This is a genomic window from Galbibacter marinus (genome assembly GCF_000300875.1).
Taxonomy (GTDB): Bacteria; Bacteroidota; Bacteroidia; order Flavobacteriales; family Flavobacteriaceae; genus Galbibacter; species Galbibacter marinus.
The window spans coordinates 1-57,671 of record NZ_AMSG01000016.1 but is presented as its reverse complement, the minus strand read 5'-3'; the positions used below and the strand labels follow the sequence as shown (position 1 = coordinate 57,671).

At 37.2% G+C, this 57,671-nt stretch carries 46 protein-coding genes and 1 tRNA gene (1 of these 47 running past the window's edge); 18 read left to right on the top strand and 29 right to left on the bottom strand.

Going from position 1 to position 57,671, the window contains the following annotated elements:
• On the top strand, positions 1–558 hold the 3' portion of the coding sequence (locus tag I215_RS11140; protein ID WP_008992066.1) for a polysaccharide deacetylase family protein. It extends 78 nt beyond the left edge of the window; the window shows 558 of its 636 coding nt (coding positions 79–636); its start codon lies off the left edge, out of view; the stop codon is at positions 556–558.
• Positions 559–565: 7 nt separating this feature from the next.
• Here the strand turns inward: I215_RS11140 and I215_RS11135 are convergent, their stop codons facing one another.
• From I215_RS11135 to I215_RS11125, 3 genes are all read right to left on the bottom strand, one after another.
• Entirely contained in the window at positions 566–865 is a 300-nt protein-coding gene (locus tag I215_RS11135) for a thioredoxin family protein (RefSeq protein ID WP_008992065.1), read from the bottom strand.
• Positions 866–961: 96 nt separating this feature from the next.
• Positions 962–2,203, bottom strand: coding sequence for a metallophosphoesterase (locus I215_RS11130; RefSeq protein WP_008992064.1), 1,242 nt, complete (start codon positions 2,201–2,203; stop codon positions 962–964).
• 50 nt (positions 2,204–2,253) lie between these two features.
• Entirely contained in the window at positions 2,254–2,982 is a 729-nt protein-coding gene (locus I215_RS11125; protein ID WP_008992063.1) for a copper homeostasis protein CutC, read from the bottom strand.
• A 40-nt stretch (positions 2,983–3,022) separates the two neighbouring features.
• On the opposite strand from I215_RS11125, the gene I215_RS11120 reads away from it, so the two are divergent.
• The 13 genes from I215_RS11120 to I215_RS11060 all read left to right on the top strand — a co-directional run bounded on the left by I215_RS11120 (position 3,023) and on the right by I215_RS11060 (position 20,147).
• Positions 3,023–4,015, top strand: a complete 993-nt coding sequence (locus tag I215_RS11120; protein WP_008992062.1) for an isoaspartyl peptidase/L-asparaginase family protein — start codon at positions 3,023–3,025, stop codon at positions 4,013–4,015.
• A gap of 113 nt (positions 4,016–4,128) precedes the next feature.
• Positions 4,129–6,957 carry a DNA polymerase I gene (gene polA, locus I215_RS11115; RefSeq protein ID WP_008992061.1) on the top strand — a complete coding sequence of 943 codons (2,829 nt, stop codon included), beginning with the start codon at positions 4,129–4,131 and terminating at the stop codon, positions 6,955–6,957.
• 153 nt (positions 6,958–7,110) lie between these two features.
• Positions 7,111–7,566, top strand: a complete 456-nt coding sequence (gene rplM / locus I215_RS11110) for a 50S ribosomal protein L13 (RefSeq protein ID WP_008992060.1) — start codon at positions 7,111–7,113, stop codon at positions 7,564–7,566.
• Entirely contained in the window at positions 7,566–7,952 is a 387-nt protein-coding gene (gene rpsI, locus I215_RS11105) for a 30S ribosomal protein S9 (RefSeq protein WP_008992059.1), read from the top strand. The genes rplM and rpsI overlap by 1 nt, the downstream gene beginning before the upstream one ends.
• Before the next feature lie 200 nt (positions 7,953–8,152).
• Positions 8,153–8,947: a 30S ribosomal protein S2 gene (gene rpsB, locus I215_RS11100; RefSeq protein WP_008992058.1), complete on the top strand. Its 795-nt coding sequence runs from the start codon at positions 8,153–8,155 to the stop codon at positions 8,945–8,947.
• A 94-nt stretch (positions 8,948–9,041) separates the two neighbouring features.
• On the top strand, positions 9,042–9,866 hold the full coding sequence (gene tsf / locus I215_RS11095; RefSeq protein ID WP_008992057.1) for a translation elongation factor Ts: 825 nt from the start codon (positions 9,042–9,044) through the stop codon (positions 9,864–9,866).
• A gap of 149 nt (positions 9,867–10,015) precedes the next feature.
• Positions 10,016–10,726 carry a UMP kinase gene (gene pyrH, locus I215_RS11090; protein WP_008992056.1) on the top strand — a complete coding sequence of 237 codons (711 nt, stop codon included), beginning with the start codon at positions 10,016–10,018 and terminating at the stop codon, positions 10,724–10,726.
• Between the two features lie 43 nt (positions 10,727–10,769).
• On the top strand, positions 10,770–11,324 hold the full coding sequence (frr, locus tag I215_RS11085; RefSeq protein WP_008992055.1) for a ribosome recycling factor: 555 nt from the start codon (positions 10,770–10,772) through the stop codon (positions 11,322–11,324).
• A 106-nt stretch (positions 11,325–11,430) separates the two neighbouring features.
• Entirely contained in the window at positions 11,431–13,737 is a 2,307-nt protein-coding gene (locus I215_RS11080) for a DUF5686 family protein (protein WP_008992054.1), read from the top strand.
• Positions 13,738–13,782: 45 nt separating this feature from the next.
• On the top strand, positions 13,783–16,182 hold the full coding sequence (locus I215_RS11075) for an efflux RND transporter permease subunit (protein WP_008992053.1): 2,400 nt from the start codon (positions 13,783–13,785) through the stop codon (positions 16,180–16,182).
• 369 nt (positions 16,183–16,551) lie between these two features.
• Positions 16,552–17,985: an asparagine--tRNA ligase gene (asnS, locus tag I215_RS11070; protein ID WP_008992052.1), complete on the top strand. Its 1,434-nt coding sequence runs from the start codon at positions 16,552–16,554 to the stop codon at positions 17,983–17,985.
• Between the two features lie 96 nt (positions 17,986–18,081).
• Positions 18,082–19,542, top strand: coding sequence for an RNA polymerase factor sigma-54 (gene rpoN / locus I215_RS11065; RefSeq protein ID WP_008992051.1), 1,461 nt, complete (start codon positions 18,082–18,084; stop codon positions 19,540–19,542).
• Complete coding sequence (locus I215_RS11060) at positions 19,542–20,147, top strand: hypothetical protein (RefSeq protein ID WP_040460275.1); 606 nt, start codon at positions 19,542–19,544, stop codon at positions 20,145–20,147. Before rpoN ends, I215_RS11060 begins: the two co-directional genes overlap by 1 nt.
• A gap of 11 nt (positions 20,148–20,158) precedes the next feature.
• Here the strand turns inward: I215_RS11060 and I215_RS11055 are convergent, their stop codons facing one another.
• The 9 genes from I215_RS11055 to I215_RS11015 form a co-directional block, all read right to left on the bottom strand.
• On the bottom strand, positions 20,159–20,869 hold the full coding sequence (locus I215_RS11055; RefSeq protein ID WP_008992049.1) for a porin family protein: 711 nt from the start codon (positions 20,867–20,869) through the stop codon (positions 20,159–20,161).
• Between the two features lie 120 nt (positions 20,870–20,989).
• Positions 20,990–21,472, bottom strand: a complete 483-nt coding sequence (locus I215_RS11050; RefSeq protein ID WP_008992048.1) for an ExbD/TolR family protein — start codon at positions 21,470–21,472, stop codon at positions 20,990–20,992.
• 17 nt (positions 21,473–21,489) lie between these two features.
• A complete protein-coding gene (locus I215_RS11045; protein WP_008992047.1) occupies positions 21,490–22,113 on the bottom strand; it encodes an ExbD/TolR family protein in 624 nt (207 codons plus the stop codon).
• Positions 22,114–22,123: 10 nt separating this feature from the next.
• Entirely contained in the window at positions 22,124–22,567 is a 444-nt protein-coding gene (locus tag I215_RS11040) for a hypothetical protein (protein ID WP_008992046.1), read from the bottom strand.
• A gap of 41 nt (positions 22,568–22,608) precedes the next feature.
• Positions 22,609–23,415, bottom strand: a complete 807-nt coding sequence (locus tag I215_RS11035) for a MotA/TolQ/ExbB proton channel family protein (protein WP_008992045.1) — start codon at positions 23,413–23,415, stop codon at positions 22,609–22,611.
• 75 nt (positions 23,416–23,490) lie between these two features.
• Positions 23,491–23,578, bottom strand: a tRNA-Ser gene (locus I215_RS11030).
• Positions 23,579–23,648: 70 nt separating this feature from the next.
• A complete protein-coding gene (locus I215_RS11025; protein WP_008992044.1) occupies positions 23,649–24,668 on the bottom strand; it encodes an asparaginase in 1,020 nt (339 codons plus the stop codon).
• Entirely contained in the window at positions 24,665–25,795 is a 1,131-nt protein-coding gene (locus I215_RS11020) for a 1-acyl-sn-glycerol-3-phosphate acyltransferase (RefSeq protein WP_008992043.1), read from the bottom strand. The genes I215_RS11025 and I215_RS11020 overlap by 4 nt, the downstream gene beginning before the upstream one ends.
• A 59-nt stretch (positions 25,796–25,854) precedes the next feature.
• Positions 25,855–26,622 carry a TatD family hydrolase gene (locus I215_RS11015; protein WP_008992042.1) on the bottom strand — a complete coding sequence of 256 codons (768 nt, stop codon included), beginning with the start codon at positions 26,620–26,622 and terminating at the stop codon, positions 25,855–25,857.
• A 51-nt stretch (positions 26,623–26,673) separates the two neighbouring features.
• Here I215_RS11015 and I215_RS11010 point away from each other — a divergent pair, with 51 nt between their 5' ends.
• Positions 26,674–27,114, top strand: coding sequence for a retropepsin-like aspartic protease (locus I215_RS11010; protein ID WP_008992041.1), 441 nt, complete (start codon positions 26,674–26,676; stop codon positions 27,112–27,114).
• Positions 27,115–27,528: 414 nt separating this feature from the next.
• Here the strand turns inward: I215_RS11010 and odhB are convergent, their stop codons facing one another.
• The 3 genes from odhB to I215_RS10995 form a co-directional block, all read right to left on the bottom strand.
• The gene (gene odhB / locus I215_RS11005; RefSeq protein WP_008992040.1) at positions 27,529–28,755 is read right to left on the bottom strand and encodes a 2-oxoglutarate dehydrogenase complex dihydrolipoyllysine-residue succinyltransferase; all 1,227 of its coding nucleotides are present in this window, start codon (positions 28,753–28,755) and stop codon (positions 27,529–27,531) included.
• A 63-nt stretch (positions 28,756–28,818) separates the two neighbouring features.
• Positions 28,819–31,632 carry a 2-oxoglutarate dehydrogenase E1 component gene (locus I215_RS11000; protein WP_008992039.1) on the bottom strand — a complete coding sequence of 938 codons (2,814 nt, stop codon included), beginning with the start codon at positions 31,630–31,632 and terminating at the stop codon, positions 28,819–28,821.
• Between the two features lie 168 nt (positions 31,633–31,800).
• Complete coding sequence (locus I215_RS10995) at positions 31,801–32,979, bottom strand: acyl-CoA dehydrogenase family protein (RefSeq protein ID WP_008992038.1); 1,179 nt, start codon at positions 32,977–32,979, stop codon at positions 31,801–31,803.
• Positions 32,980–33,209: 230 nt separating this feature from the next.
• On the opposite strand from I215_RS10995, the gene I215_RS10990 reads away from it, so the two are divergent.
• Positions 33,210–33,668, top strand: coding sequence for a hypothetical protein (locus tag I215_RS10990; protein WP_008992037.1), 459 nt, complete (start codon positions 33,210–33,212; stop codon positions 33,666–33,668).
• Positions 33,669–33,770: 102 nt separating this feature from the next.
• Here I215_RS10990 and I215_RS10985 read toward each other — a convergent pair whose 3' ends face one another.
• The 9 genes from I215_RS10985 to I215_RS10945 all read right to left on the bottom strand — a co-directional run bounded on the left by I215_RS10985 (position 33,771) and on the right by I215_RS10945 (position 47,836).
• Positions 33,771–34,484, bottom strand: coding sequence for a gluconate 2-dehydrogenase subunit 3 family protein (locus tag I215_RS10985; RefSeq protein ID WP_040460284.1), 714 nt, complete (start codon positions 34,482–34,484; stop codon positions 33,771–33,773).
• Positions 34,485–34,495: 11 nt separating this feature from the next.
• Positions 34,496–36,235, bottom strand: coding sequence for a GMC family oxidoreductase (locus I215_RS10980; protein WP_008992035.1), 1,740 nt, complete (start codon positions 36,233–36,235; stop codon positions 34,496–34,498).
• A 40-nt stretch (positions 36,236–36,275) separates the two neighbouring features.
• The gene (locus tag I215_RS10975) at positions 36,276–38,648 is read right to left on the bottom strand and encodes a GH92 family glycosyl hydrolase (RefSeq protein WP_008992034.1); all 2,373 of its coding nucleotides are present in this window, start codon (positions 38,646–38,648) and stop codon (positions 36,276–36,278) included.
• A gap of 26 nt (positions 38,649–38,674) precedes the next feature.
• On the bottom strand, positions 38,675–40,960 hold the full coding sequence (locus tag I215_RS10970; RefSeq protein ID WP_008992033.1) for a GH92 family glycosyl hydrolase: 2,286 nt from the start codon (positions 40,958–40,960) through the stop codon (positions 38,675–38,677).
• Between the two features lie 162 nt (positions 40,961–41,122).
• Positions 41,123–42,757: a RagB/SusD family nutrient uptake outer membrane protein gene (locus I215_RS10965; protein ID WP_008992032.1), complete on the bottom strand. Its 1,635-nt coding sequence runs from the start codon at positions 42,755–42,757 to the stop codon at positions 41,123–41,125.
• Between the two features lie 23 nt (positions 42,758–42,780).
• Positions 42,781–45,729, bottom strand: coding sequence for a SusC/RagA family TonB-linked outer membrane protein (locus I215_RS10960; protein ID WP_008992031.1), 2,949 nt, complete (start codon positions 45,727–45,729; stop codon positions 42,781–42,783).
• Between the two features lie 256 nt (positions 45,730–45,985).
• Positions 45,986–46,702: a tRNA1(Val) (adenine(37)-N6)-methyltransferase gene (locus I215_RS10955; protein ID WP_008992030.1), complete on the bottom strand. Its 717-nt coding sequence runs from the start codon at positions 46,700–46,702 to the stop codon at positions 45,986–45,988.
• A gap of 27 nt (positions 46,703–46,729) precedes the next feature.
• Complete coding sequence (gene rimM / locus I215_RS10950) at positions 46,730–47,254, bottom strand: ribosome maturation factor RimM (protein WP_008992029.1); 525 nt, start codon at positions 47,252–47,254, stop codon at positions 46,730–46,732.
• 9 nt (positions 47,255–47,263) lie between these two features.
• Positions 47,264–47,836, bottom strand: coding sequence for a 30S ribosomal protein S16 (locus I215_RS10945; protein WP_008992028.1), 573 nt, complete (start codon positions 47,834–47,836; stop codon positions 47,264–47,266).
• Between the two features lie 852 nt (positions 47,837–48,688).
• Between I215_RS10945 and hemW the strand changes: the two genes are divergently transcribed.
• Positions 48,689–49,819, top strand: coding sequence for a radical SAM family heme chaperone HemW (gene hemW, locus I215_RS10940; protein ID WP_008992027.1), 1,131 nt, complete (start codon positions 48,689–48,691; stop codon positions 49,817–49,819).
• 3 nt (positions 49,820–49,822) lie between these two features.
• On the opposite strand, the gene I215_RS10935 is transcribed toward hemW, so the two are convergent.
• Together I215_RS10935 and leuS are read right to left on the bottom strand one after the other, a co-directional pair.
• Positions 49,823–50,515: a zinc metallopeptidase gene (locus tag I215_RS10935; protein WP_008992026.1), complete on the bottom strand. Its 693-nt coding sequence runs from the start codon at positions 50,513–50,515 to the stop codon at positions 49,823–49,825.
• Positions 50,516–50,637: 122 nt separating this feature from the next.
• Complete coding sequence (gene leuS / locus I215_RS10930) at positions 50,638–53,463, bottom strand: leucine--tRNA ligase (protein ID WP_008992025.1); 2,826 nt, start codon at positions 53,461–53,463, stop codon at positions 50,638–50,640.
• Positions 53,464–53,782: 319 nt separating this feature from the next.
• Between leuS and I215_RS10925 the strand changes: the two genes are divergently transcribed.
• On the top strand, positions 53,783–55,414 hold the full coding sequence (locus I215_RS10925) for a glycoside hydrolase family 9 protein (RefSeq protein WP_008992024.1): 1,632 nt from the start codon (positions 53,783–53,785) through the stop codon (positions 55,412–55,414).
• A gap of 175 nt (positions 55,415–55,589) precedes the next feature.
• Here I215_RS10925 and I215_RS10920 read toward each other — a convergent pair whose 3' ends face one another.
• The 3 genes from I215_RS10920 to I215_RS10910 all read right to left on the bottom strand — a co-directional run bounded on the left by I215_RS10920 (position 55,590) and on the right by I215_RS10910 (position 57,469).
• Entirely contained in the window at positions 55,590–56,378 is a 789-nt protein-coding gene (locus I215_RS10920; protein ID WP_008992023.1) for a hypothetical protein, read from the bottom strand.
• Between the two features lie 541 nt (positions 56,379–56,919).
• Positions 56,920–57,183, bottom strand: a complete 264-nt coding sequence (locus I215_RS10915; RefSeq protein WP_008992022.1) for a HepT-like ribonuclease domain-containing protein — start codon at positions 57,181–57,183, stop codon at positions 56,920–56,922.
• Positions 57,173–57,469: a nucleotidyltransferase family protein gene (locus I215_RS10910; protein ID WP_008992021.1), complete on the bottom strand. Its 297-nt coding sequence runs from the start codon at positions 57,467–57,469 to the stop codon at positions 57,173–57,175. Before I215_RS10910 ends, I215_RS10915 begins: the two co-directional genes overlap by 11 nt.
• Positions 57,470–57,671 lie beyond the last annotated feature (202 nt).

Below are 57,671 nucleotides of genomic sequence, written 5' to 3'. Positions count from 1 at the left end.
GAAAAAGAAGTATTTCTAACCTTTGATGATGGGCCAACACCACAGGTCACTGACTATGTTTTAGATCAATTAGAAAAGCATCAAGCAAAGGCTAGTTTTTTCTGTATTGGTAAGAATGTCCATGAGTATCCCCAGATTATGGATCGATTAAAATCCTTCGGTCACACTATTGGAAACCACACTTACAATCATTACCATTGCTATAAACATTCCTTAGAGTCCTATCTTCAAAATATTACATTAACAGAGAACGCTTTTAAAAAACTTTCCATAAAGTCTAATAAATTGTTTAGACCTCCCTATGGCCGTATATCATCCAGGGCTACCAAAGAGCTTGTAAAACAAGGGTATACTATTATTATGTGGGATATACTGAGTGCTGATTTTGATTTAAGAAACACTCCTGATCAATGCACAAAAAATGTAATAAAAAATATCAAACCCGGAAGTATTGTAGTGTTTCATGATAGTGTCAAATCCTATCCTATATTAAAAGAAGCTCTTCCTAAGGTGTTAAATTATTTGGATGAAAATGGCTATAAGTGTTCGCCCTTGTAATAGTTGGCTATTTTAGATATTCTTGAAGTAATCCGATAAGCGTGTCAGCATCCTGCTCTCCAGTTTGGCGCCAAACCATCTCACCGTTTTTATAAATCATAAGTGTAGGTGAACCTTTTACGCGCAGAGCATCAGCAAGCTCCTGGTTTTTATCAATGTCGATCTTTACAACCCTAGCCTTATCACCTAAGGAAGCTGCTACATCCCTAAGAACAGGATGCATTGATGTGGATGACTCGTTCCAATCGGCATAAAAGTCTAAAAGTACCGGAACCTTACCAGCAATTAACTCTCCAAACTTTGACATACATACTGAATTTTAACGGCTATTCAACTCAAATGTACTAAAAAAAAGTAAAACTGCACATCAAATTATTGGATTCACTGCATTTTTTGTGCGGTATTACACAGTGGTTTTGGACTTTTTCCTCAACTCAATAACACTCACCTCTGGCCATATTCCAACCCGTCCAGGATAACCAATAAACCCGAGTCCTCTATTGACATTAATATACTGTCCAGCTTTTTCGTAGATTCCAGCCCAATACTTATAACGGTATTGCACTGGACTCCATCTCACTATACCAGGAATTTCAACTCCAAATTGCATTCCATGAGTGTGTCCACTTAAAGTAAGGTGGTAATGATACGGGTGGTTAACCACCTGATGTTCCCAATGTGATGGATCGTGACTCATTAATATTTTAAAATCAGAAGCTTCGACCCCTTTAACGGCCTTCTCTAGATCTCCTGCTTTTTTGAATCCTCCCTCTCCCCAGTTTTCTACTCCAATTAAGGCAATTCGCTGACCGTCTTTTTCCAAAAATCGATTTTCGTTTAACAGCAAATTAAACCCCATATCTCTCTGGATCTGCTTTAATTCTTCCAGGTTTGCATCCTTATCTGCATCAGAGGACCAATCGGCATAATCTCCATAATCGTGGTTTCCTAAAACCGAAAAAGTTCCATCTTTAGCTTTTAATTTTCCAAAAGTCTCTTTCCATGGATGCATCTCTGAAGCGACGTTATTAACCAAATCGCCAGTAAAAAGTACAACATCCGATTCTTGTTGATTAATTAGGTCAACTACATATTCAATCTTTTTTTTGTTGTCTAAACTTCCACTGTGTATATCGGAGATCTGTGTCAATCGATAACCTTCAAAGGCATCTGGAAGATCTTCAAATTCTAAGGTATAGCTAAGGACTTGGTAATCATATTTTCCTTTATACATTCCATACAAAAGTGATAAAAACGGAACCGAGGCTATTCCCAAGGCAATTTGACTCACAAACTTCCTACGCGATGGGAAATCTCCAGAGGCTAGTTCAGGGGTGGTAGTAAACTTACCTACGATCCATCTTACAACGCGGACAACATCTTCAACAAGCATAAAGAAACCACTACATAAACCAAAGGCAGCAAAAGCTAAAAAGAGCCCAACAGCTAACCCCATCCCAGAGTTTATTCCTTCAGATCGGTCAAAATGATTAAATTGCAGGTATAGATTTACAAGTACTCCTACAAAAGCAAGGCCGTAAATAATTTGTAAATATGGGCTTCTTACCAAGGTGCGGAATGCCTGAAATCCGTATATAGCACCGATAATATAAAGCACTCCTAAAACGATCATAAATCGTGACATAGTTCAATTTTTTTCAAAAGTACCTCATCTGCTGTGGAATAAAGGCATTTTTAATATTTTTTAACTAAACAAACAAGTTCAGAAACTTTAGTCGTACTAGTTCGACGAACATAACGCTCATCATATAATCCAGCGTTAAAGGCTAAAGGAATGTCGGATTTTAATCCTAATACTCCCTGGCTTGCAGAAAAGTGGATTTCAGAAAAACCCGCCTCCTTAAATTTTAAGATATTATCCTCATTAACGCCACCTCCTGGCATTAACTTTATACGATTTCCAAATTGTGTATTGAGCTGACTAAGATTCTTTATTCCCATTAAAGCAGTCGGTTTTTGTCCACTGGAAAGGATACGAGCGCACCCCATATCGATAAGCTGTTCTATTGCCTTGTACGGTTCTTTAACCCAATCAAAGGCACGGTGGAAGGTAAAAGGTAAGGGGGCGCTTAATTTAATCAATTCACCCGTGCGCTTAGCATCCAAGGAATTATCATCATTTAAAACGCCAGACACAATCCCATGGCAGCCATTTTCCTTACACCATTTTATATCCTCCTTCATCACCTGAAATTCCGCATCACTATAGGTGAAGTTTCCGCTTCTAGGGCGAATCAACACAAAAACATCAATAGATAACTTTTCTAATACGAGTTTTAAAGTACCGTGGCTTGGTGTAATTCCACCCACTTCGAGCTCTGCACATAATTCAATACGATTAGCACCGCCATTTTCTGCACTTATCGCAGATTCCAAAGAATTTGAACAAACTTCTATCAACATATCCTTATATTTAAAACGTAAAAGTAAACAACTATCCACTATGCAACGTCGAAAATTCTTGAAAAAGACTGGCTTAGGTGCCAGTGGGCTGCTTTCTATACCGCTATTATCTGCTTGGAATCATCAACTCCCCCAAACTATTACACAAAATACCACTAAGTCTAAAGGTCCTGTGGTGGTCTGTACATGGAACTTTCACAATGCTACCTCAAAGGCATGGGAAGTACTTTCTTCTGGAGGTTTCGCACTTGATGCAGTTGAACAAGGTGTACGCGTTGAAGAAGCCGATGTAAATAACCAAACCGTAGGTAAGGGCGGGCGTCCCGATCGTGATGGTAATGTTACATTAGACGCTTGCATTATGGACAAGTCGGGCAATTGTGGTTCGGTGGTGTACCTTCAAAATATCACCCACGCCATCTCTGTAGCCCGCAAAGTAATGGAACAAACTCCACATGTAATGTTGGCGGGTAAAGGCGCAGAAAAATTTGCTTACCAGCAGGGCTTTAGCAAAGAAAATCTACTGACAGAAAAATCTAAAAAAGAATGGTTACAATGGAAAAAAGAATCCAAATACGAAACAATCATCAATATTGAAAATCACGATACTATCGGAATGTTAGCCATAGATAAGCACGGAGATATTTCAGGGGCCTGTACCACAAGCGGAATGGCCTATAAGGTAGGTGGCCGAGTGGGCGATTCACCCATTATTGGTTCTGGACTATTTATTGACAATGAAGTTGGAGGAGCCACCGCTACAGGAGTAGGCGAAGAAGTCATAAAAACAGTAGGCTCTTTTTTAATTGTAGAATTGATGCGACAAGGTAAATCACCTTTGGAAGCTTGTAAAGAAGCAGTTCAAAGAATTGTATCCAAGAACAAAAATTACAAAGATTTTCAAGTGGGATTTTTAGCCATCAACAAACAAGGAGAAACAGCTTCGTATTGTATCCATCCTGGTTTTAGCTATAGCAAATACGATATAAATGGACAGAGTAACAATCCATCTGATAGTTATGTGAAATCATAATTCATCATACATCAAGGTTTTTCGGATAAGAGTAAAAATTGATTTGTTTACAAGAGCGATCAATCCTAGAACTTTTTTAACTTTACCCATTGCAATTTAAAACATCGACGAACATGTCCGAGAAGAAGAAATTATTCCTTTTAGATGCTTATGCCTTAATATTTAGAGGTTATTACGCTTTTATTAAAAACCCTAGAATCAATTCTAAAGGCATGGATACCTCGGCCGTCTTAGGGTTTATGAATTCTTTATTGGATGTAATTAAGCGAGAACAACCCCACCATCTTGCAGTAGCCTTCGACAAGGACGGAAGTAAAGATCGTTTAGAGATGTTTGAATCCTATAAAGCCAATCGGGATGAAACCCCTGAGGCTATTAAAATTGCAGTACCAATTATACAGCAGATACTTCAGGCCATGCATATCCCTTGTATAGTAAAACCTGGTTATGAAGCTGATGATATCATTGGAACTCTTGCCAAACAAGCCGAAAAAGCAAATTACCAAGTCTACATGGTGACCCCAGATAAGGATTTCGCACAATTGGTCTCAGAAAATATTTTTATGTACCGACCAGCGCGAATGGGTAACGGTATTGAAATTTGGGGAATACCCGAGGTTCAAAAAAAGTTTGAAGTTGAAAGGCCTGAACAGGTGATTGATTTCTTAGGAATGATGGGGGATGCCGTTGATAACATTCCTGGTCTTCCTGGTGTGGGAGAAAAAACAGCTAAAAAGTTCCTGAAAGAATTTGGCAGCATGGAGAATCTTCTAGCCAATACCAGCCAACTTAAAGGCAAGATGAAAGAAAAGGTGGAAGCCAATGCTGAGCTCGGTTTATTATCTAAGGATTTAGCCCGAATAATGTTAGATGTTCCTGTGGAGTTTAACGAAAAGGATTTTGAATTAAACACCCCTGATCTTCCAAAGGTGCAAGAAATATTTCAAGAGCTGGAATTTAGAAGGCTTGCAGATAATCTGATGAAGACTTTTAGCCCTCAAACCACTGCTCCAAATGATCCATCTCCAACTAAAGCCACTACAGTCTCAAAGGCAGTAGATCAACAATTAGATCTCTTTAGTGACCCGGTAAGTAGTCAGGCTTCAGGGGGCAGTATGGAATCTGGGTTTAAAACCATCGACCAAACTACTCATTTATATCAGCATGTGGATAGTGATATGTCTCGAAAACTTTTACTTGAAATGCTACTCAAACAAAAGCGGGTATGTTTTGACACCGAAACCACGAGTCTAAAGTCACTTGAGGCTCAATTGGTAGGTTGTGCATTTTCTTGGGAAACAGGAAGCGGATATTACATGAGTTTCCCTGAGGATCAACAGCAAACAAAACAACTGTTAGAACCCTTTAAGGCCTTTTTTGAAAATCCAAACATCACAAAGGTCGGTCAGAATTTAAAATACGATATAAAGGTGCTTTCCAATTACGATATAAAAGTAGAGGGCCCTATTTTCGACACCATGATTGCGCATTATCTAATCAATCCAGATATGAGGCATCAATTGGATATTTTAGCAGAAACCTATCTCAACTACAAACCAATTCCGATAGAAGACCTCATTGGAAAAAAAGGTAAAAACCAAGGAACCATGCGCTCCACCCCGCCCGAATTGCAAACTAAATATGCCGTAGAGGATGCAGATATCACCTTACAATTAGCAGCTATTTTTGAGACGCAATTAAAGCAAAACAATACCGGAAGAGTTTTTTCTGAAATAGAATCACCTTTAGTGAAAGTGTTATCCGCTATGGAAATTGAAGGTATTGGTCTTGATACAGCTTTTTTAAATTCTCTTACAAAGGATCTCAACAACGATTTATTACAATTAGAACAGGATATTTATAGTCAAGCTGGTGAAGAATTCAATATTGCCTCACCTAAACAGTTAGGACCGATATTATTTGACAAGCTAAAACTTGCTGATAAACCTAAAAAGACTAAAACTGGGCAGTACTCCACTGCTGAAGATGTCCTTTCTTATCTAGCTAAAGAGAATAAAATTGTATCGGATATCTTGCAATGGAGACAATTAAACAAATTAAAGAGTACTTATATAGAGGCGCTACCCACGGTGGTTAACCCGAAAACAGGTCGTGTTCATACGGTCTATAGTCAAGCAGTCGCAGCAACAGGGCGACTGAGCTCTAACAATCCAAATTTACAGAACATCCCTATTCGTACCGAACGAGGGCGACAGGTTCGAAAGGCATTTGTGCCTCGAAGTGAAGAGTACCTTTTACTTGCAGCTGATTATTCGCAAATAGAACTGAGAATTATTGCCGCCTTAAGCGATGAGGATACCATGATCAACGCTTTTAAAAACGGAGAAGATATTCACGCCTCTACCGCGGCCAAGGTCTTTAAAGTGGATTTAGACAAGGTTACTCGCGAACAGCGTAGCAACGCAAAGACGGTCAACTTTGGTATTATATATGGAGTCTCGGCATTTGGGCTGAGCAATCAAACCAATCTAAATCGTAGTGAAGCCAAAGAATTAATCGACACCTATTACGAGACCTATCCCAAACTAAAGGCCTATATGAGCAAACAAGTTCACTTTGCTCAGGATAACGGCTATGTTGAAACCATATTAGGTAGAAGACGCTACTTAAAGGATATTAATTCACGAAATCAAGTAGTTAGAGGAGCCGCTGAGAGAAACGCTGTAAATGCACCTATTCAGGGAAGCGCCGCGGATATCATTAAAATAGCAATGATTCGTATCCAAGAAAAGCTAAAAGCAGGCAACTACAAAACAAAAATGTTACTTCAAGTCCACGATGAATTGGTATTTGATGCACATAAAGAAGAAATTAATGAGGTTACTCAACTTATAAAGACAGAAATGGAAAATGCCTTCCAGCTCAAAGTGCCACTTGATGTTGAAATTGGAGTTGGTGAAAACTGGCTTGAAGCACATTAATTGTAAAGCGCTAGGAACCAATCTATTTGTAGCAATAAATTATTCACACCCCCTGTTTGTAAATAATAGAAATAATTGTACTTTTGCACCCCATTATCCCGACTTTACGTTTGGGATTGGGAATGGAATGTTTAATTTTTTAAAAAAGTTAGTGTGGATACATTAAGCTACAAAACAATTTCAGCTAACAAATCGACTGTAAATAAACAGTGGGTTTTAGTGGACGCTGAAGGTCAGACACTAGGTCGCCTTTCTTCTAAAGTAGCCAAACTACTTAGAGGTAAGTACAAACCTAATTACACACCGCATGTTGACTGTGGAGATAACGTTGTTATCATCAACGCAGATAAAATCAACCTTAGCGGTAAAAAATGGGATGCAAAAGAATACATCCGACACACTGGATACCCAGGTGGTCAAAGAAAAATAAATGCGACTGATCTATTCAAAAAAGATCCTACGCGTTTATTAGAAAAATCGATTAAAGGAATGCTGCCTAAGACCAAATTAGGTGCAGATTTATTCCGTAACCTAAAAGTGTATGCTGGAACTGAGCACAATCAAGAAGCTCAAAAGCCAACTGCAATTAACTTAAACGATCTTAAATAATGGAAGTAATTCACAAAATCGGTAGAAGAAAAACCGCTGTTGCAAGAGTGTACGTTTCTGAAGGAAAAGGAGATATCACTATCAACAAAAAAGAATTTACGCAATACTTCCCAACACCAACTTTACAGTACAAAGTTCAACAACCTCTTTCATTGACTGAAAATGTTGAAAACTTTGATATCAAAGTAAATGTTTACGGTGGTGGTGTTACTGGACAAGCTGAGGCAATTCGTCTTGCGATTTCAAGAGCACTTTGCGAGGTAGATGCAGAGAACAGATTAACGCTTAAACCAGAAGGATTATTAACAAGAGATCCAAGAATGGTAGAGCGTAAGAAATTCGGTCAGAAGAAAGCACGTAAGAAATTCCAATTCTCAAAACGTTAATCGATCGAATATTTATAGTGCATTATTGCATTGCTTATTTATTATTGAATTTAAAACATGTCGTTGCTTCGATTCCTTCAGGAGTAGAAGATTGGTTTAGCATCCAAATGGTAAAGGCGATCGATTAGTCGTGACCACTTTAACATTGCTAAATAAACAACACCCACAGTATGGGCAACGGAACGTAAACTATTACAAAAATGGCAAATAACATAGAAGTTAAAGATTTACTAGAAGCAGGTGTACACTTCGGTCACCTTACTAGAAAATGGAATCCAAACATGGCTCCTTACATCTACATGGAGCGTAACGGAATCCACGTTATCAATTTATACAAAACTGCTGCTAAAATTGAGGAGGCTAATGAAGCCCTTAAGAAAATCGCAGCGTCAGGTAGAAAAATTTTATTTGTAGCTACCAAAAAACAAGCAAAAGATATCGTTGCTGACAAAGCAGGGGCTGTAAACATGCCTTACATTACTGAAAGATGGCCTGGTGGTATGTTGACAAACTTTGTCACTATCCGTAAAGCTGTTAAGAAAATGACTGCTATCGACAGAATGAAAAAAGACGGTACTTTTGATACGCTTTCTAAAAAGGAAAAGCTACAAGTTGATCGTTTAAGAGCTAAATTAGAAAAGAACTTAGGTTCGATTTCTGACATGACCCGTCTACCAGGGGCTTTGTTTATTGTAGATACAATGCGCGAACACATCGCGGTTAGAGAAGCACAAAAATTAAACATTCCAATATTTGCAATGGTGGATACAAATTCTGACCCAAGAGAGGTTGAATACGTAATTCCATCCAATGACGATGCTTCAAAATCCATTGAAAAAGTTCTTACGCATGTAACTAGCGCTATCGCTGAAGGTTTATCTGAAAGAAAAGCAGATAAAGCTGAGAAACAAGCAGATGAAGACAATGAGAAAAAGGTTGAAAAAGAGGCTAAAGAGAAAAAAGCCAAAGCTTTAGAAACTGAAGAAAACGAATAAATAATAATTTCTTAAAGTCGTTATCCATTTATTTTCTTTGCTTTACCCCGAAGAAAATAGGATAACGACTTTACGGATTAAAACAGAAAACAACATGGCAAAAATCACAGCCGCAGAAGTAAATAAATTAAGAAAAGCTACCGGTGCAGGTATGATGGATTGTAAAAATGCACTAGTTGAAGCTGAAGGTGATTTTGATAAAGCAGTAGAGATTCTACGTAAAAAGGGTCAAAAAGTTGCTGCGAAGAGAGCTGATAGAGATTCTGCAGAAGGTGCAGTTATCGCTAAAGTAAACCAAGACGCAACTAAAGGAGTGATCGTTTCATTAAACTGTGAGACTGATTTTGTTGCTAAAAACGAAACTTTCGTTAAAATGGCAACTGACTTTGCAGAATTGGCTTTAAACTTGGATTCAAAAGAAGCGCTTCTTGATGCTGATTACAACGGAATCAAAGTTTCTGAAAAATTAATCGAACAAACTGGTGTTATCGGAGAGAAAATTGAAATCGGTGATTTCAGAACTCTTCAAGCTCCATTTGTAGGTTCTTATATCCACGCTGGTAACAAAATTGCTACTCTTGCTGGTCTTTCTGCTAATGTAGAAGGCGCTGCAGAAGCCGCTAAAGATGTCGCTATGCAAGCAGCCGCTATGAACCCAGTAGCCCTTGATGAAAGCGGTGTTGATCAAGAAGTGATTGATAAAGAAATCGAAATCGCCAAAGATACCTTAAGACAAGAAGGTAAACCAGAAGCTATGTTAGAAAATATCGCTAAAGGTAAACTTAAACGTTTCTTCAAGGACAACACCTTGGTAAACCAAGATTTTATCAAAGACAACAAACAAAGTGTATCTGCTTATGTAAAATCTGTTAATGGAGAGTTGACAGTAACTGCATTTGAAAGAGTTGCATTAGGATAAAACAGTCTTTGACAACCATATTACTCAACCGCTTTTAAACTTGATTTAAGAGCGGTTTTTTTGTGAGATTAAATTATAGACACAGTACTTAATTATTTTGATTATTTTTGCTTCGAAAACAAATATTTAATATCCTTCAACAAACGAACATGCAATACAAAAGAATCCTTCTTAAATTAAGCGGTGAAGCCCTAATGGGTGAACGACAATACGGAATCGACCCAAAGAGACTTAAGGTCTACGCAGAGGAAATAAAGTCTGTAGTTGACCAGGGTGTTCAGGTAGCCGTTGTAATTGGTGGAGGAAATATCTTTAGAGGTCTTGCTGGTGCGAGTAACGGAATGGACAGAGTACAAGGTGATCATATGGGAATGCTCGCTACTGTAATCAACGGTCTTGCATTGCAGTCCGCTCTTGAAGATGAAGGTATACAAACCAGATTACAATCTGCCGTTATGATCAATGAAGTAGCGGAGCCTTTTATTCGTAGACGCGCATTGCGCCACTTAGAAAAAGGAAGAGTTGTCATCTTCGGTGGTGGAACAGGGAACCCATATTTTACAACTGATTCAGCAGCTGCTCTACGTGCCATTGAAATTAATGCAGATGTTATATTAAAAGGGACAAGAGTAGACGGTATTTACACAGCAGATCCAGAGAAAGATAAGGATGCGACAAAATTTGATGACATTACCTTTAAAGATGTTCTACAAAAGGGCTTAAAGGTTATGGATACTACTGCCTTTACCCTGAGTCATGAAAATGAATTGCCTATTGTAGTATTTGATATGAACAAACCCGGAAACTTGTTAAAACTAGTCTCTGGAGAAAAAATAGGAACTAAAGTTAACCTATCCTAAATACGAAATTAGAAATTTTCAACTATTTTAAAATCCAATAGTTATGGACGAAGAGATCAATTTTATTTTAGACGCAGCAAAAGAATCAATGGAAGATTCATTAGTACATCTAGAAAAAGAATTTGGTAATATTAGAGCAGGTAAAGCAAGCCCTGCAATGGTTTCAAGTGTGATGGTCGATTATTACGGATCGCCTACTCCTTTGCCTCAGGTAGCTAATATCAACACCCCTGACGGTAGAACTATTTCGATTCAGCCATGGGAAAAGGCCATGCTTCAAGAAATCGAAAGAGGGATCATGATCGCAAATCTCGGATTCAATCCAATGAACAATGGTGAGATGGTAATTATTAATGTTCCTCCACTTACTGAGGAACGTCGTAAGGACCTTGTAAAACAAGCCAAAGCGGAAGCAGAAGATGCCAAGGTCTCTATTCGTAACGCTCGACAGGATGCCAATAAGGACATTAAAAAATTAGATCCTTCAGAGGATCTAAAAGCAAAAGCTGAAGTTGATGTTCAGAAACTAACCGATGCATACATCAAAAAAACTGATGAAGCACTCGTGGTTAAAGAAAAAGAAATTATGACTGTTTAATGCTCATGAGCGTTAAACTTTCTTAAAACTACAGGCGACTTTTACAAGTCGCTTTCTTTTTTCGTAACATTACAACCCCAAAGGATTAAAGGCAATTTTTCTCCAAATGAAAGATATATCTCTATTTATTTTTTATGTGATAGGCATCTTGGGTTGTATGGCACAAAACAACCCTAAATCCTCTTTTGGTGAAAATGATTTGCAAAATACAAGCACAGATAGTCTAGCCAATGCTATTATTGTAAAGGTCATAGAGAACAAGCCGAAGAATGATCCTGATGCTATTTTAAACACTTACAGCTACAACAGTTACACTAAAGCAATTGTCAGCGCTGATCACGAGGCCATAAACGGCACCGTAGATTCCATTTTTAAGCGCAAAAGAAAGGGCCTGAAATTCAAAAAGATTGATTCTACCAATTACCTTATTAAAAAGCAACTAGAGAAGTCTCATCTATATATACTAGAGAAGGTATCCAATTTTGCTTATTCTAAAGAAAAAGAAAAAAGAGAAACCATCTTAGGAATTCATATGGCTGGTTTCAAAAAGCCCATTTATGAAGTGCTCGCAATTGAAATGCAGTCCTTTTCACTCTACAATACCCGTGTAAAGGTATTTGGGACTGACTTCTTTAGCCCTTTAGGCAACAAAGGAAAACAAACCTACTGGTTTGATTTGGAAGGTACCTCTGAGATCCAGGGACGAAAAAATTATATTATTCGCTATACTCCTAAGAAAAACAAGCAAGATGTAGGTATTCCTGGTATACTTTATATTGATGCTCAAAGCTATGCCATTCAAAGAAATGAATCTAAGTTAGATGCATCTATCGAAGTTCAAGCTATTCAAGAATACCAGTATTTCCCCGACCATAAATTATGGTTTCCTAGCGCTAATAAAATACAAGTGGACAAAGGAACTTCAAATAAAACAGTGACCTTATTTGGGAAGCTACGCGTGGCTACAAGCGAACAAATGATTGATTCTTCTATTGTGAGCACTAATGAAGACGATATCAAAGACCATATTTACCTTGTCGCTCAGACTTCTAATTTCGACATCACTTTAAATAAACCCGTTACAATAGAGAGAAAAGGTACAGCTATCGAGCTTTTAAAGGTGGCCAGTGAAAGAGATTCAACATTTTGGGAAGAATATAGGACTCAAGAGATCACAGATAAAGAATTAGAAACCTATAAAGCGGTGGATAGTTTAACAAGCGCTAGAAACTATGAAAACAAACTGTCTTTTATAAGAAAGTTCATGGTGGGATACATCACCACGCCTTATATTGATTTTGATTATAAGTCATTGCTTAAATTCAATAGATATGAAGGATTTAGACTTGGTATGAGCGCAGTGACCAACAGTAACTTTTCTCCCAAATACACTATACATGCCTATGGAGCTTACGGGACAAAAGACAAAGATTTTAAATATGGCTTTGGAATAGAAAGGCGTCTGGATCGCTATGATGACACTAGAATAGGAATCATGCATAAAAATGATTTGGAAGAAAGCGGAAGCCTTACCTTCCTCACCGATGGAAGGGCGTTCTATTTGTTTGAACCGCGGTTATTTAACTTGACCTATTTTCACAAAATTAAAGATGTAAGTGCGTATTTAACCCATGATTTTAATCCCAAGTTAAATTCAAGGTTCCAACTGTCTTATCAAGATGTAACACCCACATACCAGTACAGTTATGCCAACGATGGAGAGCAATATCACAATTATCAAAACAGCTCTATAACGGCCTCCATACAGTGGAATCCTTTTAACAAATATCTTCAAAGTCATTGGGGTAAAACAGTAATCGAGAAAAACTATCCACAGTTTTCTCTTCAATACAGTCAAGCCTTTAAAAACGTCATTAATAGTGACTTAAATTACACAAAGATCGCCCTAAGGGCCATCCATGAGCTCAGACCTTTAAATAAAGGAACAACCTCATTCCAAGTGGTTGCAGGAATTAGTTTTGGAGATCTTCCAGTGACTGAACTCTACAATGCCTCCCCTAACCAACCTGGAGGTGATGCCATCTTAAATCGATTTTCCGTAGCGGGAAGAAATAGTTTTGAAACCATGTACTTCAATGAATTTCTATCAGATAAGTACGCTATACTTCAAGCAAAGCATACCTTTAACCGCTTCAGTATCACCTCTTGGCTTAGACCTGAACTCGCACTTATTTCGCGTTTTGGAATCGGCTCCACAGCTGGAATGCATAAACACCTAGACATTGAATTCAGTTCCATGGAAAAGGGATACTCTGAAAGTGGATTAGAGATCAATAAAATATTCAAAGGGTTTGGGCTCAATTTCATGTATCGTTATGGAGCATACCATCTTCCAAATTTCGATGATAACATTTCTTTAAAGTTTACCTATTATTTAACGCTTGGTTTTTAGCACACTTGCGAAGGGATTTCTAACTTTGCACGGAAAAATTTTTAGATGGCCAAGAAATTAACAAGCGGGTTCTGGGGAACCACCGCTCGAATCATACTTCGTACTCGTGTTATAATATTACTTATTCTTTTTGGGATCACTCTTGCTTTATCAACCCAGTGGAAGAATATACGCTTTACCAATACCGAGGCGAATCTATTGCCTGACCATCACCCAGTAAATGTTGCTTACAATAATTTCCTAAGTATCTTTGGAGAAGAGGGAAATGTCATGGTTATTGCCATAAAAGACAGTGCGATTTTCGATCTGGAAAATTTTAATAAATGGAATAAATTAAACAAACAGATTCAAGCAGAACCAGAGGTTGATCTCATCTTATCAACCGATAATCTACAAACTCTTGAAAAGAATACCCAGAAGCAAAAGTTTGAATTAACCCCGCTGATACAAGGAAAATTAACTTCGCAACAGCAACTCGACAGTATTAAAGATGAGATTTTCCACAAGTTACCTTTCTATGAAAGTGTTTTATACAACAAAGAAACCCAAACCATCCGATCGGTAATTTATATGGACAAGGAAATTGTCAATACAGCGGTTCGTAAGAATTTTGTGTTGAATAATTTCGTTCCCCTAATAAAGGATTTTGAAGCGGATACTGGCATAGATGTAAAGGTCTCTGGTATGCCGTATATTAGATCCTTAAATGCTGATATTATTATCGGAGAAATCGGTATGTTCATTGGTGCAACACTCATAGTTACCTCACTGATTTTCTTTCTCTTTTTCCGCTCTTACAGAGCCACCTTCATTTCGATGATTGTAGTGATGATAGGTGTAATGTGGGCCTTTGGAGTTTTAGGATTACTCGGCTATGAGATTACCATTTTGACTGCATTAATACCGCCTCTGATCATCGTTATTGGGATTCCGAATTGCATATTTTTAATTAATAAATATCAACAAGAGGTACAAAAACACGGTAATCAGGCGAAATCCTTGCAACGTGTTATTTCTAAAGTAGGTAATGCGACACTGATGACGAATCTAACTACAGCAGGAGGATTTGCAACTTTTATAATAACCGAAAGTACCCTTTTAAAAGAGTTTGGAATTGTAGCTTCTATAAATATAGTAGCTATCTTCATATTGTCTATTCTTATCATACCCATTGTTTATAGCTTTATGTATCCACCTAAGTATAAACACCTAAAGCACTTAAACAAGCGTTGGATTGGTAAGTTTGTGAAATGGATGGAAGGAACTGTACGACATCGAAGGATTACGGTATTCACTATTGTTATTATTGCTATTATAATGAGCATCATTGGAATTTATCAAATTCGAATATCTGGAAGTCTGTTGGAGGATATGCCACAAGACGCCTCTTTTTTTGACGATATAAAGTTTTATGAAAAAGAGTTTGATGGAATTCTTCCTGTTGAGATCATGGTTGATACGAAAAGAAAAAATGGTGTGATGAATTTATCTACACTCCGTAGAGTGGATGAACTCGAAACTCTCATCAAAGAGGTTCCAGAATTATCCGCTCCTATTTCTGTAACGAGTTTGGTCAAATATTCTAAACAAGCTTATTATAATGGTAATCCAAATTATTACCAGCTCCCCAATAATCAGGAAAGAGCATTTATATTATCCTATGCTAAAAGTTCGACAAACGATACGAATCTGCTGAATAGTTTTGTGGACAGCACTGGTCAAATTGCGCGCATAACGACCTTTATGAAGGATATTGGCACAGAGAAAATGGAAGAGATTAAAGCGGATATTGAAAAGAAGGCCGCCAAAGTTCTTCCAGAGGATCGCTATGAGGTTACTCTTACAGGTAAAGCATTAGTCTTTATGCAAGGCACTAAATATTTGGTTAAAAACTTAATAACATCATTAGGATTTGCGATATTTTTGATATCACTATTAATGGCTTATTTGTTCCGTTCCTTTAGAATGATTATAATATCATTGATTCCAAACATACTCCCATTACTAATCACTGCTGGAATGATGGGATTTCTTGGCATTCCAATCAAACCATCAACCATATTAGTCTTCAGTGTTGCCTTTGGTATTTCGGTCGATGACACCATTCATTTTCTAGCCAAATACAGACAAGAGCTCATTAAGAACAATTGGAAGATACGCAAATCAGTATACGGTGCCCTTCGAGATTCAGGGATTAGTATGTTTTACACCTCAGTGGTACTCTTTTTCGGGTTTTCAGTCTTTATGCTGAGTAGTTTTGGAGGCACTAAAGCACTTGGAGGGCTTGTCTCATTCACTCTATTTGTTGCCATGTTATCCAATCTTGTTGTCCTACCCTCATTACTTTTAGCCCTAGAGCGAAACATCGCCAATAAGAAAACGCTAAAAAAACCAAGCATTAATGTACTGTCAAAAAATAGTGAAACAAAAGAAGATAACGAATAAGGATTAGGCTGGATGGGGCCAAAAAAAAAGTCTGCCGAAACATAATGTTTCGAACAGACTTTAAGGTTCCCCCAAACCTACAATTTTAAATATCTTTAAAGTCAAGCTTAAATTGACTTGTAATTTCCTACAAAACAAAAATAGATTATTATTGCCTTACAAAACAAGTAAAATCTATCTTTTTATAAAGTCATCATGTTAAATGTACAAATTTTTTCTTACAATAAAATTTTTTTAAAATAAAATAATAGTAAATATCAGCCACATCTATCTGTCATTGGCAATAATTTTCTAATAACTCAGACGTTGACTTTAAATCTAGTTTTAAAGTTTTATCTTTGCACACTTATTTATAGTTAGTAATACACGATGGAATTAAAAAGTATAAAAGAGCTGTTATCAAGTGACAAACTCCTACAAGAAATATGTGTAAAAGGTTGGATTAGAACCTTTAGAAGTAATCGTTTTATCGCTTTAAATGATGGATCAACCATTCATAATATTCAGTGTGTAGTCGATTATGAAAATTTTCCAGAAGATACCTTAAGGCAACTCAATACAGGAGCTGCAGTATCCATCGTTGGAACCCTTGTGGAGAGTCAAGGAAAAGGTCAAGCAGTTGAAATTCAAGTTAAGGAAATTGAAATACTAGGTGGAGCGAATCCAGAAGAATTCCCCATTCAACCTAAAAAACATTCACTTGAATTTTTAAGAGAGAAAGCACATTTACGTATACGGACCAATACCTTTGGTGCCATTATGCGTGTTCGTTCTGCTCTTTCTTTCGCAGTACACAACTATTTTAGAGCAAATGGTTTTAACTACGTTCATACTCCTATTATCACAGGCTCAGATGCAGAAGGTGCTGGAGAAATGTTCAGAGTAACAACTTTGGATGCTAAAAACCCTCCTTTAAATGATCAAAATGAAGTAGACTATAAAGAAGACTTTTTTGGTAAGGAAACTAATTTGACGGTTTCAGGACAATTGGAAGGCGAAGCATACGCCATGGCTCTAGGAAAGATTTATACCTTCGGCCCTACTTTTAGAGCTGAAAATTCCAATACATCAAGACACTTGGCAGAATTTTGGATGATCGAACCAGAGGTTGCCTTCTTGGATTTGGATGGAAACATGGATCTAGCTGAAGATTTTATAAAAAACGTGTTGGGTTATGTGTTAGAACATTGTGAAGACGACTTAAAGTTTTTGGAAGCTCGCCTTATTGAAGAAGAAAAATCAAAACCTCAGGCGCAGCGTAGTGAGATGAAACTTCTTGAAAAATTACGCTTTGTAACGGAGAACAACTTCAAAAGGGTAAGTTATACAGAGGCCATTGACATCCTAAAAAACTCCAAGCCTAACAAAAAGAAAAAATTCAATTATATTATTGAACAGTGGGGAGCCGATCTTCAAAGTGAACACGAACGCTATTTAGTTGAGAAGCACTTTAAAGCTCCAGTGATCTTATTTGATTACCCCGCAGATATCAAAGCCTTTTATATGCGTCAAAATGAAGACGGAAAAACAGTACGGGCTATGGATATTCTTTTCCCAGGTATTGGAGAAATCGTCGGAGGATCACAGCGCGAGGAGCGCTATGAAGTGCTTCAAGAAAAAGTAAAAGCCATGGGTATCGACGAAAAAGAATTGTGGTGGTATATGGAACTACGTAAATTTGGCTCAGCTACTCACAGCGGATTTGGTCTTGGATTTGAGCGTCTCGTACTATTCACTACTGGGATGTCCAATATACGTGATGTGATCCCTTTTCCAAGAACTCCTCAAAATGCTGAGTTTTAAATAAAAATTAACGTATATTATCATTAAAAACTAGCTTTTGATTGGCTTCATAAGGCTAGTTTTTTTAAATTTATACAAAAGCAAGGTTGAAGGATAATGCTAAAACAACAATTACAGTTTAAACTATCTCAGAAATTATCGCCGCAGCAGATTCAGTTGATGAAACTGATTCAGTTGCCGACTCAAGCTTTTGAACAACGGCTCAAACAGGAACTTGAAGAAAATCCTGCCTTAGAAAGCGGGAAAGAAGAATCTTCAGAATATGAATCCGACGAATATGAGGATAATTTTCAGGACGATATCGATAGTGAAAAGATTAATGCGGAAGACATCAATGTTGATGAATATCTAAGCGATGACGAAGTTCCAGAATATCGATTACAAGCCAATAATTACAGTAGTGATGATGAAGAGAGATCCGTTCCTTATGCTGCTGGGACATCCTTCCATCAGCATTTATTAAATCAGCTCAATACCTTTAGTCTAAAAGAATCTGAACGTGAAATCGCAGAATTTCTAGTGGGTAGTGTAGATGAGAGTGGATACATTCGTAGAGACATTGTAGATATTGTTGATGATTTAGCGTTTACCCAAAATATCTATAGTGAACAAGAGGAAGTCGAAAAGGTGCTCCATATTGTTCAACAACTGGATCCTGCTGGTGTATGCGCTAGGGACCTTAGAGAGTGTTTGCTCCTTCAACTTCAACGAAAAGAACCCACAGATGCGGTGGAATTGGCTTCAGACATCTTAGATCGTTCCTTTGAACAATTTACAAAGAAACATTACCAAAAGTTAATCTTAAAGCATGCTACAAACGAGGAGGACTTAAGAAAAGCTATCCATGAAATAGAGCGCTTAAATCCAAAACCTGGTGGCTCATATGCTGGTAGTAACCGCATGGTTGAACACGTGGTACCTGACTTCACTATTCGTATCATGGATGGGGAGCTCGAATTGAGTCTCAATGGAAGAAATGCCCCTGATCTACATGTCTCACACACCTACAACAACATGCTTAAAGGGTATAAGGACAGTAAGACCAAGACAAAGACACAGAAAGATGCTGTGTTATTCATAAAACAGAAACTAGATGCTGCCAAATGGTTTATAGAAGCCATTAAACAAAGACAAGAAACTTTATTTGTCACCATGAATTGCATTATGCATTATCAGCAGGAATATTTTTTAACTGGGGATGAACGGAAATTAAAACCCATGATACTCAAAGATATTGCAGAGGCTATTAACATGGACGTTTCCACGGTATCTCGGGTAGCAAACAGCAAATATGTAGATACTCCTTATGGCACTAAACTAATCAAAGACTTCTTCTCAGAGGCTATGAAGAACGACGAAGGAGAGGATGTATCCACACGTGAGATTAAAAAAATATTGGAAACAGTCATCCAAGAGGAAGACAAAAGAAAGCCTCTAACAGATGATAAGCTAGCAGCCATTCTCAAAGAAAAAGGGTATCCTATTGCACGCAGAACGATCGCAAAGTACAGGGAACAGCTAAGCATCCCTGTGGCACGTTTAAGAAAAGAAATCTAATGAGATTCGCCTCAAAGCTTATAAGCACCCTATTCAACCCGGTTTTTATGCCCTTAGTAGGCGTGCTACTATACTTTTTCATTTCTCCGAGGTACATATCAGAGCAAACACAACGTTTGGTGCTCCTAGGGGTTCTAGTGATCAATGTCATTATCCCTTATTTATTCTATTTACTGCTGAGAAATCTCGGATGGGTCACCCACAGGGACCTTACTAATTTAAATGAGCGAAAAATACCCTTATATCTTTGTATTATCGTAACCTATATAACCTTAATAAAGATAACCCCCAGTTCGATATCATATGAGCTTTATTACTTCTTTTTAGGCGTATTAGGAACGCTGATAAGTTGTCAAATCTTGGTTTATTTAAATTTCAAGGCGAGCATGCATATGATGGCTATTTGGGGTTTGACCACTTTTGTAATCGGTCTCTCGATACACTATCATGTCAATATAACTCCTCTGATAGCAATATTAATACTGTGTGTTGGTGCCATTGCTACAGCCCGTATGTATCTAAAGTGCCATTGTGCATCAGAAATTATTATTGGATCTTTAATAGGTATTGTACCACAATTTATTCTGTTTGGATTCTGGTTATAGGGAAGGGTTTGCTAAAAGATGTAGAATATCAATCCAGCCTTAATAATGTTAACTTCCAAAGGTTCACCAGACATTAAATAACGGTCGTCTTCAAAAATATTAGAGATGTTGTATTGGGCATAAAAATTCCAAGTATTATATCCAAAACTAAGGTATATCCCATATTGAAAATCACGAATATCACTATTTGAAAAACTCACTCTTTGAGTATCAGTAACGAACTTTGATCGACCACTGAAAAGATATTGTAGTCGAACACCAGAATAGATTCTCCAGAACCGATAATCCTCTGCTCGTGAAGATCTCCACCGTAATTCCAAGGGAAACTCAACAAAATGCATAGAAAGCTTATTACGGTTATAATCAACGTCATCTGGAACCTCTTGATAACTAATGGTACCATTCGCATTTTTGGTAGCCATAAGATCGCTATAGATCGTATTGATTGATAAACCAACCCCTAAGCCGAATCCAATATTTCTTCTCTTATTAATTGGAAAATCTTTGATAAACCCTCCCATAATACCAGAAGAAAAACTACTTTGACCAATTCCATCAGGAGCACCTACTAATACATTGTAGTTCACACCAAAGTAAAATTGATCTTCAAAGTACTTGCCGTCGGGTTCTACAACCACGATGGTGTCTTGCTGTCCCCAAACAAAAGAGCTAACCAGACAACACCAAATAAAAAATATACACTTTATAGTTTTTAAAATCATATATCATTTACGATTTCAAGTAAAGATTAAAATTTAATTAACAGTGAGGTAAAGGTAATAAAAAACGCTTCTGAAATCAGAAGCGTTTTTTAAACATAAGTTTATATGAAATAGATATACTTAATTTACATTCTCAAAAGCACTACCACTTCTAGTTGTATAGTTAATTTTAAGTGCATTGACTTTTCTTAACTCTTGTTTTATATCAGACACAAGCCCCATATTGGTCTCGTAATCCACTTTCAAAGCTGTTGTAAGCACGTTTTGTAACTCCTCTCGCTTTGATGCTCTTTCTGCAAGAACATAGTTAGCCACCTCATCAACATTGGCGAACTTATCGTTAAGTTGAATTTTTGGTAAAGTACCAAATTTATCTTGGTAACGTGAACTTGGTTGTCCTGCATATATGTAAATGACCCTATCCTTTTTGTCAAGCGTTTGAACCTGATCGGCAAAAGGCAATTCATTTTTGATCATCAATTCGCTATCCTTCATTGTAGTAACTGTCATGAAGAAAAACAGCAACATGAAAACGATATCCGGTAGTGATGCCGTTGATACTTCAGGTAAGTCTCCTTGTTTTTTCTTTGTGAACTTTGCCATAATAGATTATACTAATATTAATAAGTCTTTGGTTCTGCTTCAGATAATTTCTGAGGAAACATATCTTGGATTCTCTCCAATTTAGGTTTCAAGTCATCCTTAACATCATCAGGAGTCTTAGGATCTAAATAAAGCGCATTCATATCAGTAAAGCTGCTTCCAAACAAACGTTCAGCTTCACGATTTCTTAACTGGTTATAAGCCCCAACTAATTCGTTCTGTACGGCAATATAGGTTCCGTATTCTGTCAACCGGTCATTTTGCAAAGAAATAATCGCTTTTGATGGATGATCAGAAGATTCCGGATCCCTAGGTCCTTGACAGTAATCACAAGGCTGACCGTCTTGTCCTACGCCTGCACCGTTATCTAAAAACTCAACAGCCGCAGCTCTCAAATCCTTTAATTCCATTAATTCTTCCTCAACCAATAATTGATTATTTTTATTCACAACTACGGTAAAGATATTCTTCTGCCTAATGATTGGCGGATTTTCTGGCGGTTCAATAGGCGGTAGTTTACGATCTAACCCTGAATCTGTTTCTATGGTAGTCGTTACCAAGAAAAAGATTAAAAGCAAGAATGCAATATCAGCCATAGAACCCGCATTCACCACTGGTGCTCCACTTCTATTTCTTCCCATAATTACCTATTTATTGTTTTTTAAAGCCTCCTACTATCATGGCCACTACCGCCATGAAGGCTAGTATATAGAATGACCATAATCCAGCATCTACCCATTTAACGGTTGAAGCTGTAACAGCGATACCTTTATCTGCCATTTTGTCGAAATCAAAACCTTCAGAAGTTCCAATTAAGTAGCTCACTAAAACAACTGCTGCGAAAACACCAACCGAAATTAATGCTTTTTTAAGCTTTTGAGGTTCCGACGCAATTCCTGCCAAAGAAAATAACAATGTAACAATGGCAACAATAATGGTAGCCCAATAACCCAAACTTATCATCATCCCAACTACATTGTTTGAACTACTTCCAGTTTGTGCTACTACATCGCTATCAGCTCTAGCAATTATCACCCAAAGGACCAAGCCGATCACTCCAAGTATAATTGCTACAATTTTAGCTATTTTATACATAATTTTTTATTTTAATTGATCTCTAAATCAGTGATATATTCTTATTTTTTGTGATCTACCAACAAATCAATCAATGTGATAGAAGCATCTTCCATACTATTTATAATGCTGTCGATTTTAGCAATAATATAGTTATAGAACACTTGTAGAATAATAGCCACGATAAGACCAAATACTGTTGTCAATAACGCCACCTGAATATCACCTGCGATCAAAGATGCATCAAGACCACCAGCTGCACTAATTTTCTCAAATGCCATGATCATACCAATTACAGTACCCATGAAACCAAGCATCGGCGCGGTTGCGATAAATAATGTCAACCAGGAAACGTTTTTCTCCAATTGGCCCATTTGAACTCCACCATATGCAACAACTGCTTTTTCAGCTGCTTCAACACCTTCATCCATACGATCTAATCCTTGATAGTAGATAGATGCAATTGGACCTCTTGTGTTTCTACAAACCTCTTTAGCTGCTTCAACACCTCCAGATGCAAGCGCATCTTCTACTTGTTGAGCTAATTTCTTAGTATTTGTAGAGGCCATGTTCAAGAAAATAATTCTTTCGATAGCTACAGCCAAACCAAGTATCAAACACAATAGTACAATACCCATAAAGCCTGCACCACCTTCAATAAATTTATCTTTCAGGACTTGGTGGAAACCAGGAGCAGATTCTTCTGTTGCAGCAGCATCATCTTGAACGAATGCTGTTGCAGCGTCATCGATAGCAACAATTTCTGAAATTTGTTCAGGACTTACAGGAGTTAACTCCTTAGCGTTGGCTGTCGTTGCATTAAAAGCCAATAATCCAGCGATTGCCAGAATAGAGAATAGTTTTTTCATTTCTTCTAAACTTAAATTTGTTCGTTAATAGGGTTAAATATAAAAAAAAAATGTTATTAAACATTAAAACTACAGCAGAGAGGAAGGGATTCGAACCCTCGATACGCTTGTGACGTATACACACTTTCCAGGCGTGCGCCTTCGACCACTCGGCCACCTCTCTGTGAATTCAATAGCTTTAGGGCGCCAAATAACGAATTTTTTTTTAGTTCTTAAAATATATGTAGTTAATTTTAACTCATTTCTCCTCTTAATGAAGCTTCATAGATGGTTTTGAACACTTTAGACTCAATATTAGTACCCAATAAAAACATGAGCTTAGTAAGTGCAGCCTCGGTTGTAATGTCTTTTCCGCTTATAATTCCCATTTTTTTAAGGTGAGAACTCGTCTGATAACGTCCCATTATGACACTCCCACCAGAACATTGTGTAACATTTACAATTATTTTCCCCGATTCTACTGCATTTTTCAGTGCTTTTTCAAACCATTTTGCGGTTGGAGCATTGCCAGCTCCATAAGTCTCCAATATTATTGCTTTAACTTTTGGATTGGTCAAAACACAATTAAGAGTATTTTCGGTTATTCCAGGAAATAATTTTATTAATGCAATATTAGGATCCAAATTTTTATGAACTTTTAATTGCTTTTTCTTTGGTTTAAACAAATACTCCTTATGAACTTTTAAATGTACCCCACTCTCAACAAGGGTGGGATAATTCAATGAGGTAAACGCCTGAAAATGTTCTGCGTTAATTTTTGTGGTACGATTAGCTCGATATAACTTGTATTCAAAATATAAGCAAACCTCTTTTATGACAGCTTCCCCCTTGTTCTGTAAAGAGGCAATTTGAATAGAGGTAATTAGATTCTCCTTTGCATCAGTTCGCAAATCTCCAATAGGGAGTTGTGAGCCGGTAAAAATCACAGGCTTCGATAAATTCTCTAACATAAAACTTAATGCAGAAGAAGAATAACTCATCGTATCACTGCCATGCAACACCACAAACCCATCAAACTGATCGTAATTTCCTTCTATTGTCTCTGCTATTTTCACCCAGCAATCTGGATTCATATCCGATGAATCAATGGGTGACTCAAAGGACATGCTATGAATCTCACAATCCAATTGGGTAAGCTCAGGAATTCTACTTAATAATTGGTCAAAATCAAAAGCGCGAAGTTCCCCTGTCTCAAAGTCCTTCACCATACCAATGGTTCCTCCCGTATATATCAACAGAATTTTAGGATTCATGATTTCACCTTTAATTGATTCACTACTGGATTAGCATACATAAGTAAAAAATTATGTAGAGCTATTTCATTATTTTCCTCCACGCGCCTATGGATTCTTCTTTGGAATTGGCGCATTTCCTTTTTACTATAACGTTCTTTAAAGGTCTCGACCTTATGCAACATATCATAGGCAATGAAATTGGATGGCCATAGGTGGTAATTTTTATGAATTTGTTGATCGATTCGCTCTGCCAACAACTGATATTGCCTATTTAAGGTCTCTCCACTTTGACCAATAGCATCTAGTTCAGTTTCCATTACAGAACCAGCCGCTATATGAATTCTCTTTTTTTGTCCTGTAACCCCTTTTAAAATACTGTTGAAATCTTCATTATTGGACTTTACATATTCTATATCGTGATGTTTGGCCATCAATTCAGGAATCTTCAACACATCAGTAGGATCAAACTCATAAGATATCGAAACGGGAACGATCTTTAAGCTTTTAAAATATTCCATTACTGATTGACCATTATGTGCTAATGCAATCATTTTAAGAACACCTTGTTGAGTAAGGTCATTGCCATCTTTGGTACGGCCTTCTCTTTGTGCAATCCACACAGACCTGTTTTGTTTATGCAAAAGATCTCCAATATACTGAGAAACCATTTTGGAGGCCTTTAGCATTTCTCTAGGAGGAAGATCTCTCATGATAAGAAAACTCCGATTTAACTTTGCTAGCTCTAGTAGAAATGGTTTCTTAACCAGATTATTACCAATAGCGGATGCAGTCATAATTTTCTGGTGCTCTAATAGAGCAACATTCAGCAGGGAGGTATCAAGTATAATATCACGGTGGTTACTTATATACAGATACGTCTGATTCGGATCTAATTTATCGAAGCCTGAGGTTGTAAAGCCTTCAGAACTTTTTTCAATAACAGTTCGTACACTAGAATATATAACTTTAGATTGGAAGTCTTGTATAGAGTTACAGGAGCGCACTAATACAGCAATTTCATCCCAAGACTTATCTGGGAATGTAAATTGTAATAAGGTCTGAATCATAGGATGACTCAACCCTTTTTCAAGTGCGGCATTTACCTCGGCATCTAAATAAGGCCGAATATCATCAATAGTAATCACTTCTGCTTAACTTTTTGACAAAGGAACAAAATTTAGTCCATTAAACTTTCAAACAAACATTAAACTCCAAAAACTTGTTTGGAGTTCTGGGTAGTTATCTCAGCAACCTGCTCAATGGGTATTTGATAAATGGTAGCTAACTTCGCTGCCACCTCCATTAAATAGGCACTCTCGTTGCGTTTTCCTCTATATGGAGCTGGTGCTAAATAAGGAGCGTCTGTTTCTAAAACAATATTTGAAATATCTATTTGATCCAAAAATTGATCAATTTTACCATTTTTAAAGGTAGCCACCCCACCAATCCCTAACTTCATTTGAAATGAAAGGGCCTGTTTAGCCTGCTCGAGTGTTCCTGTAAAACAGTGAAAGATCCCAAATAAATCCTCCCCTTTTTCCATTTCCAAAACTTCAAAAACCTCATCAAATGCATCTCTGCAATGGATTACTATTGGCAGTTGATAGAGTTTGGCTAATTTTATTTGTTCTCTAAAGGCGAATTGCTGTTGTTTTAAAAATGTTTTATCCCAATATAGATCGATTCCAATTTCCCCAATAGCTACAAAAGAATGTTTGGTCAATAGTTGCTTTACAATGTCGAGTTCCTGCTGATAATTTTCCTTGACATGGGTAGGATGAAGTCCTGACATTAAGTGAACATTCTCTGGATAGCGCTTTTTTAAATCAAACATAGCCTGATTATAGTTAGAGTCAATCGCGGGGATAAAAAAGCGTTTAATACCAAGGTCTAAAGCACGTTGGATCATTTCATCTCTATCCTCATTAAAGGCTTCACTATATAAATGGGTATGCGTATCTGTTAAAATCATGCTGCAAAAGTAATAGTTTAAACGGCTATATTTGTATAAAATTAGATTTCAATGCAGAGTTTGAAAAAATTCCTAAAGGACAAAGGATATATAAGAGTCCCCCTATCTGTCACCAAAACAAATCATTTGGAAATTGAAGCAAAAATAAACGGCATAGAAGGTAGATTTATTCTCGATACTGGAGCATCGAGCACTTGTATCGGTTTGGATAGTATTGAGCATTTTAAACTTAGAACCCAAGAATCTGAGATAAAAGCTTCGGGAGCTGGCGCTTCAAATATGCTCACTCAAATTTCTAAGAAAAATAGCATTGAAATATCCGAATGGTTCCATAAAAAAATCAAAATTGTACTTTTCGATCTTTCCCATGTCAACGATGCGCTTACCAGACATGATGCGCTCCCTGTTCATGGAATTATAGGGGCGGATATTTTAAAAAAATCCAAAGCCGTGATCGATTATCACAAAAAAGCAGTTTTTTTAAAACCATAAAAACACAATTGCTTTTTTCAAGATTTTATTTCTAAAACAAGGGGTAGGGTCGTAAATTTTCTTAAACTTTAGCAAACACCCCTTTAAAATAGGGTGATTTTCCCTGTTGACTCTCTATTAGATTTGTTGCAATTTTACACCAGCAAATTAAAAAACAAATGATGAAGACAACAGCCGATCAACACCACCTCCTCATTAACCGACAACAAGAACGGATTCTCACTAGCAGTATAGTATGTTTGATTATTATAACATTACTAATCAATATTCTACTACTTTTTATACTGTGAAACTTAACAACTAATCAATTCACTGGCCTACTAAAGTTAAAACGCCCAGACTGCAATTTACAAGTAGCACTGGGCGTTTTTATATTGTATTAACCGTTTATAGATTAATTATTAATTTAAGTCCTTATAACTCCAATGCTTTTTTAACATTGTTATCCATAAGAAGTTCTTCTGGATTTTCTAAAGCTTCTTTAACAGCTACTAAAAATCCTACCGATTCTTTCCCATCAATAATTCTGTGATCATAAGATAAGGCTACATACATAATAGGAGCAATAGCAATAGCACCATCTCTTACAATCGGACGCTCAACTATATTATGCATTCCAAGAATCGCGCTTTGAGGTGGATTGATAATTGGTGTTGAAAGCATAGAACCAAACACTCCGCCGTTTGTAATGGTAAAGGTTCCTCCAGTCATTTCGTCTACAGTAATCTCACCATCTCTTACGCGTAATGCCAATCTTTTAATTTCCGCTTCAATTCCTCTGAAACTCAAATTCTCAGCATTTCGTACCACTGGAACCATAAGCCCTTTAGGACCAGATACGGCGATGCTAATATCACTGAAGTCATAGCTTACCATTTCTTTTCCGTCAATCATGGAGTTGACCGCTGGGAATTGCTCTAAGGCTCTCACCACAGCTTTGGTGAAAAAACTCATAAAGCCTAGACCAACATTATGCTTAGATTTAAATTCCTCCTTATACTGATCTCTCAATTGGAATATAGGACTCATGTCCACTTCATTAAAAGTAGTCAACATCGCAGTCTCATTTTTTACCGAAACTAGACGCTCTGCTACCTTTCTACGTAACATGGAAAGTTTCGTGCGAGAGGAAGTACGACTTGCCGAACCAGGAGTACCCATAGAAGGCACTGCATTTACGGCATCTTCCTTGGTGATCCTTCCGTCTTTACCAGTACCTTTAACATCCTTTGGATCGATTCCTTTTTCACTAAGAACTTTTTTAGCAGCAGGACTAGCAGTTCCGCTTGCATAAGTCTCTGGTTTAGCAGCTGGTTTTTCTACTTCTTTTTTCTCTTCTTTTGGAAGCTCAGGTTTTGATTCTTCCTTATTTTCTTTTTTAGGTGCATCACCCTCTGGTTTGGCAGCCGAAGTGTCGATTAAACAAACTACTTCTCCAACAGCTACTGCGTCGCCTTCTTCAGCTTTTAATGTAATAACACCACTTGCTTCGGCAGGTAATTCTAGAGTTGCTTTATCTGAGTCAACCTCAGCGATAGCTTGATCTTTTTCAACATAATCCCCGTCCTGAACTAACCATTCTGCAATCTCTACTTCTGTAATGGATTCCCCTGGTGAGGGCACTTTCATTTCTAAAACCATTGTTCCTTAATTTAGTTTTATTTTTTTAGTCTTTTATACCAGTTTTACTATGTAAATATAATCTTATTTTGGTTTGCGAACCATATTGTCTTTGGTTTTATCAAAGACATAATCAATCACTTGTGCATGTCTACGTTTACTCCTTGTGGTGCTTCCAGCAGCTGGGGCGGCGTAGAATCTTCTAGAGGCAACTCTGAAATTTCTCGCCTCTTCAAAATGCAATAGCAAGTGACTCCAAGCTCCCATATTTCTAGGTTCTTCTTGAGCCCAAACTACTTCCTTAGCATTGGTGTATTTTGCCAATACCTCCTTGATTTTCTCAACAGGTAGAGGGAACAATTGTTCTAATCTCACCAAAGCGACATCTGAACGTTTACGCTCAATTTTAGCATCTAAAAGATCGTAATAGAATTTTCCAGTACAAAGCACTACGGATTTAATTTTCTTTACATCCGCTTCAGCATCGTCAATTACAGTTTGGAAACCACCATTTACAAATTCATCTACTGTAGAAACAGCCTTTGGATGCCTCAATAAACTCTTAGGAGTAAATACAATTAAAGGTTTTCTAAAATTAACCTTCATTTGTCTTCTAAGTAAATGAAATAAGTTGGCAGGGGTAGTACAATCCGCTACGAACATATTATCCTTAGCACATAACTGCAGATATCTTTCCATACGTGCCGATGAGTGTTCTGCCCCTTGTCCTTCATAGCCATGAGGTAGAAGCATCACTAATCCATTTTGTAATTTCCATTTATCCTCAGCTGATGAAATATACTGGTCGATCATTATTTGTGCTCCATTACTAAAGTCACCAAATTGAGCTTCCCAAATTGTAAGTGTATTAGGAGATGCCATTGCATAACCATAATCAAAGCCTACAACTCCATATTCTGATAATAAAGAATTATACACATCAAAATGTGCATTCTGATGCTCATCTAATTTATTTAATAATACAATTTCTTCTTCCGAGTCCTCCACCTTAATAACGGCATGACGGTGAGAAAACGTTCCTCTTTCAACATCTTGTCCCGAGAATCGAACAGCAAAGCCTTCTTCAAGCAACGAAGCGTAGGCCAATAACTCTCCCATTGCCCAGTCCAACTTATCGGTCTCGAAAAACATTTTGTTTCGCTCCCCTACCAACCTTTCAATTTTACGCAAGAATTTTTTATCCTCAGGTAAGGTGGTGATCTTCGTAGCTAATTGTTCTAGTTTTTCTCTTGAATATGAAGTGTCTATTGTAGCCAACATCTGATCCTCCTGAGCTGGCACGAATCCTTTCCATTCGTCCTGCATAAAAGGAGTGATTACAGTATTTTGCTCTTTTCTAGAATCCTCAAGTTCTTCCTCTAAAATCGCTTTATAATCCGTCTCCAATTTCTTAACGTACTGGGCATCGATTACTCCTTGATCGATCAACTTTTTCGCATAGATCTCTCTAGGATTTTTATGCTTAGCAATAGCCTTATACAATTTGGGTTGCGTAAATCTAGGTTCATCACCTTCGTTGTGACCGTACTTTCTATATCCCAATAAATCTATAAAGACATCCCTTTGGAATCGCATGCGATAATCCAAGGCAAAAGTAGCAGCATGGACCACCGCTTCGGCATCATCTGCATTGACATGAAGTACTGGAGAAAGCGTTACTTTTCCAACATCGGTACAATAAGTTGAAGAACGTCCATCCAAATAATTGGTTGTAAAACCAATTTGGTTGTTTACTACTATATGAATAGTACCGCCAGTTTTATAGCCATCGAGCTGAGCCATTTGTACCACTTCATAAGCAATACCTTGACCAGCAATGGCGGCATCCCCGTGAACAACAATGGGAAGCACCTTAGAATAATCATCTCTAAAGTGTCTGTCTTGTTTAGCTCTTGTGATACCTTCAACTACTGCACCTACCGTTTCAAGATGTGATGGATTGGGTGCAATGTTCATATTTATTTTTTTGCCGTTATCCGTTTTTCTATCACTAGTCCAACCCAAGTGATATTTTACGTCTCCGTCAAAAACCTGTTGTTCGTAATCTTTTCCTTCGAATTCACTAAAGATATCCTTTGCTGCCTTTCCGAAGATATTGGTCAACACGTTTAACCTTCCACGGTGCGCCATACCCATTACAAATTGCTCAACACCCATATCGGACGCTTTTTCCATCAATTTATCTAAGGCTGGTATAAGAGATTCATTTCCTTCTAAGGAGAATCGCTTCTGACCGACGTATTTGGTGTGAAGAAAAGCCTCAAAAGAAACCGCTTCGTTTAGCTTTCTAAGAATATTCTTCTTTTCATCCGTGTCGTATGTGGGGTGATTATCATTAACATTTAGCCACTCTTGAATCCACTGTACTCTTTCAGGGTTACGAATATACATATACTCAATACCGATGGCATCACAATATATGGCTTCTAAATGTTCTATAATTTTTTTAAGGCTCGAGGGGCCTATTCCGAGAATCTCGCCAGCATTAAAGACCACATCGAGGTCTGATTTATCCAATCCAAAAGTCTCTAGGGCTAAAGATGGGAAGTATTTTCGACGATCTCTTACAGGGTTAGTTTTTGTAAACAAATGGCCTCTGCTTCTGTAACCGTCGATGAGCCTAACAACTTGAAATTCCTTATACACATCTTGAGGAACTTCAATTTTCCTATCAGAGCCGGGGATACCAACAGTGATAAGCTCACTTCCATTTATGGATTCAAAGTCTTCTGAATCTACACTTTCCATTCCAAAATCAAACCCTTGAAAAAAAGCCCTCCAACTGGGCTCTACACTGTCTGGATTGATTAAATATTGATCATACAAATCCGCAAAAAAAGCGGTATTTGCCGCATTTAAAAAGGAATACTTATCCATGATATTTGTTCAATGTCTTTTTTAGACAATATTTATACAAAAGTACAATAATTACAAAACTAGATGAACGGAATCGATAGAATTATACGTTAAATTTGGAAAGGGTTAATTTATTTAACAACTCAGTGTAGTATACGCTCTCAATCGTTAAAGTCTTTAAGGTTTCTTCTACTTAAAAGCCTGCTCACCTGTTATGTCTGCACCAGTTATAAGCAAATGAATATCGTGGGTGCCCTCATAAGTGATTACACTTTCTAAATTCATCATATGTCTCATAATACTAAAGTCACCTGTAATCCCCATAGCTCCAAGAATTTGTCGTGCTTCTCTGGCTATATCTGATGCCATTTGTACATTATTACGTTTAGCCATAGATATCTGTGAAGAACTTGCTCGATCCTCATTTTTTAATTGCCCTAATCGAAGGGTTAGTAGTTGCGCTTTGGTTATTTCGGTTATCATCTCGGCTAGTTTCTTTTGTTGCAGCTGAGTGGCAGCGATAGGTTTGCCAAATTGAATTCGCTCCTTAGCATATCTCAGAGCAGTATCATAACAATCCATTGCAGCTCCGATTGCTCCCCAAGCGATTCCATAACGTGCGGAATCCAAACACCCCAAGGGAGCTCCCAAACCATTCTTTCCGGGTAATAAATTCTCCTTAGGTACTTTTACATTATCAAAGATCAACTCCCCAGTTGCCGAGGCTCTTAACGACCATTTATTATGCGTTTCAGGAGTGGAAAATCCCTCCATATAACGCTCTACCAGTAATCCATGTATTCTACCATTTTCATCCTTAGCCCATACCACTGCCAAATCTGCAAATGGTGCATTAGAAATCCATAATTTGGCGCCGTTTAAAAGGTAATGATCACCAGCATCAGTAAATTTAGTTTCCATTCCACCAGGATTCGAACCGTGGTTAGGTTCAGTCAGACCGAAACATCCAATGAGTTCACCACTAGAGAGTTTGGGTAGGAATTTTTTTCGTTGCTGTTCACTTCCATATTTCCAAATAGGATACATGACAAGAGAAGATTGAACGGAAGCTGTAGATCTGATACCGCTATCCCCTCGTTCAATTTCCTGCATAATTAAACCATAGCTAATTTGATCCAGTCCAGCCCCGCCGTACTCCTGTGGAATATAAGGCCCAAAAGCCCCTAACTCAGCTAATCCTTGAAGTAAATGTTTTGGAAATTCCGCATTTTGAGCATACTGTTCAATAATTGGTGAGACCTCCTTTTTTACCCAATCTCGTGTTGCTTGACGTATTAATTTATGTTCTTCTGACAAAAGATCATCCATATTATAATAATCGGGTGCTTGAAAAAGGTCTGGTTTCATGGCGATAAATTTGATTTGCTTATTACTGAGTGTAAATATAAAAATATAACTTTTTGAAACCAAAATGTTATATTTTATATGTTTGCGTGTTTTAGAGGATTTTCAAAAACATTAAAAATATTGTACTACTACCTAAAATAAGTATTAAATTTTAAATTGAATTAAATTTTAATTTTTTAGTCTATTTTTTTTTAGTAAGATTGTACTTATCCCGCGTACATATTAAAGTAATGAACAAATTTACCACCCTATTATCCAAGATTGCATCCTCATTAAATATCGAGATAGGTCACTATGACGATGTTGGTCAAATCATAGGTAGGTGGGAAGCTATCTCGTATGAGGAGAAGTTATATGAGAATGGGAAACTGAGTAATGAAGACATTTTAATGTATAGCAATGACTCCTATTTTGAAATGGTATTCAAGAAGAATAATCGGTTTATTCAGGTTGAGAAATTTAAAAACATTGGCCAAGATATGGTCGAAAAATCTTCTAGAACTGGAACCTACAGCATAAAAGGTGGTCAAATAATCCTAGTTTATGGATCAATTTCAGAGGGAAGTAATACCGTTACTCTTGATTTTGACATTTCTAATAACGAGCTAATTACTATTAATGATTATCAGCAAAGTGATTTAGATGATGTCTATCGACATGTAAGTAAACGAGTGTTTTTGAAAATCTAAATTTCCACACTTTATCTACTTAGAAATGGTAATCAAAAAAACTGCCCCCATTTAATAAAAAAAGGAGGCAGCCAGATAAATAATCAATAAAAACCAACTTATCTATACCTTATAATTTTCCCAATTTGCAATTTGGTTACGTTCCTCAGGCTTAATACTAACCTCTAAGGTCCGCTGATCATACTTCATGTTATATTGTGCTAACACCTCCTCAGGAACACCATCCCAAACATTGGGTTGATTTCCGACATATCCCAAATAAGCAATTCCTTCCTTAGAAGTAAAATATCCTGTGGCAACTAAATCACGAAGTCGTGAAAAGAATCGCTCACCTTGAATATGTTCTGGTTTCACTTCTTCAGGGTAGGCAATATCGTCTACAATCTGAATTTGTTGCTCCTTGGTAGCATCCTTGAATATTTTGTTGAAACGTTTATTACTTTGATTATCGATCCACATAATACCACCACGAAGTGGAAGTTGATGATGTGGCATATCCAAAACTATATAAGCAATAAAGTCAATTACTCCTACTTCACTAGCTGAATGATATTCACCCTCTGCAGGAATAATGATATCAGCAAGAACTGCCAAGGTATCCAATTCGTGCTGAGTAAAGTATTCTTTTCCCCTGAGTGCTTCTTCTCTTTTTAACTCTCCAACAGTCCTTGTGGTGTCGTAATTGTCATCTGGTTTTGGCGCATCTGGGACACTCTGTGGAGCTTTCTCTTCGGTATCGGTAAGACAAGCAGTGAACATAAAACCTGAAGTAACAGTTCCTGCCACCATGGCTTTTAAACTTTTTCTTCTATCCATGACTTTTAGTTTTAAATATTCATTTTTTTCATTTCTTGAGTCAAATAATCTGATGCTCTCCATGCAAGGGCTAAGATAGTCCAAGTTGGGTTTTTATCAGCTTGAGATACAAAAGCACCTCCATCTACTACAAATAAGTTAGGTACATCATGTGCTTGGTTATACTGATTGAGCACAGAAGTTTTAGGATCATTCCCCATTCGAGTGGTCCCAACTTCATGTATAATTCTTCCAGGAGCTTCTAAACCATAGTCGCTCTCAGCATCTGGCTTATCCCCGAGAGCTGTAGCACCCATATTATGGAATAATTCTTCGAAAGTATCCTGCATATGCTTTGCCTGCTTACGCTCCTCATCAGTCCAGTTATAATTAAAACGCAGTACGGGGATACCGTATTTATCAACCACATCTGTATCAATTTCACAATAATTATCATACTGTGGAATACTCTCACCACGTCCAGCCATTCCAACCATCGCACCATAATATTTATAGACATCTTCTTTAAGGCCAACACCGTATCCTCCAGCTTTTTTATTTTCTCCTTTTCGTTGGAAACGACCATTGAGATGTTGTATCCCCATTCCGGCTCCATAGGAAGGCATGCCCATACCTCCCCAAAACTCAATATGGTACCCTCTAGTAAAGCCAAGATTCTTTTTATCATTAAGCCACCATGGCACATACATATGCATTCCTCCGACTCCATCTTCGTTATAACGTTTACGGTCCATTAGTTCAGGAATGATAGCCGAACGAGACGCTCCCGTAGAATCGTGAAGATAACGTCCGACCACCCCACTTGAATTCGCTAATCCATTTGGAAAGCGATCCGATTTAGAGTTTAATAAAATTCTAGCAGAACCGCAGGCACTAGCAGCAAGTATAACCACTTTTGCTTTCACCGTGTATTCCTGCATATCTACCTTATTGATATAAGATACTCCAGTGGCTTTTCCTGAATCATCTGTTAGCACCTCCCGTACCATGGCGTTGACGTATAAATCCACGTTATCGTACTCCAATGCTGGTTTCACTAGCACGGAAGAGGATGAAAAATCAGCATAGATACTACAGGATCGTGAACATTGACTACAATAAAAACAAGCCCCTCGTCGATTGTCAACTCTTTTTGTCAAAATAGAAAGTCGCGAAGGAATCACTGGCAGTCCCATTTGTTTTCCAGCTTTCTGCAAATACAATTCATGTAATCGTGGTTTCGGTGGTGGAAGGAAATATCCATCTGGTTCATTTGGAATATTCTCCTTAGTTCCAAATACACCCACCAATTTATCTACCTTATCGTAATAAGGCTTTACATCATTATAACCAATTGGCCAGTTATCTCCTTTTCCATCAAAATCTTTACGTTTATAATCAAGTGGACCAAATCTCAAAGAAATTCTACCCCAGTGATTTGTTCTCCCTCCTAACATTCTAGAACGAAACCAATCGAACTTTGTACCATTCTTATGTGTATAAGGCTCACCATCGATCTCCCAACCTCCATAAGCCATATCAAAATCACCAAATGGCCGCGTGGTACCTGCCCCTCGACGTGGAGATTCATAAGACCATTTAAATTGAGTCTGTTGTTCAGAATTAGCTGGATCAAAATTAGGTCCAGCTTCTAATAGGGCAATTTTAAAACCCGCCTCGGATAACACCTTAGTAGCCATCCCGCCTCCTGCACCAGAACCCACTATGAGAACATCGTACACTTTGGCTGCTTCTTTAATTTGAAAAGACATTTAATCTTGAGTTTAATTAATAATTACATTTTATTCAATGTTATTTATAACATTGTTTACTTGGCTTACCTGACATAAAAAATTCCAAGCGGCCACCTTGCATAATATCGCTGTGATTTATAAATGGGGTACGTAATGGCTCACCATTAAGGATTACTTTATCTACATACACATTCTCTTCAGATTGATTTTCTACTACAACCTCAAAAATCTTTCCGTTCTCAAGCTGTATTTTGGCATTACGCATCGCAGGGCTACCCAAAGCATATTGCGGTGAACCTGGTGCTACAGGATAAAAACCGAGGGTGCTAAAAATATACCAAGCACTCATCTGTCCAAAGTCATCATTCCCACCTAACCCATCTTCGGTAGGTTTATACATCGCCTTTAATATCATACGGATTTTATCCTGAGATTTCCATGGAGCATCTGTCCAATTATACAGGTAAACCACATGATGCGAAGGTTCATTACCATGTACATAATTTCCAATAATACCTTCTCTTGATATATCCTCTGTGTTGGCAAAATACTTATCTGGAAGTTCCATGGTAAACAATGAATCTAAACGATCCACAAACGCATCTTTACCACCCATCATTTCGATCATTGTATCTGGTTGATGCGGAACGTACAGACTATAATTCCATGAATTCCCTTCTATAAATCCTTGCCCATGGGTATCCATTGGGTCAAATTCTTTTTTAAAACTGCCATCCGAAAGTTTAGGCCTCATAAACCCTGAGCTGGAATCAAATACGTTTTTATAATTTTCCGATCTCTGAATAAATTCATCATAAACCGAAACGTTCTCAAGAGCATCAGCAGCCTGAGCAATCGCCCAGTCATCATAGGCATACTCTAAAGTTTTTGAAACGGAGGCTCCATTTTTGTCCTCTGGCACATAACCCAAAGCCATATAATATTCCAATCCGTCGTAATAAGGAACCTTCGCCGTCTGAACGCTTGCCAAAAGTGCTGCGTCTACATCAAATCCTGTGTTTCCCTTAACAATTGCATCGGCTATCACAGAAACACTATGATAACCTATCATACACCAATTTTCATTAGCATAATGGGACCAGATAGGAAGCATCCCATGAACACTCTGCTTTTGATGTTCCAGCATAGAGGTAATCATATCAGCATTACGCTTAGGTTGGAGAATATTAAACAATGGATGCAAAGCTCTATAAGTATCCCAAAGTGAAAAGCTAGTATAATTTACAAAATCCTCTGCTTGATAAATATTCATATCCAAACCACGGTATTTTCCATCAACATCCATATAGACAGTGGGACCTAAAAATGCATGATACATGGCTGTATAAAAGTTGATCATTTCATCTTGGTTTAACGGCTCAATTTGAACCTTATTTAGTTCAGTATTCCATTGCTGTTGCGTCTGTGACTTCACTTTTTCAAAATCCCAATGAGGAACTTCTTCTTGCATGTTTTTGATCGCACCTTCGGTGCAAACGGGCGATATGGCAAATTTTACTTTAAGCTTTTCATCCTCGGATGTTTTAAAATTAAAATACACCTTTAGATCTTCACCTGCGAGTTCTGGGAAATTTTCAGTTTGATCAAATTTTCGCCAAAACCCTCTATAGACTTGTGATGGAAGTTCGTTCCTACCGTAACTATCAATAGGCTTACTAAAGCTCATTGCAAAATAAACCTTTCGTGTTCTAGCCCAACCATTAGTCTGACGATAACCAGTTACTAAGGTATCATTCTCAACCCGTAAAAAAGTCCAAATATTTTTACCTTCGTAGTTGTAGATTCCAGAGGTAAGATCCAATATAATGTGGGCTTGGTCACTTTCAGGGAATGTATATTGATGCATACCCACTCTTGTGGTTGCGGTAAGTTCGGCTTTAATATTATAATCCTCTAGTAAAACACTGTAATACCCCGCTTCAGCATTTTCGTTATCATGTGAAAAAGTCGAGCGATATCCGCTACTTGGATCAGACTCAGTTCCTGGATTGAGTTGCAACTCTCCAACGGTGGGCATCAATAAAAAATCACCCAAATCTGAGTGACCTGTTCCACTAAAGTGTGTATGAGAAAACCCTACGATGGTAGTGTCGTCATACTGATATCCTGCACAATATTTATAGACATCAGGATTATATTGTCCTTGGACTGCGTAGGGTATCGTATCGGTATCTGGACTTAATTGAATACTTCCAAATGGCGCCGTAGCACCTGGATATGTATGACCCATTTTGGCAGTACCAATCATAGGATCCACAAATTGAACCAAATCACGTTGCTCTATAACAGGAGCGGCTTCCGTAGTTCCAGCTTCTTTGTTTTGGGTTTCACAAGAAGTAAACAGGCCATAAGCCGCTACAATTCCAATGGTTAAAAAACGCTTTTTACTGCTTAATAATAGTAGATCCATCAATTTAAAGTACAGTTGGTTTATCACTAATTGCTTGATAGGGAATAAGGTACATCATCTTTTTTGATCCCCCTAGATTTATTTGGGGAACTTCCCATTTCAAATATAATTTCAGCCCCATCTAAAAGTTCTTTATGACTTATATAGTTTTTTGAATAAGGTTTTCCATTCAAATACGCCTTTTGAATATATCTATTTTCATAGTTATTCTTTGGAGCCTCAATGGTAACTTTTTTACCATTTTGAAGACTTAAAGTCATTTTCTGAAATAAAGGAGTTCCTATAACATACTCATCAGTAGCGGGACAAACAGGATAGAATCCCATGGCAGAAAACACATACCACGCAGAGGTCTGTCCATTATCCTCATCACCACAATAACCATCCGGAGTCGGCATATACATACGATCCATGGTCTCTCGTACCCAATACTGTGCTTTCCATGGCTCAGAGGCGTAATTATAGAGATAGATCATATGTTGGATAGGTTGATTCCCATGAGCATATTGACCCATATTTGCAATTTGCATTTCACGAATTTCATGAATAACCCCACCATAATAACTATCATCAAACACTGGAGGTAATTCAAATACCTTATCCAATTGAGCCACAAAATCTTCTCTACCTCCCATAAGATCCATAAGACCTGCTATATCATGGAAAACCGACCATGTATAATGCCAGCTATTGCCTTCAGTAAAAGCGTCCCCCCATTTAAACGGGTTAAAGGGAGCCATAAACTCTCCGTTTTTATTTTTACCACGCATAAGCTTGGTTTGAGGATCAAATAATTTTTTATAATTCAAACTCCGTTGTTTATAGAGTTCAATTTCTTTATTAGGTCGATTAAGTGCTTTTGCTAATTGATATATTGCAAAATCATCGTAAGCATATTCCAAAGTACGAGCTGCATTTTCATTAATACCAACATCATAGGGAACATACCCCAAATCTTTATAGTATTCAGCACCTGCGCGACCAACAGCAGTAAGTGGTCCTTCGTTATTAGCACCATTAATAACAGCTTCGTAAAGGGTCTCAATATCATATTTGGCATCGGGATTCTTCAAATAAGCATCAGCTACAACAGATGCAGAATTATTACCAACCATAATATTTCTAAGACCAGGACTTGCCCACTCCGGAAGCCATCCACTTTCTTTATAGGCGTTGACTAATCCCTTCTGCATTTTAACATTAAGTTCGGGATACATCAGATTTAAAAAAGGAAACAGTGATCTAAAGGTATCCCAAAATCCCGTATCTGTAAACATATAACCAGGCAACACTTCACCATTATAAGGACTGTAGTGAACCACATCTCCATTTTGATCGTACTCATAAAATTTCCTAGGAAATAGTAAACTACGATACAACGCAGAATAGAAAGTCTTAAACTGATCTATGGTGCCTCCGCCGACCATGATTCTACTAAGTTCTTTATTCCATATTGAGCGTCCTTCTGACTTAATAGTCTCAAAATCCTTAGTACCTATTTCTTCAAGATTAAGTTCGGCTTGCTCAAAACTAATGAAAGATGAAGCTACTCTAGCTTGAACAATTTCACCCTTCTGAGTCTTAAACCCAATCACTGCACCTACATGATCTGCATCAGCTTCTAAGGTTTCTTGCAATTGATCACCACTAAAGGTGTGTATTTGTTCAAAGTCCTTATCGAACATTAGGATAAAATAATTTTTAAAATTATCTGGAACACCTCCACTATTTTTAGTGGTGTAACCTATAATTTTTCGCTCTTCAGGAAGTATTTTAATATAGGATCCATTGTCCAGTGCATCAATAACCACATGAGCACTATCAGACTCTGGAAAAGTAAACCGAAAAAATGCTGCTCTTTCAGTAGGTGTGAATTCTGTAGTCACATTGTGATCCGCCAGATAAACACTGTAATAATAAGGCTTGACAACCTCAGATTTATGCGAAAACCAACTCGCTCTATCATCTTCGTTAAAGACCAGTTTTCCTGTTGTTGGCATTATGGCAAATTGGCCGTAATCGTTCATCCAAGGAGAAGGTTGATGGGTTTGTTTAAACCCTCTTAATTTATCCGCATCGTACTCATAGGCCCATCCGTGACCCATAGTTCCAGTTTGGGGAGTCCAAAAATTCATCCCCCATGGCAATGCTATGGCAGGATAGACATTTCCATTGGATAAACTCGGCTTGGAATCTGTTCCTATCAAAGGATTAACATAATCCACTGGATTGTCGATAGATTCAATGATTTTATGTTGTGCACCCAAGGTACAGCAAGCCAAGAATAAAAATGTAAACGTGATCGTTTTCATGAAAATTAAATTTTGCTAAAAGGTTTTAGTTATATCTAGATAAATAAGCATGTTGATAAAAATAAGGAATTCATTACAAAAAGAAGTTAAATTAAAAAGATTCTCCCACTTGGTTTTATACAAGCGGGAGGATCATCAAACTAACTTCTAAAAAAGAACAATCTAGTATCCTGGATTTTGTTTTAAATTCGGGTTATTGGCTATTTGGTTGGATGGAATCGGATATAGTTTTTTATTAGGATCTCCATCGGGCTGCTTATCCCACCATGATCCAGTGGTAAATTCGCCAAAACGTATCAAATCAGTTCTGCGTTTCCCTTCAAAAATAAATTCTCTACCACGCTCGGCCAAAAGTTCATCCATGGTCAATGTTGCAGTGGTGTACATCACACTCGGCCAATCTGCCTCATCAAAAGCACGCTCCTTAGTCGCATTGATTAAATCTACGGCTTCTTGATTTGCAACACCACCGTTTTTACGCATAATGGCTTCAGCTTTGTTAAAGTAAATTTCAGTTAGACGGTAGATTATATAATGGTTCTCCCAGTAATTCTCATCATCACTCGTACCTGATTTATATTTATCAAATCGTGCTCCACTGTTTTCTTCGCCTTCAGCCATACTACCATCAGAGGAAAGATCCCCTTCACTCTCACGACGAATACTATTGACATAAATAAGCGGCTCTTCATTATATTCTTCGGTTCCTAAAATAGGAATCTCAGTTCCGTACTCGTATTGAGGACCGAATAAAAACCACTGTTCCTTCCTAAGATCATTCTCAGCATAGGCATCAAAAGCAGAAGGTATTACAGAAAAAGCATTCCATCCAGAATACCCAACATCCAATGCTCTAGACATATTACCATAACCCATATAAAAACCACCCCAGTTAAAGGTAAATCCACCTTTACGGCTATAAGCAATTTGATATAAACTCTCCGATGCTGTTTGATTGGTATTGGAAAAAGTCGCTAGCAAATCATCGGCTAATTGAGGCGCGCCGTTTAGGCCGCCGGCTTGACCTTCAATGATCATATCGCAGGCAGCTATACACTCATCCCACATTGCGGTTCCTGACCATTCTTCAGCATTTAAATAAAGTTCTGCAAGAATGGCATAACCTGCAGTTTGGGTAGTTCGCCCTATTAACTCTTCTGAATATTTAGGTAATTGTGGTACGTATTGCTCTAATTCTGATTGAATAAAAGCAAAGACTTCGGCTCTAGGTTTTGTCTCAGGATTAATAGGTGTACTTTGTGCGTTTTCAGTTACAATAGGCACATTTCCCCATAGGTCCATGATTTTCATATAATGAAATGCTCTAAGTACATATAACTCAGCCAAAATAGAATTAATTTCTTCTTGACTCATTCCAATATCCTGAGGGTTCTCCAAGGCGGAAATGTCTTCAATTGCTCCGTTGACATAACCAACACCAGTCCACATTAATTCCCATGCGCCTCTCATCCGGCCTTCATTGCTGGTCCAGGTATGGTAGTGTTGCCTAAAGTGATCTCCTCCATCATAGCCATGTTTTCCTTTTTGAGCCCAAGCAACCTGATCAGCAGATAGTGCACTATGATAATAGTAGCCATTTGCTCCAGTTGGCGCAAGCCATGCCTGCATATGGGTAAATGGTCTTAAGGCAGCTTGCAGCACCTCTGTTTTGTCATTGAAGAAATTTTCCTTCTTTAGGTCGCTGTATACGGATTCATCCAAGTCTGTACAGGCTCCTGTAAAAAGAAGTAAGCCAGCAATCACGAAACTTTGGATGCTATATAAATGTTTTTTCATTGTTTTAAAATTTTGTTGTTAGCTTAGAATCTAAAATTAAAACCAAGGGTCCAAGTTTTAGTTCTTGGGTAAAAATCTCTACCGTCGATACCAGTGGTAAATCCAGTGTCTTGAAGCTCTGGATCAATTCCACTATAGCCTGTGAAAGTGGCTAAATTTTTCCCAGTCACATAGATACGCATGCTTTCTAAATATCTTGATTCCAATGGCACGTTATATCCCAATGTTACATTATCCAATTTCACAAAATCTCCACTTTCTATATAGTAATCAGAGTATTGCGGATCATCATCTAATTGATTGTGTTTGGTTACTGCACTTTTTAATAAATTGTTAGGCAGCCATTTTTTATTTCCAAAATACAAATCCTTCGTATTCAAAATATCATAAGCAAACTTTCCTCTAAAGAATATAGTTAAGTCAAAATTCTTATAAGTAAAACGGTTTCCAAGGGATGCGTTATATTTAGGCACTCCATTACCAATTACACTAAGGTCATTTTCATTCATTTCACTTGCACTTGCAGTACTTCCGTCTGCCTTATAGAATAACCATTTACCTTCATCTGTAAATCCTGCAAATCGTTTACCGTAAAAATTACCAACTGAACCACCTTCTTCTAAACGGATGGCATTTCCTAAATTTCCTGGCGAAGGTAGCCCTCCAAATTCTAACCAGTTTGCTTGGAAGTTTTCATCCGAAAGCTTGGAAAGTTCATTACTTTGGTAACTTCCAGTAAAGTCAATATTCCACTGGAAATTTTCAGAGCTAATAGGGATAGCTGATAACACAACTTCAATTCCCTTATTTTCTAGCTCTCCAACATTTGTAAAGATTGAACCTCGCACAAATCCAGGTTGCTGCGCAGAATAGTTGTATAATAAGTCTTTGGTTTTACGTTGGTACACATCAATACTACCTGATAATCTATTTTGAAGTAATCCAAAATCCAATCCTAAATTGATTTCATGTTTTTCTTCCCATTTAAGATTAGGGTTTGCATTCCTAGCAGCTCCATAGGTTTGGTAGTAAACACCCCCTTGTGGATATACACCACCATCACTTAGAGTAGTTAATGACTGATAATTTGGAATCCCTTGATTACCAGTAACACCATAACCAGCTCGTAATTTTAAAAGACTAATTGCCTGAATATCCTGCATGAAGTTTTCCTCACTTATTGCCCATCCAACTGAGGCAGCAGGGAAGTTACCCCATTTGTGGTTGTCACCAAATCGTGAAGACCCTTCTCTACGTAGTACAAATTGCGCAAAATATTTATCGGCAAATCCATAATTAACCCTACCAAAGAAACCTACTAGTGTATTATCATCCTTAAAACTATACAATTCAGGTCTTGGAAGACTAGTATCAGTAATTCCAGTACCAGCTCCTAAATTCCAATCTAAGAATCCATCTGTGGTAAATCCTGAATTATCCGCGCTGAATTCCTCCGCTGTACTGTATTGATAACTATACCCAATAATGGCACCTATATCATGTACTTCTGCAATAGTTGTTTGATAGTCCAAGGTAGCTTCTAAAGTTTTACTCCAATCTAAGTGGTTGAACTTTTTAGCATAAGCTGTACCTTGATATTCGGTAGACTCTCTTTGGTCCCAGTCATTTTTTGAACGGAAAATCCTATCGTTATAATTTGTGCGGACATATGATCCAAAAACACTAGCATTTAGTCCCTTTGCAACTTCTAAGCTCAAACGAATATCTCCAGAGAAAACTTCTTCTTGTCTTTCATATATTCTATCTGCCAATCTATGTAAAGGGTTATAATTATTATAAGCCTCTGTTTCATAAAAAGTACCGTCTTCATTATAAAGAGGGGCAGTAGGATTCCGTTGAATAGCTTGCTCAAAGTCTCCAGTACCTCCACCAAGTAAATTGGCGTTTATAAAATTCGCAGCTAAATTGGATTGAATAGTCAATTTATCATCCAATGCCTTGTGATTAATACTAAAACGTCCTCCAAATTGCTCACGTGAATTTTGTTTTGGTAAACCCTTTGCATCATTAAAGAATACAGAAGCTCTAAAAGTTGTAGACTCACTACCTCCTGACATAGAGAGGTTGTGATATTGGCTTAAATTAGATTTATTCAACAACTCATCATATAAGTCGGTTGAATGTCCAAAGTCTTGATCTGCAGAAATTACCCCTTGATCAATTAGGTCTCTAAATTCAGAAGCGGATAAGTAATCTGGTTTCTTATCCACAAACTCTGATTGAATGTAAGTGTTGTATTCTGTGACAGTTTTTCCAGTTCTACCTTTTTTGGTCGTAATTAAGATCACACCCGCATTACCACGAGTTCCATAGATTGCAGCAGCAGACCCATCTTTAAGTACGTCAATAGAAGCAATGTCATCTTGTTGCAACAAGTCCAGATCTCCACCTGGAATACCATCAATTACAATTAGTGGTGCGATATCACCAGATAAGGAAGAAACTCCTCGAAGCTGAATTGATGAATCCGAGTTAGGATTGTTTCCTTGAGTCTTGGTAATGTTTAAACCAGCTACCTTACCTTGGATAAGGTCCATAGGGGAGCGAGCGCCTCCCTGAATAAAGTCTTCAGCTTTCACTGAAGAAACTGCAGTAGTGATTTCTTTCTTATTCTGAGTACCATAACCAACCACAACTACTTCTTCTAAGGATTGCGTATCCTCTTCTAAAGTAATGTTCAAGGTTGTTTGCCCATTTAGAGGGACTTCCTTGGTTTTAAAACTAACATAGCTAAAAACCAGCGTAGCACCATCTGGTACATTGGTTAATTCATAATTACCGTCAAAATCGGTTTGAGTTCCATTGGTAGTGCCCTTGACTACCACATTGGCCCCTGGTAAAGGACCATTTTGGTCAGAAACAACTCCTGACACCGTTGATTGTGCTTGCGCAAACCCGAAACACAGAAGTGCCAAGGGGAGCACAATACTCCGTAATAGATTTGTTTTCATAAGTGTAGCTAGTAATTAAATTAAACTTTTACTAAAACGTTTTAATCAAATTAGATCAGCGAGTAAGATAAAATAACTAAATCGATTTAGTTATTCAGTAAAAAAAATGCTGGCATCTCACCAACCTCACAAAATTTAATGACAACTTTTAATATATCCACTACGATATTACAAAAAAACATTACTATCACAAAATAAAATAGAATATTTTGAATTTTTGACAATACTGAAAATCTTAAAAAATCGTGTGTTCACGCTACATTTCAAGATAAAAATCTTTTGTTAAATTTATATATTGTTCGGTATAGATATGTCGATGGAGTTCTATTATTAATTCACTGGTAAGGGTAGTGGTTTTAACAGGAGAGAATTCCATTAGTACCATTTTTATTTCCGTAGATGGTGTTCCTTTTACGTAGGTCAACCGCGATGGAAAAAGATCTTCTTTTTCTGCTAGTGCAATAAAATGTAGATGTTCCTTATAAGGAATAATGGTGTTAAAATGTCCTTGTGGGGTTAAAAGATAAGACACCCCATGTAGTAAGTCTTCATATGGAAGGGAGGCTGCTCTTCTAGCCTGGTCCCTTTTTGGATTCGGCGAGGCAATAGATTCACTAAAAAAAGGTGGATTGGAAATAATTAAATCGTAATGATCATCGATCTCACTTACAAATTCCGAAAAGTCTGCATGGTAGCAGAACAACCTGTCACACCAGGGAGAACATTCAAAATTGTCAACACATTGTTCATAGGCATCGGGTTCGATTTCAATAGCGTCAATGATTTCAGCCGAAGTTCGTTGTCCCATCATTAATGCTAAAATTCCCGTTCCTGCGCCAATATCTAATATCGACGAGGGGTTGGATGAAACCTGAGCCCATGCTCCAAGAAGAACCGAAGCAGTACCGATTTTCATGGCACATCGATCTTGGTGCACTTCAAATTGTTTGAATCGAAAAGGATTTTTAGACATTACTTAATAGCCATTTAAAGAGTAATATTATAAATACAACTCTATTAACCCTTCAGGTGTTTGAACTACAATTTCTCTTTTTGTGCGATCTAATCGCACGATAAACTCATCGCTTATAGGGATTAAAATTTGCTTATCACCCTTCTGCACTTCAAATAAAGGTTGTGCGCCGGAATCGTTTACTGCAGTAATTTCTCCGACATCACCAAATTCTACATCGATCATGGTGTATCCAATGATCTCATGAAAATAAAACTGATTTCCGGAAAGTTTAGGCAACATAACTAAAGGTAGATATAGTTCGCTCTTTAAAAGCGCATCAGCAGCGGCTTCATCATCCACATCCTCTATTCGCATTCTAAGAAGTGTCGATTTATGAAGAGAAGATTTTTCAATAAAAAAAGGAACCAGATCATCGCCAAGGGCGATGAATACTGATTCCAAATCTTTGTAAAGTTCAGGTTCGTCTGTGTCCAATTTGGCCAACAACTCACCTTTAAAGCCGTACTTTTTAACTATTTTACCGAGATAGAAGCAATCTTCTTTTCTCATTTAAATTAATTAAGCGTCCGCATTTTTTTCTTCACCTTCTGCAGCTTCCTCAACAGGAGCTTCTGCTTCAGTCTCAGCTACTTCTTCTGTAGCTTCCTCAGCTGGAGCCTCTTCTGCAATAGCTTCTGCCTCTGCTTCAGCAGCAGCAGCTTTACGTTTTTCGTTGATCTCTTTTTCAGCCTCAAGAGCTTTGGCTTTCTCTTCTTCTTTAGCTTTAGCTAAATCACCAATTTTTCCTTCAACTTTTTGCCCTTTTTCTTCTACCCAAGCTTCAAACTTTTTGTTTGCTTGATCTTCAGTAAGAGCTCCTTTAGCTACACCTCCTAATAAGTGATGTTTCAAAAGAACTCCTTTATAAGAAAGGATTCTTTTTGCAGTGTTAGTAGGCTGAGCTCCATTTTGAAGCCATTTTACTGAACCGTCAACATCTAAGGTAATTTGAGCTGGGTTGGTGTTTGGATTGTAAGTTCCTAATTTTTCAAGAAATTTACCATCTCTTTTTGCGCGTGAGTCCGCTGCTACGACCCAATAAAAAGGTTTTCCTTTTTTACCACGTCTTTGTAATCTAATTTTTACTGGCATAATCCATTAATTAGTGAGGTACACGACCTCTGTTATTAATTATTAAACTTCAACCCCATGGCTAAAGCGGGTGCAAATATACACTATTTCAAATCTTTATCACTTAAAAAGTGTAATTTTTGTTTTAAATATCAACTGGAAGCCTATTAAATTCTCTATCTTTATTTCTACACAATCATTCTCCTATCATTTAATCCTCCAAATTGTTCTCATGAAAAACATAAAACTCATTGTATTTTCCTTTGTACTCCTTGCTTTAGGGTTGCGAGCAAAACAATAATATCACAACTTCTCCCAAGGAACAAACGATAAAAAGCGATACTATTTCTACTTCTAGCCATATTATTATAAATGTTATAAGTAATGATACAAAGCTTTTAAAATATAAACTTAGAATCCTAGAAATCGATGTCTAAAGAACTACAAGAATATAGATTAATGAGCAATCAGTACCGTATCATATCCCAGAAAGTGCCTAAACCGTCTGACTCGCTCATTTATATAAAAATCATCGAACAGAGGGATCATTAATAGTAAAAAAGAAAACCTTCTAGCACCTATATCTACGGAATCATTTTACTAAACCCAGTCGAGTAAAACAAATTACACCCTAAATCTATTTAAGCATTGGAGATATGGAGGTGATTTTTGTTTCAACCAATTCAAATATGTACAATTGATTTTTACTCTTATTTTAAAGTGTAAGTTTAAATTTATATGTGTTTTTAAGCGTATTTTATTCAATATGATGGGGACCTTATGACATAAATTCACTGCCCATTAATAATTAACCTTCAAAATACACATGAGTAAAAGTAGGCTTCGGTCTTTGAATTCCCGTATATTTGCCCAATGGCAGGTATCTACATTCATATTCCTTTTTGTAAACAAGCATGCTCCTATTGTGACTTCCACTTTTCAACTTCTCTTAAAAAGAAAGACACGCTTGTGGATGCCCTTGCAAAGGAAATCAAACTTCGTAAGGAAGCTTTTGATCATACAATAGATACGATTTATTTTGGAGGAGGGACCCCTAGTCTTTTACCTGCACATCAAATTGAATTTTTGATACATGAAATTTACAAGCATTATACCGTAACCCCATTACCTGAAATTACACTAGAGGCCAATCCAGATGATCTTGATGAACAGAAAATCACATCGTTAAAAAGCATAGGTATTAACAGATTAAGCATTGGAATACAGTCATTTTACAATCAAGATCTAAAACTTATGAACCGCGCTCATAGCGCTGAAGAAAGCATACATTGCCTGGAAATTGCCACGAAACATTTTAAGAATATTTCCATAGATTTAATCTACGGAGTTCAACATATGACTATGGATAGATGGCGTGAAAACATACAGACTGTTCTTGACTTTAACATCCCTCATATATCGAGCTACGCCTTAACCATTGAGCCAAAAACTGCTTTAGCTTCTCGTATAAGGTCTGGCCAAATTCCCAATGTAGACGACGCTCTTGCTGCGTCGCATTTTGAAATACTTATAGAGCAGTTAACATCACGGGGATATATTCATTATGAGCTATCGAATTTTGGAAAACCAGGTTATTTTTCCAAAAACAATACGGCCTATTGGCTTGGAAAAAAATATTTAGGTATTGGACCTTCAGCTCATAGTTATGACGGTAAAAACAGAAGCTGGAATATCAATAACAATACTTTATACATAAAGTCACTTGAAAACGATACGATTCCTGCAGAGGTAGAAACTCTCACTATGGCTGATCGTTATAATGAAGCAATTATGACTGGATTACGCACTATGTGGGGAGTCTCTTTAACTATGATTGAAAATGAATTCACAGATCAGTATCAGCAGTATTTACTCACTCAGTCAAAGAAGTATATTGATAACGGGTTACTTACTATCGACCTGGATTCTAAAATCATAAAAGCAACTCCAAAGGGCAAATTTTTAACCGATGGAATTGCTTCAGATTTATTTTTTGTTGATTAAACTTTAGTCTCTTCCTCCGAAAACTTGCATTGCGAAGTATAATAGGGTTGCTAAAGACCCGATAGCGGCCACAACATATGTTCTTGCTGCCCATTTCAAAGAGTCTTCTGCTCCTTTATATTCTTCTGGACTTACTATATTTTTAGTTTTTAACCATGCCAATGCTCTATTACTTGCATCGTACTCCACAGGCAAAGTGATAAAACTAAACAACGTACCAAAGGCAAACATGATTAAGCCAATTACGGCAACGGTAAAACCAAATTGCGTAGTTGCCCCTAATACAAGTCCACCAAAAATTACCCATACTGACATTCCTGAAGCTACGCTTACTACAGGAACCAATTTTGAACGCATTTGTAACCACTCGTAACCTTGAGCGTGCTGAACAGCATGTCCACATTCGTGTGCAGCAACCGCAGCAGCCGCAGCATTTCTTTGGTTGTAAACGCCTTCACTTAAATTAACGGTTTTCTTTACAGGATTGTAGTGATCTGTTAACATTCCAGGAGTGGAGATGACCTGTACATCAAAAATCCCATTGTCATTGAGCATTTTTCTTGCAATCTCTGCACCACTCATTCCATTTCTAAGGTGAACCTTAGAATAATACTTAAACTTGTTTTTTAACTTGGAACTCACCAACATACTGATAAGTGCAATTCCTCCGATTATAATCCAATAACCTATTCCCATTTGCTTTCTTTTTAAAAAGTAAATCTACAACTAAATATACAAAAACCTCGCCAACATTAGCGAGGTTTTAACACTATGACTTTCCGTCAGTATAATATTTGTAATCTATAGATATTAAGTGATCAGCCTACAATATTTACAATCTTACCAGGCACTACAATAACCTTCTTAGGAATTCTACCTTCCAATTGTGTTTTGGTTTTTTCGTGATCCATTACAATTTTTTCAATTTCCTCTTTACTCAAATCCATGGGTAAATCTAAGGTGAATCTCATTTTACCATTAAAAGAAATTGGATAGGTCTTTGTACTTTCCACCAAATGTTCCTGATTAAATACAGGAAATTCAGCCGTTGAAATTGAATTGTTGTACCCAAGACCTGCCCAAAGCTCCTCTGCGATATGAGGTGCATAAGGAGAAATTAGAATTGCCAGTGGTTCCAAAATAGATTTACTATTGCATTTTTGTGCACTTAATTCATTGACACAAATCATAAATGTTGATACACTGGTGTTAAATGAAAAGTTTTCAATATCTTCCTCCACTTTTCTAATTGTTTTATGAAGGGTTTTTAAACTCTCAGCGCTAGGATCTTGGTCAGTAACTTGGATACCATTATCATCGAAATACAATTTCCACAGTTTTTTCAAAAATCCATGAACACCTGTTATCCCAGCAGTATTCCAAGGTTTTGCCTGCTCAAGTGGTCCCAAAAACATTTCATACATTCGAAGTGTATCAGCTCCATAATTTTCACAAATATCATCTGGATTAACAACATTGTATTTGGATTTAGACATTTTCTCTACCTCTCTACCCACTACGTATTTTCCGTCTTCGAGAATAAACTGAGCATCTTTGAACTCTGGTCTCCAATTTTTAAAGGCCTCCAAATCCAGTTCTTCTGAAGTGTTTACAAAAGAAACATCTACGTGTATTGGTGTAACCGATTTATCGGATATTAAATTTTTAGAAACAAAGGTGTTTTCACCTTCTAATCGATATACAAAAGCGCTCGTTCCAAGGATCATTCCTTGGTTAATAAGCTTTTTAGCAAATTCATCTACTGCCAACCTCCCTCTATCGAACAAAAATTTCTGCCAAAACCGTGCATACAATAAATGACCTGTTGCATGCTCACTACCCCCAATGTATAAATCGACATCCTGCCAATAATTTAACGAATCTTCACTAGCAAACTCATTTGCATTAATTGGGTCCATATAACGGTTAAAATACCACGAACTTCCTGCCCAACCAGGCATTGTATTGAGCTCCAATGGAAAAACTGACTGATTATCAATTTTATCGTTGCCAACAACTTCATTTCTTTCGGTGTCCCAAGCCCAAGAGTTTGCATTACCTAAAGGTGGCTCACCCGTTTCAGTTGGTAAGTATTTTTCAACCTCTGGAAGTTCAATTGGTAGATGCTGCTTGTCAATCATTTTAGGAAGTTCATTCACATAGTATACAGGAAATGGTTCTCCCCAATATCGTTGTCTAGAGAACACAGCATCTCTAAGCCTAAAGTTTACCTTTCCATATCCCTGATTTAATTCCTCAAGAGCAGCAATCACTTTAGTTGTGCCTTGTTTATAATCGAGACCATTCAAAAAGTCGCTATTGGCTATCTTACAATTATCTTTGCTTGAATAGGCCTGTTCACTAATATCAACACCTTCAAAAATATTGGGAATTTCTAATCCAAAATGTTTCGCAAAATCGTAATCACGACTGTCACCACAAGGCACCGCCATAACAGCACCTGTACCATATCCTGCAAGTACATAATCACCAATCCAAATTGGCACTGGTTTCTTAGTAAAAGGATGTTCAGCATACGCCCCAGTGAAAACTCCACTAATATTTTTAACATCAGCCATACGTTCTCTTTCACTACGTTTTGCAGTCGCTTTTACATAATCATGCACCGCCTGTTTTTGAGCTGCGGTAGTGATTTTATCAACTAATGGATGTTCTGGCGCTAGGGTCATAAATGACACCCCGAAAATGGTATCAGGTCTAGTTGTAAAGACCTCTATATAATCATCGTCTTTCGTTTGGTCTGACAATACGTTAAATCGAACCTGAGCACCCACTGACTTTCCAATCCAGTTTCGCTGAATTTCTTTTAATGGCTCAGGCCAATCAATTCTATCTAAGCCTTGAAGTAGTCGATCTGCATAAGCTGAAATCCTCATACTCCATTGCATCATTTTTTTACGTACTACAGGATGACCTCCACGCTCTGAAACCCCATTTACAATTTCATCATTTGCCAAAACAGTACCTAGAGCTGCGCACCAGTTTACTTCAGTTTCCGCCAAATAGGTCAGTCTGTACTGTAGTAATATTTTTTCTTGCTCTTGCTCGGTAAAACTATTCCATTGCTCTGCAGTAAAGGAATTAGCATCTTCATCACAAACTGCACTTACTTCAGCAGTACCTGAGGTTTTAAATTTTGAAATTAAACCCTCGATTTTTTCTGCCTTATCAGTTTGTAAATTATACCAAGAATCAAACAACTCTGTAAAAATCCACTGTGTCCATTTGTAATACTCAGGGCTGGAAGTTCTTACTTCTCTACTCCAGTCAAATGAAAAGCCTATTTTATCCAATTGTTCTCGATACCTATTTATATTAGTTCGAGTGGTAATTGACGGATGTTGACCAGTTTGAATAGCGTATTGCTCTGCAGGTAATCCAAAGCTATCATAACCCATGGGGTGAAGTACATTAAACCCCTTATGTCTTTTGTATCTGGCATAAATATCACTTGCAATATAACCTAATGGGTGACCAACATGTAGGCCAGCTCCAGATGGGTAAGGGAACATATCAAGCACATAGTACTTTGGTTTATCACTTGAATTATCTGCTTTAAAGGTGCCGTTTTCTGCCCAATATTTTTGCCACTTGGCCTCAATATTATTGAAATTGTACTTCATTATATACTACTGTTTCAAAAATCGTTATCGAATGGGCAAAAATAAGCTTCTTCAACGAAAGAGGAAAGTAATAGTAAAGTAAACCTGTAAAAGCCACAGAATTAATAAAAAGCATTAAAACTAACCGATAAAAAAAGAATCTTAGCTTTAGTATTACTTCATTAATTAGCTGTTGTGACAAATTTGAGGTAAACAGCTTTTTTGTTATCAGAAAGGATATTGTGGACTTTTCTCACAATTAAAGAAATTAGCAATAATTCCGAGTAATGACAGCTTTGTTTTTTGTATTTTGGTCAATTAAACCAACCAATTTCAAATAATGCTGAGACAAATCACACTAATTACTATAGCTTTTATATCAATTCTTTCAATTAGCGCACAGACTAAAAACATCCACCTGAATTCCCTTGGTTTTCTTCCTGATTTAAAAAAGACTGCTTCAGTATCGATGCCTTGTGAGGCCTTTAATATTTTAAATACCGATGGAGAAGTGGTATATACAGGAAAAGCAACAGGTCCAACCTATCAAAAAGATGTGAATCAAAAGGTCTGGAATCTTGATTTTTCAAAATTCAATACACAAGGAGAATATATTCTTGAAATAGAAGGTGTTGGTAAATCAAAACCATTTCACATTGCTTCTGATGCTTTTAATTTTGCAGCAAAAACGAGTATAAGAGGGTTTTATCTATGGCGTTGTGGAACGGAAGTCAAGGGGACTTTTAAAGGAAATAACTATCATCAAAACATATGTCACTTAGAAGATGGCTATGAAGACTATATAGGAAACAAAGAAGTTAAACGCGATGGCACTAAAGGGTGGCATGACGCGGGCGATTATGGAAAATACACCGTTAACGCTGGTATCACAGTGGGTGTGCTTTTTAAGGCCTGGGATCATTTTAAACCTCAAATTGAAAAATTGGATTTAGAAATTCCAAGGTCAAGCTCGAAACTTCCTGCTTTTCTAGAAGAAATTAAATGGGAAACTGACTGGGTTTTAAAAATGCAATATCCTGATGGCTCTGGAAGGGTCTCACACAAGCTAACTCGATTGAATTTTTCACCATTTATAATGCCTGACAAGGACCATGAAAAAAGATATTTTACACAATGGAGTTCTGCTGCCACCGCAGATTTTGTAGCAATGATGGCAATGGCTGCTCGATATTTTCAACCATATGATCCTATCTACGCCAAACAATGTTTGGATGCCGCATGGTTAAGTTATAATTTTTTACGCAATAACCTTGATGATAAAGGCTTTGTGCAAGGTGATTTTAAAACTGGCGGATACCAAACAAGTGATACGGACGACCGATTATGGGCAGCTGCAGAAATGTGGGAAACTACAGGTGATATAATCGCTCTAAAAGACTTTGAAAAAAGAGCTAAGGAATTAAATTTTAAGATCGAAGAAAACTGGGATTGGGGAAATGTTTCGAATCTAGGAATGTTCACCTATGTCCTCTCTAATAGAAAAGGGAAAAATACTAAAGTTCAAAAATCTATAAAGAAGAACACTATTGAAATTGGGGACAAACTAGTTGAAATGGCTAATTCCGATGTTTATGCTCGTGCTCTAGGAGGAACATATTTTTGGGGTTGCAACGGCACTGTCGCCCGTCAAACGATTAATTTACAGGTAGCAAATCGTTTGAAGCCTAACAAGGATTATATAGAAGCTTCTATTGGTATTGTGGATCATCTTTTTGGAAACAATTACTACAGTAGATCCTATGTGACTGGTTTAGGAGAAAACCCACCATTACATCCACATGATCGTCGTTCAGGTGCCGATTCCATCAAAGCCCCTTGGCCAGGTTATTTAATAGGAGGAGGCCACTCAGCTACGGATTGGGTTGATAAGGAGGAATCTTACAGTCATAACGAAATAGCTATCAACTGGCAAGCAGCATTAGTTTATGCTCTAGCAGGATTCATAAACTAGTAATCAAACAATATCCTTTTAAGCAATACGAAAAAAAATCCAGCCTATTTTGTAGACTGGATTTACCCGTTCTTGAATTCCAACCAAGTTTAGGATTTAAAAATACAGTTCTCTGAAAAAAAGTAACACACAGATTATAAATTATATAAACCAGGTTTCTTTGATCTAAGCGTATTTATCGGTATGTATAACTTGTAAAGTATTTAAATGTCTCGTTTCGCGTTAGTGAAGTTCTAGTTACTGATGCTGAAATTGGATAGTTATCATCATCATATGTATAATCCATCTCAATTTGATATTGTGGAATTCCAGTCTGATTCTTATAAACGATTTTGGATGGGTTATTTACTGGGAATAATAACCTCGTCTTAACAACCTTAGAACTTTGTGGTGTAGTACTAAAATTTAGCTGTACCTTGTCCATTACCTCTATTATACCTGCACTCTGTAATGTGTAATAATAAGGATTATGAACATCATCATAAGTAATCTCAGCAGTGTACTGTAAGACCTCAACCTCATCGGTGTAATAATCATAATCTTCCTCTAATAGTTGGATTATGTGTGGGTTCCCATTATCGTCGTACTCTAAAACTTGCCCAGTTTCAAAAGCATCATAGGGGGATTTGTACAATTCTTCAACATTAAAGGCATCCATATCATCCCCACCTACATTGGATAACTTATCGCCTTCATAATTAAATGTTGTGGCCTCTAGACCATTGGAAATACTACTTAGACGATCTTCGCCATCATAATATAAATAAAGAGTAGTATCATCTTGGGCTGATACAACAGTAATTTTTTCAATTTGTTTTTCAACTACGTCTCCATTAACTTGTTCAAATTCATCAGAAACAGAGTCACTACAGCTTATTAATAAAATGAAACTGAAGGTTGATAAAGAGAAGTAATTCATTTTTTTAAGCACATCGGCAAAGCCATAAACTTGTGTAATTTTCATGTTTAATAGATTTAGGTTTATTTTATTTTCTTGTTAATTAATCTGTAGGTAAAACTATATGAATTACTGTAAACGCCTTTACGGGAATCCTTAAAGGGTTAAAAAATTGCGATAAAACAATTGAAATTTATAGAAGAACAAACATTAGAGCTGCCCTTTCGACCTTCCCTAAAATCAAAAAGCCAATCTATTTTGTAAACTGGAATTTTATTAAACCCTCTCTTGGGCTCAAACCAAATATTCTTCGATTAACGGCAAAAACTTACTCTTTATTAACAAAAGGTTATAGATCCCAATTCTTAGGCTTAATACGATTACAAAACTTGTTTGGTTGGTAAGTTCCAATGCAGAGAAAGGTGGAAAGTAAAAGTGCTGCTCACAACCCCATGTACTCGATACTTTCATACAGCTATAAATAAGTGATTTTTATTCATAGGCTAAATATGATATTACTCTTTTTCCAAATCCTTTATAATTTGTTGTATTTGCATTTTAAGCACAGGGATATCATTCAATGCTGTATCCCAAATAACTTCTAATTTTATTCTAAAAATTCATGGGTCATGAAATTACGCATGCCTCGTAATTTATGCCATTCAATTTCAGGGTATTTATTTTTGGTTGTAGTCGAAATATGGTTAGCTGCTTCCCCAATTATTTCAAAATTCCGAATCATTGCATCTTGATCTACCCACTTTAATTCAAACGCCCTAAAATCATGGGATCTTTCTACTAATTCAAGAAGTTTGTCAATACATTCCTCAATATGTGCTAATCTAAATAAATCCCTCTCTTTAAGCTCCATAAAATATTTTGGCATCAGTTAAAATTCTTTCCTTTAGTCTTGGGTGAATTGCTGTAAATTCTACCAAATCAACTTTTTTCTTAAGTAACTCCTGTAGTTTTATCTGAAGTCCAGCTAAGTCAAATAAGGAGTACTTAGAATTAAAAGAATACAATATATCGATATCACTATTCTCTGTAGCTTCATTTCTTGCCACAGAACCAAAAATCCCAATTTTAGTTGGATTAAATGGTTTCATGGTATTAATAATGATATCTATTTGACTTTGTGTAATTAATTCTTGCACGATGTAAGTAAAATAAGATTGTTAATGAATTTTGATGCATAACCAATTGATTTTAAGTTGAACAATTGGCATACAATTCAGTTTTTGAGATATGTACACCTTACATGTGATGTAGATACACCTAGATGTACACCTAATTTCTCTCAAAAACTTGATAAGTTGACTTTTTAAGGATCAAGAACAATTTCTGGGTTTTTACTAT

Coding starts and splice junctions, on each gene's coding strand:
- I215_RS11135 (WP_008992065.1), bottom strand. CDS start 865: ATGTCAAAGTTTGGAGAGTTAATTGCTGGTAAGGTTCCGGTACTTTTA.
- I215_RS11130 (WP_008992064.1), bottom strand. CDS start 2,203: ATGTCACGATTTATGATCGTTTTAGGAGTGCTTTATATTATCGGTGCT.
- I215_RS11125 (WP_008992063.1), bottom strand. CDS start 2,982: ATGTTGATAGAAGTTTGTTCAAATTCTTTGGAATCTGCGATAAGTGCA.
- I215_RS11120 (WP_008992062.1), top strand. CDS start 3,023: ATGCAACGTCGAAAATTCTTGAAAAAGACTGGCTTAGGTGCCAGTGGG.
- polA (WP_008992061.1), top strand. CDS start 4,129: ATGTCCGAGAAGAAGAAATTATTCCTTTTAGATGCTTATGCCTTAATA.
- rpsI (WP_008992059.1), top strand. CDS start 7,566: ATGGAAGTAATTCACAAAATCGGTAGAAGAAAAACCGCTGTTGCAAGA.
- rpsB (WP_008992058.1), top strand. CDS start 8,153: ATGGCAAATAACATAGAAGTTAAAGATTTACTAGAAGCAGGTGTACAC.
- tsf (WP_008992057.1), top strand. CDS start 9,042: ATGGCAAAAATCACAGCCGCAGAAGTAAATAAATTAAGAAAAGCTACC.
- pyrH (WP_008992056.1), top strand. CDS start 10,016: ATGCAATACAAAAGAATCCTTCTTAAATTAAGCGGTGAAGCCCTAATG.
- frr (WP_008992055.1), top strand. CDS start 10,770: ATGGACGAAGAGATCAATTTTATTTTAGACGCAGCAAAAGAATCAATG.
- I215_RS11080 (WP_008992054.1), top strand. CDS start 11,431: ATGAAAGATATATCTCTATTTATTTTTTATGTGATAGGCATCTTGGGT.
- I215_RS11075 (WP_008992053.1), top strand. CDS start 13,783: ATGGCCAAGAAATTAACAAGCGGGTTCTGGGGAACCACCGCTCGAATC.
- asnS (WP_008992052.1), top strand. CDS start 16,552: ATGGAATTAAAAAGTATAAAAGAGCTGTTATCAAGTGACAAACTCCTA.
- rpoN (WP_008992051.1), top strand. CDS start 18,082: ATGCTAAAACAACAATTACAGTTTAAACTATCTCAGAAATTATCGCCG.
- I215_RS11060 (WP_040460275.1), top strand. CDS start 19,542: ATGAGATTCGCCTCAAAGCTTATAAGCACCCTATTCAACCCGGTTTTT.
- I215_RS11055 (WP_008992049.1), bottom strand. CDS start 20,869: ATGATTTTAAAAACTATAAAGTGTATATTTTTTATTTGGTGTTGTCTG.
- I215_RS11050 (WP_008992048.1), bottom strand. CDS start 21,472: ATGGCAAAGTTCACAAAGAAAAAACAAGGAGACTTACCTGAAGTATCA.
- I215_RS11045 (WP_008992047.1), bottom strand. CDS start 22,113: ATGGGAAGAAATAGAAGTGGAGCACCAGTGGTGAATGCGGGTTCTATG.
- I215_RS11040 (WP_008992046.1), bottom strand. CDS start 22,567: ATGTATAAAATAGCTAAAATTGTAGCAATTATACTTGGAGTGATCGGC.
- I215_RS11035 (WP_008992045.1), bottom strand. CDS start 23,415: ATGAAAAAACTATTCTCTATTCTGGCAATCGCTGGATTATTGGCTTTT.
- I215_RS11025 (WP_008992044.1), bottom strand. CDS start 24,668: ATGAATCCTAAAATTCTGTTGATATATACGGGAGGAACCATTGGTATG.
- I215_RS11015 (WP_008992042.1), bottom strand. CDS start 26,622: ATGATTTTAACAGATACGCATACCCATTTATATAGTGAAGCCTTTAAT.
- I215_RS11010 (WP_008992041.1), top strand. CDS start 26,674: ATGCAGAGTTTGAAAAAATTCCTAAAGGACAAAGGATATATAAGAGTC.
- odhB (WP_008992040.1), bottom strand. CDS start 28,755: ATGGTTTTAGAAATGAAAGTGCCCTCACCAGGGGAATCCATTACAGAA.
- I215_RS11000 (WP_008992039.1), bottom strand. CDS start 31,632: ATGGATAAGTATTCCTTTTTAAATGCGGCAAATACCGCTTTTTTTGCG.
- I215_RS10995 (WP_008992038.1), bottom strand. CDS start 32,979: ATGAAACCAGACCTTTTTCAAGCACCCGATTATTATAATATGGATGAT.
- I215_RS10990 (WP_008992037.1), top strand. CDS start 33,210: ATGAACAAATTTACCACCCTATTATCCAAGATTGCATCCTCATTAAAT.
- I215_RS10985 (WP_040460284.1), bottom strand. CDS start 34,484: ATGGATAGAAGAAAAAGTTTAAAAGCCATGGTGGCAGGAACTGTTACT.
- I215_RS10980 (WP_008992035.1), bottom strand. CDS start 36,235: ATGTCTTTTCAAATTAAAGAAGCAGCCAAAGTGTACGATGTTCTCATA.
- I215_RS10975 (WP_008992034.1), bottom strand. CDS start 38,648: ATGGATCTACTATTATTAAGCAGTAAAAAGCGTTTTTTAACCATTGGA.
- I215_RS10970 (WP_008992033.1), bottom strand. CDS start 40,960: ATGAAAACGATCACGTTTACATTTTTATTCTTGGCTTGCTGTACCTTG.
- I215_RS10965 (WP_008992032.1), bottom strand. CDS start 42,757: ATGAAAAAACATTTATATAGCATCCAAAGTTTCGTGATTGCTGGCTTA.
- I215_RS10960 (WP_008992031.1), bottom strand. CDS start 45,729: ATGAAAACAAATCTATTACGGAGTATTGTGCTCCCCTTGGCACTTCTG.
- I215_RS10955 (WP_008992030.1), bottom strand. CDS start 46,702: ATGTCTAAAAATCCTTTTCGATTCAAACAATTTGAAGTGCACCAAGAT.
- rimM (WP_008992029.1), bottom strand. CDS start 47,254: ATGAGAAAAGAAGATTGCTTCTATCTCGGTAAAATAGTTAAAAAGTAC.
- I215_RS10945 (WP_008992028.1), bottom strand. CDS start 47,836: ATGCCAGTAAAAATTAGATTACAAAGACGTGGTAAAAAAGGAAAACCT.
- hemW (WP_008992027.1), top strand. CDS start 48,689: ATGGCAGGTATCTACATTCATATTCCTTTTTGTAAACAAGCATGCTCC.
- I215_RS10935 (WP_008992026.1), bottom strand. CDS start 50,515: ATGGGAATAGGTTATTGGATTATAATCGGAGGAATTGCACTTATCAGT.
- leuS (WP_008992025.1), bottom strand. CDS start 53,463: ATGAAGTACAATTTCAATAATATTGAGGCCAAGTGGCAAAAATATTGG.
- I215_RS10925 (WP_008992024.1), top strand. CDS start 53,783: ATGCTGAGACAAATCACACTAATTACTATAGCTTTTATATCAATTCTT.
- I215_RS10920 (WP_008992023.1), bottom strand. CDS start 56,378: ATGAAAATTACACAAGTTTATGGCTTTGCCGATGTGCTTAAAAAAATG.
- I215_RS10915 (WP_008992022.1), bottom strand. CDS start 57,183: ATGGAGCTTAAAGAGAGGGATTTATTTAGATTAGCACATATTGAGGAA.